The 55,903-nt window shown below is 70.1% G+C and carries 60 protein-coding genes and 3 pseudogenes (1 of these 63 cut by a window edge); 49 read left to right on the top strand and 14 right to left on the bottom strand.

Annotated features, from left to right (window positions below):
• The 9 genes from V9U70_RS02155 to V9U70_RS02115 form a co-directional block, all read left to right on the top strand.
• Window positions 1-577, top strand: the 3' portion of a protein-coding gene (locus tag V9U70_RS02155) for a hypothetical protein (RefSeq protein WP_336672691.1). The gene continues 146 nt to the left of window position 1, outside the view; 577 of the gene's 723 nt are visible here — the last part of the coding sequence; its start codon lies off the left edge, out of view; the stop codon is at window positions 575-577.
• Between the two features lie 156 nt (window positions 578-733).
• Complete coding sequence (locus V9U70_RS02150; protein ID WP_336672690.1) at window positions 734-1,225, top strand: hypothetical protein; 492 nt, start codon at window positions 734-736, stop codon at window positions 1,223-1,225.
• 2 nt (window positions 1,226-1,227) lie between these two features.
• Entirely contained in the window at window positions 1,228-1,458 is a 231-nt protein-coding gene (locus V9U70_RS02145; protein ID WP_336672689.1) for a hypothetical protein, read from the top strand.
• Window positions 1,458-1,781, top strand: coding sequence for a WhiB family transcriptional regulator (locus V9U70_RS02140; RefSeq protein ID WP_336672688.1), 324 nt, complete (start codon window positions 1,458-1,460; stop codon window positions 1,779-1,781). The genes V9U70_RS02145 and V9U70_RS02140 overlap by 1 nt, the downstream gene beginning before the upstream one ends.
• Window positions 1,778-1,978: a hypothetical protein gene (locus tag V9U70_RS02135; protein ID WP_336672687.1), complete on the top strand. Its 201-nt coding sequence runs from the start codon at window positions 1,778-1,780 to the stop codon at window positions 1,976-1,978. The genes V9U70_RS02140 and V9U70_RS02135 overlap by 4 nt, the downstream gene beginning before the upstream one ends.
• On the top strand, window positions 1,975-2,190 hold the full coding sequence (locus V9U70_RS02130) for a hypothetical protein (protein ID WP_336672686.1): 216 nt from the start codon (window positions 1,975-1,977) through the stop codon (window positions 2,188-2,190). Before V9U70_RS02135 ends, V9U70_RS02130 begins: the two co-directional genes overlap by 4 nt.
• A gap of 146 nt (window positions 2,191-2,336) precedes the next feature.
• The gene (locus V9U70_RS02125) at window positions 2,337-2,567 is read left to right on the top strand and encodes a DUF5999 family protein (RefSeq protein ID WP_419723918.1); all 231 of its coding nucleotides are present in this window, start codon (window positions 2,337-2,339) and stop codon (window positions 2,565-2,567) included.
• Window positions 2,564-3,766, top strand: coding sequence for a tyrosine-type recombinase/integrase (locus V9U70_RS02120; RefSeq protein ID WP_336672685.1), 1,203 nt, complete (start codon window positions 2,564-2,566; stop codon window positions 3,764-3,766). Before V9U70_RS02125 ends, V9U70_RS02120 begins: the two co-directional genes overlap by 4 nt.
• Window positions 3,759-6,218: a tyrosine-type recombinase/integrase gene (locus V9U70_RS02115; protein ID WP_336672684.1), complete on the top strand. Its 2,460-nt coding sequence runs from the start codon at window positions 3,759-3,761 to the stop codon at window positions 6,216-6,218. Before V9U70_RS02120 ends, V9U70_RS02115 begins: the two co-directional genes overlap by 8 nt.
• Before the next feature lie 59 nt (window positions 6,219-6,277).
• Here the strand turns inward: V9U70_RS02115 and V9U70_RS02110 are convergent, their stop codons facing one another.
• Complete coding sequence (locus tag V9U70_RS02110) at window positions 6,278-7,018, bottom strand: class I SAM-dependent methyltransferase (protein WP_336672683.1); 741 nt, start codon at window positions 7,016-7,018, stop codon at window positions 6,278-6,280.
• Window positions 7,019-7,132: 114 nt separating this feature from the next.
• Here V9U70_RS02110 and V9U70_RS02105 point away from each other — a divergent pair, with 114 nt between their 5' ends.
• The 26 genes and pseudogenes from V9U70_RS02105 (at window position 7,133) to V9U70_RS01980 (ending at window position 24,718) form a co-directional block, all read left to right on the top strand.
• On the top strand, window positions 7,133-7,288 hold the full coding sequence (locus tag V9U70_RS02105; protein ID WP_419723917.1) for a DUF5999 family protein: 156 nt from the start codon (window positions 7,133-7,135) through the stop codon (window positions 7,286-7,288).
• Window positions 7,289-7,392: 104 nt separating this feature from the next.
• Complete coding sequence (locus tag V9U70_RS02100; protein WP_336672682.1) at window positions 7,393-7,926, top strand: DUF6197 family protein; 534 nt, start codon at window positions 7,393-7,395, stop codon at window positions 7,924-7,926.
• A gap of 79 nt (window positions 7,927-8,005) precedes the next feature.
• Window positions 8,006-10,093, top strand: a complete 2,088-nt coding sequence (locus V9U70_RS02095; RefSeq protein WP_336672681.1) for a hypothetical protein — start codon at window positions 8,006-8,008, stop codon at window positions 10,091-10,093.
• Between the two features lie 66 nt (window positions 10,094-10,159).
• Window positions 10,160-10,321 (top strand): hypothetical protein, encoded by a 162-nt coding sequence (locus V9U70_RS02090; protein WP_336672680.1) that lies wholly within the window; start codon window positions 10,160-10,162, stop codon window positions 10,319-10,321.
• A 238-nt stretch (window positions 10,322-10,559) separates the two neighbouring features.
• A complete protein-coding gene (locus V9U70_RS02085) occupies window positions 10,560-10,796 on the top strand; it encodes a hypothetical protein (protein ID WP_336672679.1) in 237 nt (78 codons plus the stop codon).
• The gene (locus tag V9U70_RS02080) at window positions 10,796-11,347 is read left to right on the top strand and encodes a hypothetical protein (protein ID WP_336672678.1); all 552 of its coding nucleotides are present in this window, start codon (window positions 10,796-10,798) and stop codon (window positions 11,345-11,347) included. The genes V9U70_RS02085 and V9U70_RS02080 overlap by 1 nt, the downstream gene beginning before the upstream one ends.
• A gap of 434 nt (window positions 11,348-11,781) precedes the next feature.
• On the top strand, window positions 11,782-13,497 hold the full coding sequence (locus V9U70_RS02075; RefSeq protein WP_336672677.1) for a hypothetical protein: 1,716 nt from the start codon (window positions 11,782-11,784) through the stop codon (window positions 13,495-13,497).
• A 15-nt stretch (window positions 13,498-13,512) separates the two neighbouring features.
• Window positions 13,513-13,887, top strand: coding sequence for a hypothetical protein (locus tag V9U70_RS02070; protein ID WP_336672676.1), 375 nt, complete (start codon window positions 13,513-13,515; stop codon window positions 13,885-13,887).
• A gap of 9 nt (window positions 13,888-13,896) precedes the next feature.
• Complete coding sequence (locus V9U70_RS02065; RefSeq protein WP_336672675.1) at window positions 13,897-16,098, top strand: P-loop NTPase family protein; 2,202 nt, start codon at window positions 13,897-13,899, stop codon at window positions 16,096-16,098.
• 14 nt (window positions 16,099-16,112) lie between these two features.
• On the top strand, window positions 16,113-16,541 hold the full coding sequence (locus V9U70_RS02060) for a DUF6197 family protein (protein ID WP_336672674.1): 429 nt from the start codon (window positions 16,113-16,115) through the stop codon (window positions 16,539-16,541).
• Between the two features lie 60 nt (window positions 16,542-16,601).
• On the top strand, window positions 16,602-17,048 hold the full coding sequence (locus V9U70_RS02055; RefSeq protein WP_336672673.1) for a hypothetical protein: 447 nt from the start codon (window positions 16,602-16,604) through the stop codon (window positions 17,046-17,048).
• Window positions 17,049-17,165: 117 nt separating this feature from the next.
• Complete coding sequence (locus V9U70_RS02050; RefSeq protein ID WP_336672672.1) at window positions 17,166-17,501, top strand: hypothetical protein; 336 nt, start codon at window positions 17,166-17,168, stop codon at window positions 17,499-17,501.
• 357 nt (window positions 17,502-17,858) lie between these two features.
• Window positions 17,859-18,116: pseudogene (locus V9U70_RS02045) on the top strand (RRQRL motif-containing zinc-binding protein); the annotation flags it as partial.
• Window positions 18,117-18,142: 26 nt separating this feature from the next.
• Window positions 18,143-18,289: a hypothetical protein gene (locus tag V9U70_RS02040; RefSeq protein ID WP_336672709.1), complete on the top strand. Its 147-nt coding sequence runs from the start codon at window positions 18,143-18,145 to the stop codon at window positions 18,287-18,289.
• A 22-nt stretch (window positions 18,290-18,311) separates the two neighbouring features.
• On the top strand, window positions 18,312-18,860 hold the full coding sequence (locus V9U70_RS02035) for a hypothetical protein (RefSeq protein ID WP_336672671.1): 549 nt from the start codon (window positions 18,312-18,314) through the stop codon (window positions 18,858-18,860).
• A 4-nt stretch (window positions 18,861-18,864) separates the two neighbouring features.
• Entirely contained in the window at window positions 18,865-19,149 is a 285-nt protein-coding gene (locus V9U70_RS02030) for a hypothetical protein (protein WP_336672670.1), read from the top strand.
• 121 nt (window positions 19,150-19,270) lie between these two features.
• Window positions 19,271-19,849, top strand: coding sequence for a hypothetical protein (locus V9U70_RS02025; RefSeq protein WP_336672669.1), 579 nt, complete (start codon window positions 19,271-19,273; stop codon window positions 19,847-19,849).
• Window position 19,850: 1 nt separating this feature from the next.
• On the top strand, window positions 19,851-20,018 hold the full coding sequence (locus tag V9U70_RS02020) for a pRL2-8 (RefSeq protein ID WP_336672668.1): 168 nt from the start codon (window positions 19,851-19,853) through the stop codon (window positions 20,016-20,018).
• Window positions 20,019-20,113: 95 nt separating this feature from the next.
• On the top strand, window positions 20,114-21,061 hold the full coding sequence (locus V9U70_RS02015; RefSeq protein WP_336672667.1) for an ATP-binding protein: 948 nt from the start codon (window positions 20,114-20,116) through the stop codon (window positions 21,059-21,061).
• A 96-nt stretch (window positions 21,062-21,157) separates the two neighbouring features.
• Entirely contained in the window at window positions 21,158-21,463 is a 306-nt protein-coding gene (locus V9U70_RS02010) for a hypothetical protein (RefSeq protein WP_336672666.1), read from the top strand.
• Between the two features lie 89 nt (window positions 21,464-21,552).
• Window positions 21,553-22,230: a GGDEF domain-containing protein gene (locus tag V9U70_RS02005; RefSeq protein WP_336672665.1), complete on the top strand. Its 678-nt coding sequence runs from the start codon at window positions 21,553-21,555 to the stop codon at window positions 22,228-22,230.
• A complete protein-coding gene (locus V9U70_RS02000) occupies window positions 22,227-22,667 on the top strand; it encodes an ASCH domain-containing protein (protein WP_336672664.1) in 441 nt (146 codons plus the stop codon). Before V9U70_RS02005 ends, V9U70_RS02000 begins: the two co-directional genes overlap by 4 nt.
• Window positions 22,664-22,939, top strand: a complete 276-nt coding sequence (locus V9U70_RS01995; protein WP_336672663.1) for a hypothetical protein — start codon at window positions 22,664-22,666, stop codon at window positions 22,937-22,939. The genes V9U70_RS02000 and V9U70_RS01995 overlap by 4 nt, the downstream gene beginning before the upstream one ends.
• A gap of 53 nt (window positions 22,940-22,992) precedes the next feature.
• Window positions 22,993-23,541 (top strand): WhiB family transcriptional regulator, encoded by a 549-nt coding sequence (locus V9U70_RS01990; RefSeq protein ID WP_336672662.1) that lies wholly within the window; start codon window positions 22,993-22,995, stop codon window positions 23,539-23,541.
• 3 nt (window positions 23,542-23,544) lie between these two features.
• Window positions 23,545-24,222, top strand: a complete 678-nt coding sequence (locus V9U70_RS01985; RefSeq protein ID WP_336672661.1) for an Lsr2 family DNA-binding protein — start codon at window positions 23,545-23,547, stop codon at window positions 24,220-24,222.
• 4 nt (window positions 24,223-24,226) lie between these two features.
• Window positions 24,227-24,718, top strand: coding sequence for a hypothetical protein (locus V9U70_RS01980; RefSeq protein WP_336672660.1), 492 nt, complete (start codon window positions 24,227-24,229; stop codon window positions 24,716-24,718).
• A 96-nt stretch (window positions 24,719-24,814) separates the two neighbouring features.
• Here the strand turns inward: V9U70_RS01980 and V9U70_RS01975 are convergent, their stop codons facing one another.
• Window positions 24,815-25,021, bottom strand: a complete 207-nt coding sequence (locus V9U70_RS01975) for a hypothetical protein (RefSeq protein ID WP_336672659.1) — start codon at window positions 25,019-25,021, stop codon at window positions 24,815-24,817.
• Window positions 25,022-25,073: 52 nt separating this feature from the next.
• On the opposite strand from V9U70_RS01975, the gene V9U70_RS01970 reads away from it, so the two are divergent.
• From V9U70_RS01970 to V9U70_RS01960, 3 genes are read left to right on the top strand one after another with little or no spacing between them, the layout of a single operon-like run.
• Window positions 25,074-25,325, top strand: coding sequence for a hypothetical protein (locus V9U70_RS01970; RefSeq protein WP_336672658.1), 252 nt, complete (start codon window positions 25,074-25,076; stop codon window positions 25,323-25,325).
• A complete protein-coding gene (locus V9U70_RS01965; protein ID WP_336672657.1) occupies window positions 25,322-25,534 on the top strand; it encodes a hypothetical protein in 213 nt (70 codons plus the stop codon). The genes V9U70_RS01970 and V9U70_RS01965 overlap by 4 nt, the downstream gene beginning before the upstream one ends.
• On the top strand, window positions 25,486-26,010 hold the full coding sequence (locus V9U70_RS01960) for a hypothetical protein (protein WP_336672656.1): 525 nt from the start codon (window positions 25,486-25,488) through the stop codon (window positions 26,008-26,010). The genes V9U70_RS01965 and V9U70_RS01960 overlap by 49 nt, the downstream gene beginning before the upstream one ends.
• A 269-nt stretch (window positions 26,011-26,279) precedes the next feature.
• On the opposite strand, the gene V9U70_RS01955 is transcribed toward V9U70_RS01960, so the two are convergent.
• The 3 genes from V9U70_RS01955 to V9U70_RS01945 form a co-directional block, all read right to left on the bottom strand.
• A complete protein-coding gene (locus V9U70_RS01955) occupies window positions 26,280-27,479 on the bottom strand; it encodes a ParB/RepB/Spo0J family partition protein (RefSeq protein WP_336672655.1) in 1,200 nt (399 codons plus the stop codon).
• Complete coding sequence (locus V9U70_RS01950) at window positions 27,476-28,630, bottom strand: ParA family protein (protein ID WP_336672654.1); 1,155 nt, start codon at window positions 28,628-28,630, stop codon at window positions 27,476-27,478. Before V9U70_RS01950 ends, V9U70_RS01955 begins: the two co-directional genes overlap by 4 nt.
• Window positions 28,631-28,794: 164 nt before the next feature.
• Window positions 28,795-29,361 carry a hypothetical protein gene (locus V9U70_RS01945; protein ID WP_336672653.1) on the bottom strand — a complete coding sequence of 189 codons (567 nt, stop codon included), beginning with the start codon at window positions 29,359-29,361 and terminating at the stop codon, window positions 28,795-28,797.
• A gap of 378 nt (window positions 29,362-29,739) precedes the next feature.
• Here V9U70_RS01945 and V9U70_RS01940 point away from each other — a divergent pair.
• The 4 genes and pseudogenes from V9U70_RS01940 to V9U70_RS01925 form a co-directional block, all read left to right on the top strand.
• Window positions 29,740-30,083: pseudogene (locus tag V9U70_RS01940) on the top strand (Ku protein); the annotation flags it as partial.
• 81 nt (window positions 30,084-30,164) lie between these two features.
• Window positions 30,165-31,385, top strand: a complete 1,221-nt coding sequence (locus tag V9U70_RS01935; protein WP_336672652.1) for a VWA domain-containing protein — start codon at window positions 30,165-30,167, stop codon at window positions 31,383-31,385.
• A gap of 594 nt (window positions 31,386-31,979) precedes the next feature.
• Complete coding sequence (locus tag V9U70_RS01930) at window positions 31,980-32,111, top strand: hypothetical protein (protein ID WP_336672651.1); 132 nt, start codon at window positions 31,980-31,982, stop codon at window positions 32,109-32,111.
• 260 nt (window positions 32,112-32,371) lie between these two features.
• Window positions 32,372-33,355 carry a hypothetical protein gene (locus V9U70_RS01925; protein ID WP_336672650.1) on the top strand — a complete coding sequence of 328 codons (984 nt, stop codon included), beginning with the start codon at window positions 32,372-32,374 and terminating at the stop codon, window positions 33,353-33,355.
• Window positions 33,356-33,417: 62 nt separating this feature from the next.
• Here V9U70_RS01925 and V9U70_RS01920 read toward each other — a convergent pair whose 3' ends face one another.
• Entirely contained in the window at window positions 33,418-33,726 is a 309-nt protein-coding gene (locus tag V9U70_RS01920; RefSeq protein ID WP_336672649.1) for a hypothetical protein, read from the bottom strand.
• 295 nt (window positions 33,727-34,021) lie between these two features.
• Here V9U70_RS01920 and mobF point away from each other — a divergent pair, with 295 nt between their 5' ends.
• Entirely contained in the window at window positions 34,022-35,971 is a 1,950-nt protein-coding gene (gene mobF / locus V9U70_RS01915) for a MobF family relaxase (protein WP_336672648.1), read from the top strand.
• Window positions 35,972-37,033: 1,062 nt separating this feature from the next.
• Here the strand turns inward: mobF and V9U70_RS01910 are convergent.
• On the bottom strand, window positions 37,034-37,477 hold the full coding sequence (locus V9U70_RS01910) for a hypothetical protein (protein WP_336672647.1): 444 nt from the start codon (window positions 37,475-37,477) through the stop codon (window positions 37,034-37,036).
• A gap of 524 nt (window positions 37,478-38,001) precedes the next feature.
• On the opposite strand from V9U70_RS01910, the gene V9U70_RS01905 reads away from it, so the two are divergent.
• Entirely contained in the window at window positions 38,002-39,303 is a 1,302-nt protein-coding gene (locus V9U70_RS01905) for a replication-relaxation family protein (RefSeq protein WP_336672646.1), read from the top strand.
• A gap of 274 nt (window positions 39,304-39,577) precedes the next feature.
• Here the strand turns inward: V9U70_RS01905 and V9U70_RS01900 are convergent, their stop codons facing one another.
• The 5 genes from V9U70_RS01900 to V9U70_RS01880 all read right to left on the bottom strand — a co-directional run bounded on the left by V9U70_RS01900 (window position 39,578) and on the right by V9U70_RS01880 (window position 45,654).
• Complete coding sequence (locus tag V9U70_RS01900; RefSeq protein ID WP_336672645.1) at window positions 39,578-39,766, bottom strand: hypothetical protein; 189 nt, start codon at window positions 39,764-39,766, stop codon at window positions 39,578-39,580.
• A 239-nt stretch (window positions 39,767-40,005) separates the two neighbouring features.
• A complete protein-coding gene (locus tag V9U70_RS01895; RefSeq protein ID WP_336672644.1) occupies window positions 40,006-40,158 on the bottom strand; it encodes a hypothetical protein in 153 nt (50 codons plus the stop codon).
• Between the two features lie 298 nt (window positions 40,159-40,456).
• Window positions 40,457-43,531, bottom strand: a complete 3,075-nt coding sequence (locus tag V9U70_RS01890; protein ID WP_336672643.1) for an amino acid adenylation domain-containing protein — start codon at window positions 43,529-43,531, stop codon at window positions 40,457-40,459.
• Between the two features lie 77 nt (window positions 43,532-43,608).
• Entirely contained in the window at window positions 43,609-44,808 is a 1,200-nt protein-coding gene (locus V9U70_RS01885; RefSeq protein WP_336672642.1) for an aminotransferase class I/II-fold pyridoxal phosphate-dependent enzyme, read from the bottom strand.
• A gap of 201 nt (window positions 44,809-45,009) precedes the next feature.
• Window positions 45,010-45,654 carry a hypothetical protein gene (locus V9U70_RS01880; RefSeq protein WP_336672641.1) on the bottom strand — a complete coding sequence of 215 codons (645 nt, stop codon included), beginning with the start codon at window positions 45,652-45,654 and terminating at the stop codon, window positions 45,010-45,012.
• 654 nt (window positions 45,655-46,308) lie between these two features.
• On the opposite strand from V9U70_RS01880, the pseudogene V9U70_RS01870 reads away from it, so the two are divergent.
• From V9U70_RS01870 to V9U70_RS01850, 5 genes and pseudogenes are all read left to right on the top strand, one after another.
• A pseudogene (locus V9U70_RS01870) lies at window positions 46,309-46,578 on the top strand (aminotransferase class III-fold pyridoxal phosphate-dependent enzyme); the annotation flags it as partial.
• Window positions 46,579-47,488: 910 nt separating this feature from the next.
• A complete protein-coding gene (locus tag V9U70_RS01865) occupies window positions 47,489-48,421 on the top strand; it encodes a hypothetical protein (RefSeq protein ID WP_336672640.1) in 933 nt (310 codons plus the stop codon).
• A complete protein-coding gene (locus V9U70_RS01860; protein ID WP_336672639.1) occupies window positions 48,418-49,110 on the top strand; it encodes a hypothetical protein in 693 nt (230 codons plus the stop codon). The genes V9U70_RS01865 and V9U70_RS01860 overlap by 4 nt, the downstream gene beginning before the upstream one ends.
• Window positions 49,107-49,640 (top strand): hypothetical protein, encoded by a 534-nt coding sequence (locus tag V9U70_RS01855; protein WP_336672638.1) that lies wholly within the window; start codon window positions 49,107-49,109, stop codon window positions 49,638-49,640. The genes V9U70_RS01860 and V9U70_RS01855 overlap by 4 nt, the downstream gene beginning before the upstream one ends.
• Before the next feature lie 302 nt (window positions 49,641-49,942).
• Window positions 49,943-51,919, top strand: coding sequence for an AAA family ATPase (locus tag V9U70_RS01850; protein ID WP_336672637.1), 1,977 nt, complete (start codon window positions 49,943-49,945; stop codon window positions 51,917-51,919).
• A 67-nt stretch (window positions 51,920-51,986) separates the two neighbouring features.
• Here the strand turns inward: V9U70_RS01850 and V9U70_RS01845 are convergent, their stop codons facing one another.
• Both V9U70_RS01845 and V9U70_RS01840 read right to left on the bottom strand, forming a co-directional pair.
• On the bottom strand, window positions 51,987-54,857 hold the full coding sequence (locus tag V9U70_RS01845) for a DEAD/DEAH box helicase (protein ID WP_336672636.1): 2,871 nt from the start codon (window positions 54,855-54,857) through the stop codon (window positions 51,987-51,989).
• Between the two features lie 53 nt (window positions 54,858-54,910).
• Complete coding sequence (locus tag V9U70_RS01840) at window positions 54,911-55,450, bottom strand: hypothetical protein (RefSeq protein WP_336672635.1); 540 nt, start codon at window positions 55,448-55,450, stop codon at window positions 54,911-54,913.
• Between the last annotated feature and the right edge of the window lie 453 nt (window positions 55,451-55,903).

Genomic DNA, 55,903 nt, shown 5'->3' with positions numbered 1-55,903 from the left:
CTGCGAGGACTGCGAGACCTGGGTGCCGATCACCGGCATGCAGAGCAAGGTCCAGAAGCTGGTCCCGCACCACACCGGCAAGGCCCACGTCGCCGCCGCTCTCCACTGCCGGAGCAGCAACCGCCGGGTCGAGTTCGACATGACGATCCCCGAGTGGCGCCACGCCCTGACCGACGCCGGCACGGAAGCCTCCAGCCGCCAGGCCACCGCGGTGCTGCCCAAGGCGTTCAGCCCGCAGACCGACCGGACCCTGCGCGGGCGTAGCGTGCGTGGGGCGGTCGGACGCCGTGCTGAGTGGGCCGCCGCCCTTTACCGTGTGCGGCAGGCCGACCAGCGGCGTGCCGCAGTTCCGCAGGGCGCGCAGCCCGCCGAAGGCCCCGAGGTCCCCCTGGACCACATGGTCCCCCGCCAGGCTGCCGAGCAGCCGGAAGCGGGCCCGCTCACGTGCGAGCGCTGCGGTGCCGCCGAGTCCAGCCTGACCAGCGCGGTCGCTGCCGGATGGTGCCGGATCACTCGCCGGTCTCACTGCGGACGCTGCGCCGAGCGCTTCCCGGCCTGGACGCGTATCCCGTTCTGACCGCGAGTTCCCGACGACGAACGACCGAGGCCGCCGACCAACCCCNGGTCGGCGGCCTCGGCTGCTCGTACGAACAGCCTCAACAGCACGACAGCCCCGGCGACTTGAGACCCCCCGGGGCTGTCCAGGACCTGACTGGAGGACCTGATGCACAGCATGACACGACCGACCCCCGCCCCGACGAACAGCCTCTGCCCGAACTGCCAGGGCACCTTCGAGACGTGCCGGTGCACCGGCGTTTCGCAGCTGCTGACCGCTCTTGCTCCCCGTGCGGGCGTGGCGGACGAGATCGGCGACCTGGACGACCGGAGCGGCGACGACGGCCGCGGCTACGAGCGCGACGAGACCGAACGCGCCTTCCGCCAGATCGTGCAGCAGCTGGTGGCCGACGGCGACGACCGTGCCGCCGGGGCCGGCCGCCGGGCGCGGCGCACGCTCCAGGAGATGGCCCCCGGCTACGTCCGGCAGCCGGTGCTGATCCTGCACCGGCCGGTGATGGGCGGGCAGTGCCCGCTCTGTCTCCGGTTCAACTGCGGTGGGCACGACTGCCCGCCCGGCGTTACCGCGCTGGACGAGCAGGGCCACAAGGACCTGAGCGACAAGGTGGGGAAGAAGAACGAGCAGTCCGAGAACCCCTACCCGAAGTAGCGGTGGCCGCTCTCATACGCGCCGCCCGGACCGCGCAGCACCTCGCGGTCCGGGCCCTCACCGCGCACGGCCTGGCCCACCCGCTCACTCTCGCGCTCCTGGCGGCCGCCTCCACGGCGGCCGCCAGGGCGTGGGAGGCCGGTCACCAGGTGACGGACATCCACCCCAACACGGTGAGCAGCCCGGGAGCCAACTCCCCGGGCTGCTCCGCACACACTCTCCGGAGCCCTTGATGCAGAGCACCATCGTCAACGCCTTCTACGCCCCCTCCTCCGATCTGCCGGTCAACACCAACTGGCGGGCACACGCGCTCTGCCAGAACAACGCGGACGTGGACCCCGAGCTGTTCTTCCCCATCGGCACCACCGGCCCCGCCGTCGTCCAGGCAGAGGAGGCCAAAGCGCTCTGCCGTGCCTGCCCCGTCATGGAGCACTGCCTGCGGTGGGCGCTGGACAACGGCGAGGACCACGGCGTGTGGGGCGGCACCGACGAGGAGGACCGCCGCCGGCTCAAGCGCCGCGAGTCCCGCCGCCGCCAGGCCGCGACCGCGGCGTGACGAACACCAACAGGCACTCCCTGTACGACCGCTACATGAGCGCGTCCGACACCTGGCATACCCACCGCAAGGGCTGCGTGCCCTGCTCGTCGCCGTCCGGGCCCCGCTGCCCGGACGGCAACGGGCTGTGGGAGCGGCTGGTCCGGCTCCAGGACGCCTACCTCACCCACCTCCGCACGAAGGGCAGCACCTCATGACCGTCACCTCCGTCCGCATGTCCGCGCCCGCCACGGTGGCCAGCCTGCCCACCCGGGCCGGGGCCGCCGTTCTTATCGACAGGGACACCGACGGTTCCCTGAGCAGCGTCTGCACCGGCTGCGGCGAGTACGCCTGGACGCTCCGCGTCACCCGGGCCTTCGCTCAGGAGCACGCCGACACCTGCATCCGCCCACCCCGCGCCGCCGCCTGACCCGCGCCCCGGGACCAGAACCCAACTCCTTTCCCGTACCACGCTGATCCACCCCCACCGGCCGCCCGCACCACGGGCCGCCGGCCCTTTCGCACGCCTCCAGCCCGGGACACTCCGGGAACCGCCTCCCTCCTCGAGGAGAGCCCATGGAACGCAGCCGCCCCACCGCCCCGACCACCACGGCGACGCCCACCGGCACCACCGTGCTGCCGGACTCGCTGTGCCAGCACACCCCCAGGTGCCCGACCACCGAGAGCCCCGACCGGGAGGCCGCGCACGTCGTGGCCGCCCACCCGGAACAGGGCTGGTCTGTTAACTGCACCTTCCTGAAGTCGTTGGGCACTGCGATGTCCGACTGCCCAAGGAGTTCTGTGTGACCTCGCACGTGCGCAATCAGCTGATGGAGGGGCGGGCTTCCTTGCCCCGCGTCGGCTCGGTCGTTCAGTTGGAGACCCAGCACCCGGCGTACGCCGTTCTCGATCACGCCGGAAGCCCGGTCGAGTCGGTGACGCCCTACCTGCGGGACCTCGCTCTGAATGACAACAGCCCAGCAACTAGCCGCAGTTACGCCAATGACCTGCTGCGGTGGTTCCGGTTCCTGTGGCTCTTGAACGTGACCTGGGACAAGGCAACGGAAGGGGAGGTAGCAGTGATGGTTGGCTGGCTTCGTACGGCACCGAATCCGCAGCGCCGCCGCACCCGGCCTAACGCGCCGCAACCCGGCTCGGTCAACCCCCGCACCGGCAAGCGCTACCTCAAGGCCGGATACGCACCGGCGACGATCAACCATGCCCTGACCGTGGTGGCCAGCTTCTATGACTTCCACCGTCACCTGGGCAACGGCCCGTTGATGAATCCGGTGCCGGTGTCGGAGGCACGGCGTCGGGCGTTGGCCCACCGCAGCCCGGCGGAGGCCATGCCGGCCTTCCGCCGCTCCCGTCTGCGTCAGCGTGTCCCGGCCACCGAGCCCCGAGCCGTCCCGGACGCGATGTGGGACGAGTTCTTCGCGGCCATGAACCACGACCGGGATCGTGCCGCGGTGCTGCTCTACGTCTCCAGCGGGGCCCGCGCCTCCGAGCTGCTCGGCGTCACCCCGGCCGACGTCGACTGGCCGGCCCAGATCGTCCACGTCGTCTCGAAGGGCACGAAGCTGCGCGAGCCGATCCCGGTGAGCCCGCAGGCCCTGGTGGTGCTGGCCGCCTACCTCGACGCGATGGGCATGCCCGCCCCGCACGACCCCATCTTCCGCACCCGCCGCGGCCCGGACAAGCCGCTCACCTACTGGGCGATGCGGCGCGTCATCCAGCGGGCCAACGACCGGCTGGGCACGAACTGGAGCCTGCACGACCTGCGACACACGGCGGCCGAGAGGATGGCGAACGACCCCAACCTGACCCTGGTCGAGGTCAGGGCCATCCTGCGGCATGTGGATCTGGCCACCACCGGCCGCTACCTGCACGCCCGCGTCGAGGACCTCTTCGACGCCCTCCAAGCTCACTATCAGCGCCCCCGCCTCCAGCCCACCATCGCCCCCGGCTATGACCCGGACGACTTCAAGGCGGTGTTCGGTGGCTGACCTGAAGACTTTCACCGCCCGCAACCGCCGCACCGACTACAGCGGCGACGAGCCGTTCATCCCCGCTCCCGTCACGCGGTTCGCCGGCGCGGAGCTGAAGGCGGCACCGGCGCCGCTGCCCAGCACACCGCCGGGCCCCTTCGGGGACCTGTCGCGGGCCCCGGCCTCCGAGATCCTGCGCATCGTCGAGCAGGTCACCAAAGGCTGGCCGAACCCGGGGCGTCGGCGGACAGCCGTCCGGCGGGTCATCTCCGTCCTGGAGGAGATGCCCGGCGACACCTGGCAGGAAAGGTGGCAGGCCAGCGGATTCGACGACGAAGGCGCCGAGTCGGTAAGCGTCCTGGCGCGCGAGGGCGACCGCGTTGACAGTGCGGATCTGATCGCCGGCATCAAGCTGGCGTTCTGCCTGCGGGTCATTCGGCCGTCGATCTCCGGCTTCCGCGCGAACAGGTTCCGGGACTACCCGCAGCGATTCCGCGAACTCCAGCCCGATCCGCTGCTGGAGAAGTTCTTCGCCGCGGCCGACGCCTTCGACGTCCACCACATGCACCGCGTCCGGGCGAAGTTCGACCTGACAGCCGCCCTGACCACGGGAGGTATCGCGCTGGAGGACCTGACGCCGTCCGCACTGCTGCACTTCGGCATGGAGTCCAAGCGGCTCGGAGTGACCCACGGCAGCAAGGCGGGGGCGACCCGGTTCGCGGGCCTGGGCACCTGGCAGGTGCTGGACCAGATGGGCCACTTCCCGCCCGGCACCCCGCCGACCTTGCGGGCCTACGTCTATCGCGGCCAGCTCACCGTCACCCAGCTCGTCGACCGCTACCCCATCCAGCACCAGGGCGTCCGCCAGCTGCTGATCGACTACCTGACCCGGCGCCGGGCCGGAACCGACTACACCACCCTCACGGCCCTGGCCCGCCAGCTCGCGAAGACGTTCTGGGCCAAGATCGAGAAGATCAACCCGGGGCAGCAGGATCTGGCACTGAGCCGCGAGGTCTACGACCAGTGGCGCGAGGCCATCAAACGGTGGGACCGCGACGAGAGCCGCACCCGCGCGGACGACTCCGGCATCCTCCTGGCCGTCCGCGCTCTCTATCTTGACCTGCACAGTTGGGCCATCGACGAGCCCGAGCAGTGGGCTCAGTGGGTCGTGCCCTGCCCGATCCGGCCGAAGGAACTCAAGGGGTTCGCCAAGCGCAAGCGGGAGATCCACCAACGGATGTCTGACCGCATCCGGGTCCGCCAGCCACTGCTGCCCACCTTGGTCGCGCACGTCGAAGGCCGATACGAGCACCTGACGGGCCTGCTCAAGAAGGCCCGCGCGGTCGACCTCGGAGCAACCTTCGAGCACGACGGGCACTCCTATCGGCGCACGGACACCGACCGAGACCACACCTGGGCCAAAAGCCAGGACGAACCACTGGTCCGCGTCACCGACGAGGGCGGGCAGGTCCTCAACGTCACGCTCACCGAGGACACCGCGTTCTGGGAATGGGCCGGCCTGGAGATTCTGCGGCACAGCGGCATCCGCGTCGAAGAGCTCTGCGAGCTCACCCACCTGAGCATCCGCCAGTATCGACGGCCGAACAACGAAGTCATCGCCCTGCTCGTCATCGCCCCGTCCAAGAGCGAGCGCGAGCGCGTCATCCCGATGTCCGCGGACCTGTTCCACGCGGTCGCCCAGATCATCCGCCGCCTCACCTCCGACGGTCGGCATGTCCGCCTGCTCAACCGTTACGACCCGCACGAGAAGACCTGGTCAGAGCCCATGCCGTTCCTCATGCAACGACAGAACGGCACACAGCGATCAGTGATCTCCCCGACCACGTTCATCCACATGTTCGCCCGCAGCTGCGAGGAACTCGCCGAGACCCACAGGGCCTTCGCCGACATGACCTTCACGCCGCACGACTTCCGACGGCTCTTCGCCACCGAGATCGTAAACGGCGGCCTGCCCATCCACATCGGAGCCGCCCTGCTCGGCCACCTCAACCTCCAGACCCTCCAGGGCTACGTCGCGGTCTTCGCCGAGGACATCGTCACCAACTACCAGCGGTTCCTGAACCACCGCCGATCCCTCCGACCAGAGATCGAATACCCCGAGGTCACACCCGAGGAGTGGGCCGACTTCGAGGAGCACTTCGACAAACGCAAGGTCGAACTCGGCAACTGCGCCCGCCCCTACGGCACCCCCTGCAACCACGAACACGCCTGCATCCGCTGCCCAATGCTCCAGGTCAACCCCAAGATGCTGCCCCGCCTCGCAGAGATCGAGAAGGACCTCCTCCTCCGCCGCAAACGGGCCGAAGAGGAGCACTGGCTCGGCGAGGTCGAAGGCATCGACTCGACCCTGACCTTCCTCCGCGCCAAACAGGCCGAAGCTGCCCGCCTCACCAAGAGACCCACCACCGACCTCGGCATCCCACGCCCGCGCCTCGAGGAGACCCCGTGATCCATATGGCATCTCAACGACCGCAGACTCAGCAATACACCGAGCCGGCAAGGCAGGAGCTACCTACGGCAGGCGATGGTGATGATTTCCCGGCTGTCATCAGTAATCGGACCTCGATCCCAGTCGCCATACTGAGCGTCGATCTCGAAGCCTGCCTTGACCAGAAACGCGTTGAGTGCCGCAACGTCGAGGAACCGCAAGTTCTCACTGAGTACACGGAGCACTGTGCCGTCCGGCTGCGCCACCGTCCCGCGGATCGTGACGATGTCGCCGACGACGGAGTCGACGTCGTGCCAGTAGCGCAGGGCACGGCCAGCCTCATCGACAAGGTTGACTACATCGTCCGGGTTCGAAGACGTCCATCCCTCCCAGGCCCTTGCCTGAGGGTGCCGAGTCTCGAAGGCGAAGCGACCACCGCGCCGCAGCCCCCCGTGGATGGCATTGAGCGAAGTCCGCAGTTCATCATCGGTGAGCAGGTTCTGGAAGGCGTGGCCAGTCATCGTGGCCAGCTCGAAGCCCGCCCCATTCCCGGCGTCTGCTGCGGCGCCCTCGGTCCACTCCACGTCCGCCCGCAGCCGTGCCCGATCCAGCGCGGCGCAGTCGGGGTCCAAGCCGACAAGCCGACCGCGATGACCATGCTCGCGGGCGAGCTTCAGCATGGCGCCCGTTCCACAACCGACGTCGAGAACCGACTCCGCGGCCATGACCAACGGGAAGTAGAACCGGGCGTCGGACCGGCGGTCCGGGTTCCACGGGTTCAGCAAGTCGTACAGCGCAGCGACATCAGCATCGGAGAACACCGGCGAAAGTGTCCGCCAGCCCTCGTGCCTCAGCAACCGATTAACGCACGACCCACTCAAGGCCCTCTCGCGCAACTTGCCGCTCACGAGCGCCGAGGCATCGATGGAGCTCCCGTGATCATCTACAGACCCGCCACCACTCGATCTGGTGAAGTGCAGAGAAGGAGCCTCCTGTGCAACGCCGTCCTGCTCTTCGAGGACACCGGCGAGCTGCTCCCCGACGGCCAGATCATCGCCCCGCACCGGCCCCTCGCCGCGGTCGCGGCCTGACGGCTGCCCGATCCGCCCGCACCGGCCGCCCACCACCTGGGCGGCCGGGACGGGCGGTGACAGGGAGCCGGACAGTCCGGAGCCACCGACCGTAAGGACTCACCATGTTCGAGCTGAACCGTGGACTGAACCGCCACCAGGGCCTGGAGAGGACTGGGCGCGAGCTCGTCCGGGATATCGAGACCTTCGTCGCCGGGACGATCGCGGCCTCCGCCCCGTCCTCCACCCCGGCCTCGCTGATCGAGCGCGCCTGGGCACTGGCGGACTACACCGACTGGTTGCACTGGGGCCCCAGCGGCATGCCCTTGACCGGCGAGCAGATCGCCCTTCACGCCGAGGCCGCCATCACCATCCTGCGCACCGCGGGCTGGAACCCCACCTACCCGGCCGGCCGCGGCATCCGCGACGCCCTGACCCACGCCCAGAACACCGACACCGAGCACCGGTTCAGCGGTGACACCCGCATGGCGCTCGACTGGATCTTCGAGCTGCTCATCCGGGCCCTGACCGGCGCACCCCGCGCCCACTACAGCGACTGGGATCAGCACCCCGCGCGCACGGTCGAGGAGGTCTTCGGCCTGCTTGCCGCCGCCGCGACGTTCGCCCGCACCTACGGCGACCCGGCCCCGGCCGCCTGACCCCCCCGGCCCCCTCAAGCCCTGCCGGGCCGCCCTCCCCCGAGCGGGCCGGCAGACGCACATGGAAAGGAATCTGCCTGTGAGTACCCGACGCACACCCGCCCGCAAGGCTCCCGCCAAGAAGACGACGACCAGGGCCACCTCCATCGCCAAGGTGGTCGCGGCCGCGACGGCCGCGGCGGCCGGCCCGGACGCGACGGGCACGACGGTGACCACCGAGCCCACCCCCACCCCCGCGGCCGAGGCCCCAGGGGGCGACACCGAGGCGCTCGTGACGGCCGCCCGCGCGGAAGCCGATCAGCTGCTCGCCGCCGCCCGCACCGAGGCCGACGCCCTGCTCGCGCAGGCCCGCCGGCAGAGCGCGGAGGCCGACAGCGCCGCGCAGAAGGCGCAGGCGGAAGCGGACAGCATCCTGGACCTCGCCAAGGACCAGGCCGAGCGGATGCGGAAGCTCACCGAGGAGCAGATCGCGGCGGCCGAGGAGACCGTGCAGCGCGCCCGCACGATCGCCGACGGCGACCTGGTGGCGGCCGAGCAGACTCTGGCCCGGCGCCGCCAGGCGGCCCAGAAGCTCCAGGCGGAGGCCGAGGCCGAGGCCGCCCGGATCGTGGAGGCCGCCCGGACCCGCGCGCAGCAGGTGCGGGCCGAGGCAGAGCAGGACAAGGACCGGCTCCAGGCCGAGGCCGATGTCACCGCCGCGCACGCCGGCCACCTGGTCCAGGAGGCCAAGCAGCGGGCCGCCGACCTGGTGGCCGCCGCCGAGGAAGACGCTTCTGCTCGCCGTGAGGCGGCGGCCGAGATGCGCCGTCAGGCGGAGACGGACTCCGAGCAGCTGCGCACCCGGGCCCGCGAGGACGTCGCGACGGCGGAGGAGGACGCGGCCCGGCTCCTGGACCACGCCCGCGGTCAGGCCGCCGACGTGCTGAGCGAGGCCGAGCAGGACGCCGACGACACACGCGGCCAGGCGCAGCAGGCCTTGGAGGCCGCCCAGGCCCGCGCGGAGGAGGAGGTCCTGCGGGTCCGCTCCGTCGCGGAGGCCAAGGCGGCCGGCGCGATCTCCAGCGCGGAGAAGGCCGCCTCCGAGCGGATCGCGTCGGCTGAGACGGAGTCGGCCCGCCTGGTCGACGCCGCCCGGCTGGAAGCCGACCGGGCCCGTGCTCGCGCCCGTGCCGAGCAGGAGCAGGTACGCCGGGAGCTGGAGGCCACCCGCGAGGAGGTGACCGCGGCTCAGAAGCTCATCGCGAAGCAGGAGAAGCGGAAGAACTTCGTCAACACCTGGGGGCCGCGCGTGGCCCTGGGCGCGACGATCGTCCTCACCGCGAGCGGCGAGTTCGCCCTGGCCAAGATGTCCGGCTGGAGCAAGGAGGTCGCCTGGGCGCTGCCGTTGGCGATCGACGTCTACGTCGTGCAGGCCTTCCGCCGGCACCGTGATGTCGCGGGTGCGCTCATCCTCATGGTCGCCGCGAACGCGATCTACCACCTCGCCGACGCCGGACTGGTCGGCGTGGATGACAAGGGTGAGCCGCTGTGGTGGCTCATCGTCTCAGTCGCCGCCATCGCCCCCTGGGTGATGTGGCGCATCCACCAGATCACCAAGGAGCCCGGTGAGACGGACTCCAGTGAGACGGACTCCGGTGAGACCGGCGAGACAGGCCCGGGTGAGACCGCCACCAGCAGTACGGCCGGAGCGGATGAGACGAGCCGCACCACACCGCCCGGTGAGACCGGGAACACCCGGGCCGCCGGTCTCACCGGCTCCGGTGAGACGCTCCCCCGCCCGCGCACCGGCCCGGCGCTCGACCGCGAGACGGAGCGGAGTGAGACGCCCCGGGCAGTTGAGACGGCCTTCACTGAGACAGACACCCCGGTGAACGCGACTGAGACGTCGTCTCAGTCGGGTGAGACGCGCAGGTCAGGCCGTGAGACGGGCGCGTCGGGCGGCGGCGGGGACCTGGTGCCGCTGCGCTCCGGTGAGACCGGCCGCCCCGCGCTCGCCCGGGACGCTGAGATCGAGGGGCAGGTCACCTCGCTGCTCAGTCTCATGTACCGGCGCCAGGGCGCGGAGACCGTCTCAGTCGACGAGGCCAGGGACGTCCTCGGTGTCTCACGCGCCACCGCCGGCCGCCGCCTTGAGATCGCACGGACCCGCTTCAGGAACGTCTCGTGAGACCACGGCTCCATCAGGGCCGCCGCCCGCAGCACTGACCCGCACCCGTACCGAGAGGAACTCGACATGAGCACCCTGACCTACGCGATCGGCCTGATCCTCGTCGTGATCACCCTCGCGCTGATCGTGGCCACCCCGTTCGCCCTGGCCCACTCCCGGACGCTGCACGACCACGGCCCCGCCTGCTGGTGGTGCCACCCCCGGCTGCTGCCCCGTAAGCGGCGCTGACCAGCAGGTTCACGACGACGCGTCACATAGCAGTGAGGGCCAGCCCATCCGAATTGGGCTGGCCCTCACCGCTACCGAGTACAGCAGATCCGCCCCCGCCCCAGGGGCGTTTCCGCACGTCACCGGAATCCGGCTTCTTCACCTGCCACCAGCCCCTCCCCGAGGTGCTGGTGGCAGACGTAGGCGCCCGAACCGATACGGACCACGCCGACCCCCTCCCACCAGCCAAGGAGCATCCGTGGAAGCCCAGTGGAGCGCCGAAACGGCGCAGACCGCGCTGAACCTGTTGACCGCCGCGCAGGAGCGGATCGAGTCCGCTCTCAAGGTCGCCTCTCCCGGCGGCACCCTGGACCGCCTGCGGGCGGCCGAGACGGCCCCGGTCCGCCTGTCGATCACCCTCGACGTCTCCGACCTGGACCGCATCGGCAACGACCTGCACGCCTTCAACGCGCAGGTCAGCAAGGAGAACGACTGATGGACAACGAACGCGACTACATCGAGGAGAGGTTCCAGAACCTGACCTCCGGCGCCCAGTGGGAGCAGCCCGCTGCCGCCCCCTACGGGCCGCCCGCCAAGGCCCCGATGACGGCGCAGACCAAGGCCCTGCTGGCCATGGTCGGGCTGGCCATCGTCGGCGGCAGCGCGGTCGGGGTGAGCGCCTTTAGCGCCTCCTCCGGGGAGGCCGAGGTTCGGGCGCAGGAGCTCGCTCTGCAGGCCCAGCAGCTGGAGGTGGAGAGGGCCAAGGTGAACGCTCCGGACGCGAAAGCGGAGGAACGTCGTGTGGCTGGTTTCCAGGCATGCATCGAGAAGGCCGAGTACGACAAGGAGGTCTGCGCGCAGGCTTTCCCGGCCCCCGGTGCGCAGCAGTCCGGCCGGGCCCTGGGGGCCGCCAATGTCTCCTCCGTTTCCGACAGCGGCCAGGGCGGCCAGATCGACGTCACCGGCGGTCTCGTGATCGCCGTGGTGGTCGTCGGCGGGGTCGCTTTCCTGGTCCGCAAGGCCGGCAGGACACATAACACCGAGTAGTTTCCTTCCCTCCTTCCTTCCCGCGCAGAAAGGCCCCTTCCCGTCGCCATGAGCGGCCGGAACGGGGCCCTTCGGCTGGGAGGGAAGGAAGGAGGGAAGTCACCGAGAGTAAGGATTTTGTTGTGACGACACCTCCTCCGCCACCCCCGATGCCCTCCCAGCCGCCCACCGCCGGGGCCCCCGAGCCCGCTGCGGGCCCGGGGGCCCCGGCGCCTTCCTCGCCCGCTCCGGCACCTCCGTCCGGGGGCGGGATTCTGGCTCCGGTTACGCTCGCGCGCCCCACCCGCGACCCCTCCGGAGGGTCCAGCGCCTACTCCTCGCAGGGAGACGGCGCGGCCGCGGACGGCAAGCCGGGCAAGGCTGAAAAGAACACCTCTCAGCTCGGGATGTGGAAGGGGATCGCGGCCCTCATCGCGAACCGTCCGCAGCGAAAGATGACGGTGCAGCACACGATCAGCGAGATCCGCGGATCGTCCACGGACCGCAAGATCAACCACGGGCTGACGGAGAAGCGCGGGTCCACCTCCGACAGCAAGTCGAACCGCACCGCCACCACCGCGCACGCCAGCAAGAGCGACAAGTCCGCCAAGACCGCCGATACCCGGGACGCGAAGACGTCGGCGGCCAGCACCAAGGCCGACAAGAACTCCCGGGACGCCAAGACCGCAGACACCCGCAGCGCGGCGAAGAAGGACAGCCGCGACGCGAAGACGGCCGATACCCGCGCTTCGGCGGACAAGAACAGCCGCGACGCGAAGACCGCCGACACCCGCGCTTCGGCGGACAAGAACACCCGCGACACCAAGGCGGCATCGGACCGCAAGGACCACAGCACCCGCCAGCGGGCGGACAAGACGTCGGCCGACAAGCAGGACCGTGCGGCCCATGAGGACAAGAACAGCCGCAGGGCGGACAAGGCCGGGCGGCAGCCGCCGGAGAGCAAGCCCGCCTCCACCCCTCTCCCGACCAAGACACCTGGACCCGGGGCGGCCACAGCACCTGGTCCGGTCAAGACGGCGGACGACCTCAAGCCCGACCGGAAGTCGAAGTCGAAGCCGGACCCGGAGCCGAAGTCGAAGCCGGGCCCCGGGTCGGAACCAGGGGTGGGTGGCAGGCCGGGAGCTCCGCCGGGGCCCGAGCCGGCCGGGAAGAAGGACACGATCCGGAAGGGGCCGTACACCGCGCGGCCCGCCCGCGAGGGCGGTTTCCAGGCCGGGGCGCAGGAGGCCGCCGTCGAAGCGGACAAGGCGGCGTGGCGGGACGGCTACGAGGACGGCCAGAAAGCCATCCGGGACAAGGCCGCCCGCGACAAGGCGCAGTTGGACGCCGCCCGGGACCGCGCTCAGGGAGCGCCGCCCGTACCGGCCAAGCCACCTGCCCCGCCCGCTGATCCGCCTACTCCGCCGGCCACGCCGCCTGCTGCGCCTGCCGAGGTGTCGGCGAAGCCCGCCGCACCACCGGACAAGCCGGCCGCCCCGGCCAAGCCGGCCGCCCCGGCCAAGCCGGCCGCCCCGGCCAAGCCCGCCGACCCGCCGGTCAAGCCTTCCGGATCGCCTGCTGCGGCGAACAGGCAGCAGAACATCCGCGCCGTCCGTGACCGTCAGCAAGGAGCCCCGCCTGTGCCCGCCAAGCCCACCGCCCCCGCGGCCAAACCGGCTGCGGCATCTCAGCCCTCATCCCCTGCGCCCGCGATGGGAGCTACGCCCCTGGGGGCGGTGATGTCCCCGTACGGCGGTGCTGTCGAGCTGTCCAACGGCCGGGCGATGACGACCGGTGAGGTGAGCTCCCTGCGCCGCTTCACCCGATTCCTGGCGGGCAAGGAGCTGGAGACCCATCAGATCGCCGACACCTGCAAGCAGGCTGAGGCGGTTTCCGCGCGCCGCGTCGATGAGGTCCAGCAGCTGATCGAGAAGTGCAGGAACCCGAAGATCAAGGGCGGCACCAACCTCATCGGCTCCCTGGAGAGGCTCCTCGATGCTCTCACCGTGCAGGCGAAGGAAGCCGCGCAGCTGCACGGCAACGCCGTACGCGGCACCGAGGGCCTGCGGACGCTGAACCACAACGCCGAGATCCGGCACGGCGGCGTCTACAAGGCCGTGGTGGACAGCGACGAGACCAGCCCGGCCGAACGCGCCTTCTACCAGCGATAGATCAGGAGCCACCCCATGGCAGCAGAAATCACCTACCGGGAACTGCGCGCCCAGGTGCAGTTCCTGGCGCGTCTGATCGGGATGGACGGCGAGACGATCCGGCAGATCGGGCAGCGCGCCGACCAGAACGCCCAGGCGGTGGCCGTCGTCGCCGACCAGCTCGCCGGCCTCGAGGTGGACACCCTGACCACCGGTGAGACCAAGGACGTCTCCCGCATCATGCGCGGCCTGTCCGACACGGCCATCAAGGTCGCCTCCGCCTGCGACACCTCCGTCGGCGCCGCCCGCGCCGCCGACGCCCAGGCCCGCAGAACACACGAAGGCGTCGACGAGCAGGTCGGCGCGATGAACGTTCCCATGGCCCGAGCCGCCTTCTACACACAGGAGTAACCGACCGTCATGTCCGAGATCACCGTGACCCGCCGCCCCCACGCCGCCGACCAGGTCCCCGCGCTCGTCTCGGTGATCGCCCCGCCCCTCCTCGGAGCGCTCACCCCGCTCCTGGAGCCCGGCCTGGCCGCCCTCACCGCAGCCGCCACGGTCGCCGGCAGCGCGGCCTTCGCCACCCACTACGTCGGCCGCATCCCCGACCGGGTCCTGAACGCCACGGGGCTCCGCGATGTCCTGCACGCCCAGCGCTCCACCCTGCTGGGCTCCAGCCTCCTCACCTCCATGGCCGCCGTGCCCGGAGCCCTGCTCGGCCCCGCGTACACGGACGCGCTGATGGCCGGGGTCCTGGACCCCGCCTCGGTGTCAGGGCTGGTCTCCGCCGCCTGGTGGTCGGCGTGGGCCACGCTCACCTACAAACTCCGCCCCGCCCTCGCCGCCCGCAAGGTCCGCGTCCCCGCCCCGGCCCCCGGTGAACCGGCGGGCCCGGGGCCGGGCGGGCTGTACAAGGTCTGGGCCGACCACATCTCCCGCGAGGGCGGCGCTCACCCCGGCCAGCACCTGGTCGGCGTGTCCGATTCCGGCGAGATGTGGGAGGGCATCATCGAGGCGCCGCAGGGCAAGTCGGTGAACGTGTCCGCCGAATCCGTCGGCTCCGCCTACCGCGTCCCCGCTGCCTGCGTCTCCTTCACCCCCGGCCACCACCCCGGCGAGCAGTACGTCACCGTGCGCCGGACCCCGCCGGCGGAGCTGGACCCGAACACGATGGAGGGCCGGTGGGCCCGGCTGGTGCGGCCGAGGGTCATGCCCGGCACCCACCTGAAGGACGCCCAGACGGACCCGGCCACCGGCGGCTGGGTGGCGTGGGTCGTCGCCGACGACGACGTCCCCGCCGTCCCGGTCCCCGACCGCAAGCAGCTGGTCGGCGCGCTGCACTCGGCCATGACCTTGGTCGACTACCAGCCCCACGCCTCCAACCCCCGCCGGGGCAAGATCCGCATCATGGAGAAGAACCCGTTGGAGGACGGGGTCCCCTTCCCCGGCCCGCAGGTGCTGGAGCCCTCCACCGGCGGCTACATCGCTATCGGACGCGGTGTCTCCGGACGTGTCGCCCGACTCCAGCTCTTCGACCCCGTTCTCGGGGCGCAGCACGTCTTCATCGCCGGGGTCACCGGATCCGGCAAGGGCGGCGTCGTCCAGATCGTCGCGCTCGCCGCGCACCTCGCCGGGATGGCGATCATCAACGGTGACCCGAAGGGCTCCTCCAACCCGGATGTGGAGGCGATGGCGGCCTACTCCGCGACGGGCGACGACACGATCAAGTCCTTGCGCGTCGCCTACGCCCTGCTCCAGCACCGCATCAAGGAGTCCGCCCGGCTGGGCCGGAAGAACTTTAAGGCCACGCCCACCTGCCCGTGGGTCATGGTCGTCATCGACGAGACCCACATGATCACCGACCCTTCCACCGAGGAAGGCAAGGAAGCTGTCTTCGTCCTCGACAAGATCGCGGCCCTGGGCCGGAACCTCGGCATGACGCTGCTGATCGTGAACCAGGCCGTCAACGCCGACAAGTTGGGGGGCAGCACCGCCCTACGGATGAACGTGATCCAGGGCGGCGCGCTGGTCATGCTCCGCACCGACAGCGCCCAGTCCAACCTGGTCACCGTCGACGGTTTCGAAGGCATCGACCCCGGGGCGATCCCCGCCGCCTGGTCCGCCGAGGACGAGCACCTCATCTGGTCCGACGACATCCCGATCAACGACCCCAAGCGCACCTACGGACTCGGCTACGTCGGCTCCCCCGGCGAACCCGTCCAGATGATGCGCTCCTGGATCCTGGAGTCCGCAGCCCCGCACATCCGCCACGACCGCATCATCTGGCCCCAGGACTGGTCCGGCTGGGACGACCGGCACGAAATCGCCGAGATCCCGGTCAACGGCGACGACGACACCGCCATCGTCACCAGCCCGGGCGGGAGCAGCGGCCAGTACGCACCCCCGCTCGCTCCGGTGTTCAAGGCCGCGGCTGAGCCCACCGCGGACGCCGCCGTCCTCGCCGTCCTGGACGACGCGCTCGGCATGGAGGTCCCCAAGGACGACATCCGCACCCTGACCGGGCTCAACGAGAAGACCCTCTCCAACACGCTGACCGCCCTGGTCAAGAACGGCACGATCGAGCGCGCCAAGCCCGGCATCTACCGCAAGAACTCCTAGAAAGGGCACCGACCATGCTCGGGCACCTCACCCAACCCGCCGCACGCCCCAGCGCCCCGGCCCCGAACCGGGGCCCGGCACAGCCCGATGCCCGCGCGGTGCAGGGCCTCATCGGCCAGATTGAAGAGGTCTACGCCGCCGGTCCCGGCGGCTACCCGCACCCCACCACCCGCCACACCCTGCGCACCGCACGGGAGCTGATCATCCGCTACGGGTGGACCCGCGGGACCCTGTGCGACCATCGCGGGCTGTGCCTCCTGGGCTCCGTTCAGGCCGCCGCCCTCACCTACGACCCCGCCGTCTGGGCGAGGGAGGTCGCGGCCGCCGAAACCCGTCTCATGGCCGCTCTCCGCACCCGCGACCCTCACGACATCCCCCGGTTCAACAACCGCCAGAGGTGGGTCGGCCCCGTCCTCGACCTTCTCCTCCGCGCCGCCAACTGACCCAGCCCGACTTCCCCGTACTCACCCACCCCGCGGCATCCGGTGCGGTTTCATGAAGCCATGGACTCGACCGATGACCTCCAACCTCCCTGCGACTGCGGCGCCCTGGGCGACCACCCGGCCGCCATGGAATGCTTCAGCCTTCCCGTCGTCGAGATCGAAGTATCGGGTGGCCGCCTGGCCTGCCTCGAGGCCATCGGGCTCCTCCGCTCCAACTACCGGGTCGACATCAAGCACCGGTGGCAGGACCCGGAAACCGGAAAGCTGGTGTTCAAGCTCACGGCCGACCTCGTGTACGTGAAGCCGTACATCGCACCTCCGACTCCCACTCCCGAAGCCGCTGTGATGGCCTGCCTCACCGACTCGATCGGCGTGCAGATCAGCCAGCACGACCTCCTCGTCCTCACCGGCCTCGACGACCAGACCCTGACCGACACGCTGACGGCGCTCACCGCCGCAGGCGAGATCGAACGCGTCGCGCCCGGCGAGTACCGCAAGGACTCGTAGAACCTGGGCACCACCACAGCTCCACAGCCCCACCTCTCGCGCCCCGTCCGGAGACCACTCTCCCGGCGGGGCGCAGCTTTGCCCTGCTCGCCTCAACTCATCAGGAGAAACCACCCCGTGCGCCGCTACCGCTACCGCTGCACCGTCTGCCGCACCAGCAGCCCGGTCGTCCACCAGCTCCACGACCTGGCCGCCGAAGGCACCGCCCACCGACAGGCCCTCCACGCCGGACACATCCCCGACGACGAAACAACCGGCCAGATAGACCGGCTCGGCCGCTGGTACGCCACCCTGCCCCCGTTGAACGCCCTGCACGCGCATCTCGCCGACGGCCTCAGCGACCTCCACGACCCCAAGGCGATGGGCCACTACTGGTGGGCCAGCGCCGGCGCCGCCCTCATCATCGGCGGGGCGGCAGCCCTCATCCTCGCGCTCATCTCCGCCGCACTCTGAGCACCGACAGCGAGCGGCTCACACCGAAGGCCCGCGTCCCGCCCCGGCCACTCTCGTCGGCGGCGCCCCGGACTCCGCGCAGCCGATGACAAACGCTGACCTGCCGCCCTGCCTGGTCCTCGCCCGTCCTCGCGGGCGAGGACCGTACAGGCCGACCGGCCATCCACCACACCCCAACGCTCCCCCGTCAGCAGGCCTCCTGCCGGCGGGGTGCAGCACTGCCCGCCCTCAATTAGTTGGAGGCCCCACCGTGCTCATGTCCCGCCCGCGCCGCCGGATCGGCCGGCCCCGCCCGCAGCGCCCCGGCCCCCGCTAGCCGCTGCCCCAGCGCCGCCTTCCCGGTACCTGGAGCAGGTGATGGCGGGCCAGGACCAGGACCTGGTCGACGTCGACCCGAACGACCCCGGCGACGGCTTGTCGGTCTTCTGGTGGAAGCAGGCCGGGCGCGAAACCCTCGCGACCCGCCGCCAGCTGCGGGAGATGGGTCTGCGCCCTGGCGGCCAGGAGCCCGTCGCCCGGATCGAATGCCGCGGCGGAAAGCGCTTTGCGTGGCTGTACCGGATCGACCTGGCGAAGCCCAAGCTCCCGATGACCCTCGCGGAGGAAGGCGCGCTCGACAAGGCGATGGCTGCTCGCCAGACGTGTCCCGGCCCCTGTGGCCGGCGCTATTCCACTGCATCCCGCTGCGCACCCAGGGGCGCTGCGACCCCTGCGACAAGGGCTACGAGCCCAGCCCCGACACCTACTTCACCTCCACGGCCCCGGTGACCCACCGGCTCGCCGCCTGAACCCCTCCCGAAGGAGACCGGCATGCTCAGCCTGTTCGCCCGCCGTACCACCGCCCCGGACCCGGCCCTGTGGAGCCCGTCCGGGACGGTCGTCGGCCAGCGCTACCGCAACACCCTCGGACCGGCGGAGGGCGCGATCACCCTCGTCTACACCTCCGCCAGCGACCGCAGTTCCGCCTACGCCGCCGCGTGCCTGGGCTGCACCTACCGCGCGGCCCGCAACACCCACCGCGTCCGACTCACCGAGAAGGAGGCCGCGGACCTCGCCAACACCCACGCCGCCCAGTGCCGCGCGATCAACCAGGGCGTCCCGGCCGCTCCCCACGACACCGACGCCGCCCGGATCGTCCGCAGCCGTCTGCAGGACCTGCGCCCGCACGGCGTCTCTCCGTACCAGGTGCACCTGGCCGACTTCCTCACCGACCGCGTCGGCCTCCAGCGCGACGACGACTTCATCAGGGAGGTGATGTTCGAGATCGCGCGGACTGAGAGCGACTTCCTGAAGGCCGCGCCCGCGTACAGCGGCACCGGCACCATGTTCCTCATCCAGCCGCGCCCGCCCCGGAAGTGACGCGGTGCGCCCCCGTACGGCCGTGCTCCTGGCGGTCGTCGTCCCGGCCTCGGTCGGCACGGCGGCCGCTGCCCTCAAGGCCGACCACTGGCGGCTGCACGCCGACCGGCACCGCATCACGCTCTCCCCGCAGCCCCGCCGCTCCTGCCCCGACTGCCGGGGCGCGGGCGGCTGGTGGACCGGCGGGCCGTTCCCGGAGATGGAGGCGTGCGGCTGCTGGTCCGAGGGGCGCGAGCTCCGCATCCGGCTCCTGCCCGTCCCGGCCTGGCCGGACGAGGAACCGTTCTGACACCTCCGCCCCGGCCTGCGCGGCCGGGGCGGAGACGCACACGGGGACGGCCGCAGCATCGGCAAAGAGGCCGGCCGCCCCGCTCCCTTCACCCGCATACGAGATCAGGAGACCCACCAGCATGCCCCACCGCCTCACCACCGAGCGCCTGGCCCTCTTCGGCACCCTGCTGGCCACCTTCGGTGAGCTGCACCCTGCCTGTGACCACTGGGCCCAGGGATCGAAGACGGCTTCCCGCAAGCGGTTGTACGGCAGCACCCTGGTCCACGCCGACGGCTCGCCCGCCGCGCCGGACTCCACCCGGCCGACCATGACCACCAGCGCCCTCGGCAGGCGGGCGGTCGCCTGCCACGTCGCCTCGTACACCGCCGTGCAGCTGGCCGCGACAATCGGCGTCACCCTGGCGTTCGGCTACCGGGTCACCCCGGCCGCCCTGCTCGCCGGTGCGGCCATCAACGCCGGAACGCACGCCGCGATCGACCGCGGTGCTGTTCTTCTGTGGCTGGCGAAGAAGACCAAGAAGACCGGCTACATCGAGCACTGCCAGGCGGTCCGCCTCGACGACGACGGCAACGTCACCCGGGAGGTGAACGGGCCGGGCAGCGCGTGGATGGAGCTGGACGCCGCGCTCCACCGCGCGATCGGGATCGGCGCGGCCGCCATCACCACCTGGCTCACCACCCGCCCCGGAGCCCGCTGAGATGGCGAGCGCGAAGGCGACGAACCCGCCCCGCGGCGAGTGCACGCAGTGCTGGTTCCACGCGTACGCCAGCCGCCAGGCCCACGCCAGGCTCGGCCCGCGTGAGGACTGCCCGCAGTGCGTGGACCACATGCAGAACGGCCACCCCCACCACATGATCGTCCGCTGACGGCGCTGCACAACGCCGCCGTACTGCTCACCGACCACGCCGGGCAGCGCCTCATCCGGGCTGCCCGGCACCCCTTATGTCTTGAGGAGATCCGCATGACCGAGCTCATCTATCCCGAGATGCCCAAGCACAGCCTGGTGGTCCTCATCGGCCCCTCCGGCGCGGGCAAGTCCACGATCGCGCGCACCTGGCCCGCCTCCCAGATCCTGTCCCTGGACGCGCTGCGCGAGGTCGTCAGCGACGACGCCGGCGACCAGGGTGCGACCGGTGACGCGGTCGCCGCCCTGCACCTGCTGCTGGAGGCGAGGATGCGCCGTCGGCTCTTCACGGTCGTCGATGCGACCAACGTGACCGCGACGGCCAGGGAGCCGCTGGTCGCGGCCGCCAAGCGGCACGGCATGCTGTCCATCGCGGTCGTGGTCGCCACCCCCGGCAGCGTCTGTATCGACCGGCAGGGCCCGCGCCCCGCCAACCGCACGGTGCCCAAGGACGTGGTCGCCCAGCAGCACCAGGCCATGGTTGCTTCGCACCGGACCCTCAAGTCGGAGGGGTTCCCCGAGATCGTCTTCTCCGACAGCCTCTGCCGGCTCCTGCCGTACCTGGAGCGTCTCAGCGGCGCCCGGCAGGCCGACCTCGGACTGGACGGCGGTACCGGCCTCGGTGACCTGAACCTCGTGGCCCGGACGTTCGGCAAGGGGATCGTGCCGCTGTGGCGGTGGAAGCCCGGCTCGAACGTGGCCGGCGGCGACCGCGTCGCGGAGATCCGCCTCGGTCAGCAGTACCTCACCCTCGCCCTGCGCACCGACATCGACGGCGAGGGCGACGTCGGGTTCGACGTGATGGTGCCGTGCCCGCACGACGACGAATGCACCGGCCGGGCGTGGGCGCCTGCCTACAGCGTCACCTGCCTGTTCCGCGCGCTGAACGGCGACCTGGACGACGACGAGGACATCGTCTGCACCGTCCACGGCCCGAACGACGACGACCAGGACGACGAGGACGCCGGCCTCGAGATGCAGGACCTCGAAGCGATCCACGGCTGACGGACCTCCGTGCCACCCCGGCCCCGGCTCACTGCTGGGGCCGGGGCGGTTGCGGTGGTCCGTCAACCGCCGCGATCACGAGAGGAGATGGACGTCATGCCCCAGCCCCCGTACTACGAGGTCGACGTCCCCATACGCAGCACCCAGACGCCCGGCCGGACAGGCGTGCACGTATTCACCGGCTGGGCTGACAGCCGCGCCGCCGCCGTACAGGCCGCGCACGAGGTCTACGACGCGGCACGCGCCGCCGCGGAGGCCGGACGCGCAATCCCCCACGCAGGCCCGGACGGCTGGTGCGCCTGCGGATACCGGCCCGGCTGGGAACTCGACTGGCCCGCCGCGACGGCCGGCCCCTGGAGGAGCCCGTACAGCTGGCTCAACTCCAAGCCCTTCGAGCTGTAACTCTGCCCCGGGACAGCCGCACTGCTTGGCGGCTTCGACGGCTGCCCCGGGCCACCCAACCCGTACAAGACGAGAGGGAGACCCTCAGTATGAGCTCCGCCGTGCGCTTACCGGGCCGGATCGGCCCGCACGCCCTCCTGATCACCACCGCGGCCCTGCCGCTGACCGGCTGGGCGCTCCACGTTGTCGCCCTGCACAAGAGGCTGGCGGCCACGCAGAAGGACCCGCTGACCGGGCTGCTGCGCCGCGACGCCTACACCAACCGTGCCCGGCGCCTCCTGGCCCGCCACGGCGCCACCACGGCCGTGGTGATGGTCGACGCCGACCATTTCAAGGCCGTGAACGACACCCTGGGCCACGCGGCGGGCGATGGCGTACTGGCTGCCTTCGGGGCCCGGCTGACCGCTTGGGCGGGTCCGCACGCCGCTGTAGGCAGGCTCGGAGGCGACGAATTCGCAGTCGTCCTGGACCTTGCCGCCCGCCGCCGCCATCTCCGCTTGGAGCAGCTGGTCCGGATGCTGCACACGCCGGTCGTCCTGGACGACGGGCGCACCGTTGACGTCGCCGCCTCGGTCGGCGCCGCGACCCCGGACGTGCTCGGCACTCGCGACCTGACCGCGTTGCAGAGGGCCGCCGACGCCGCTCTCTACGACGGGAAGCACTCCGGCCGGGCGGTCCTCGCCACGGCCACGCATGCGACCACGCCGTCCATCAACGGCCGCAGGGCCGGCCGTCCGGGGACAGCGGTGTGGGGGCGAGCCGCATGAGCGTCGCACCCCTGCCCGAAGGCGACTGGATCCGGGGCATCAGCATCAAGCAACCCTGGACGACGGCGATCCTGACCGGCGCGAAGAACATCGAGAACCGTCCCCGCCCGTGGCGGACCGGCTGGGTGCTTCTGCACGCGAGCCAGCAGACCGACCGCCCCGCACTGCGCCTCCCGCTGGTCGCCCGCACCATCCGCGACCGCGAACTGGTCACCGGGGCGGTGGTCGGCATCGCCCGGATCACCGACTGCCACCAGGACCCCGAAGGCGCCGCGCCCTGTTCCCCGTGGGCGCACGTAGGTGCCTGGCACCTCGAGCTCGCCGACGTCCAGGAGCTGCCCCTGCCCGTCCCCGCACGCGGGCAGCTCGGGCCGTGGAAGCCGACAGCCGACCTGCTGGGTCAGGTGTTCCAGCAACTGCCCGGATTCCGACCGTGACCCGTACCCGGGCCAAGAGGCCGCCGGTGGATCCGGGTCTGATCCCCGCTCCCGGCGGCCTGCTCGACTGGCGCGACGCTCAGCATTTCGACCGCTGGCAGGACCGCCCCTGCGCCCTGTGCGAGCGGCCCACACCGATGCGCTCCCACGCAGGAGAACCGGTCCACAAGAGCTGCGCCGAAACGTGGATCGCGGCCCATCCCACCGAGGCCCGTCTCGGGCGGTTCGCCTCCGACGTCCAGGCCGGACGCCGCCGCGGCGACCACGCCTGACCCGCCCCGCTCACACCCCACACCTCGTCTCGCTCCCCTTGAGGAGGCTCCTCATGCCCGGCTCCCGTACCGGCACGGCGACTCTTGTCCCGGCCGGCACCCGGATCCCCTTCCCCGTCTCCGACCAGCACTTGGCCTGCCGCACCAACCCCAACCTGTTCGCCATCGAGGACGTCAGCACCACGGACGACCCGCGCGCCCGCGAGAAGGCCACCGCCCAGGCCAAGCAGGCCTGCGCCGGCTGCCCGGTCGTCACCGAGTGCCTCAAGTGGGCGCTCGCCAACCCCGACCTCACACCGACCGGAGTGTGGGCGGCGACCACCAAACGCGACCGCACAAGGCTGCGCAAGCAGCTCACGGTTCGCCTTGGTGACGACTGGGCCGGCGTGGTGGCCAACCAGGACCGCCGCCGACGCGAGCAGCGGCGCACGGCGCGCACCGCCCCGCCGACCGTCCGGGACCAGGCCCTCGCCCGCCTGGAGCTGGAGCTCATCCACACCCGCCCCGAGCCCTACAACCCGTGGCGGCAGCCGATCACCCCTCAGCAGGCTGCCGCCAACCGGCGCGTGCTGGAACTCGCTCTCACCGGCAAGGCGGCCTGAGCCGTGTTCACCGACTGGTCCGAAGCCCTCGAAGCCGAGTCCCTCCCCCGGAACCCGAACGCGGCACGGCAGCTCGCCGCCGCGGCCCGGGTCACCGCCCGCAGCTCCCACGACAAGGACGACCTCGGCCTGCTCCTGGACGTCCTCGGACTGCCCACCGACCCCGACACGATCACCGCCCTGCTTCCCCTCATCCCGGAAACCGGAGGCGAACCCGCCATGACGACCACCGCCGCCACCGAGCCCATCGACGTCCCCGTCACTCCGCTCCCCGCCTCCCACCCCGTACAGGAGCTCCTCGACTGGGCCGCCGTGCACCCGGCCGCCCGGGTCCGCAACCGTGCCGCCCGCATCAGCACGGACCTTGCCGAGCTGACCGAGCGCCGCAGCACCGAAGCCGCGCAGCGCGAAGCGGAGGAGAAGGTCGCCCAGGTCAAGGCCGAACTGGAGCGGGCGCAGGAAGAGCTGCGCACCGTGAAGGCCGGCACCCGCACCACGGCCGCCGGGCCGACCTCCGGCCGTACGGGATCGGGCAGCGGCCGCAGCAGGGAGGAACTCGCCGCGAGCAGGGTGTGGGCGCGAGCCCACGGCCACCAGGTGGCCGACCTGGGCATGGTGCCCAAGCGGGTCCAGGAGGCGTACGACGCCGCCCACCAGGACTCTGCCCAGAAGGCCGGCTGATCTCATGGACACCAACGACGCCATAGTCCTGGACGGCTTCCTGGAGGAGGCCACCGTGCCCGGTGACTTGCACGGCAGCACGGCCCGGTTCCGTATCACCGTCTCCCCCACCGACGAGCGCACCGACGAGATGGTCCTGCCGTGCGGGGTCACCGACCCGGAGCTGGCCCACGCCGTCCTCCACGACCTGGTCCCCGTCGACAAGCTGCGCGTCACCGGCCACCTCCGGCGCCCCCGCACACCGGACGATCCGGTGTGGCTGGCCGTCACCACCCTCGCCGTACTGGAGACCGCGCCCCTTCTCACCGACCCGGGCGCCGTCACCACGGCGGTGCTGGAGCGGTACGGCCCCTACGTCTGCTGGTTCGACGCCGATACCGACGCCGTGGACGTCTTCACCGAGACCGGCACCTGGGTCGGCACCGCGCCCGCACCGGATGAGATCGGCGACCTCCTCGAAGCGTTCGAGCAGCGCCAGTCCACCAGCGGCGAGTGACCACTCCGCACCCGACCAGCCCCAGCGCCGTGCCCCGACCGAGAGGCCGGGGCACGGCACCTACCCTTGCCCAGCACCCCGAGGAGCCCTTGCGTGTTAGCCGTCCTCGTCCCCGCCGCTCTCGCCGTCGTCGCCACCCTGCTCGGAGCGATCGTCTCCGGCCGTTTCCAGGAACGCCGCCGAGCGGCAGATCCGCGTCACCCACAGCGAGACGATCCGCCGCGACCGCCTCGAAGCCGTCACCGCCCTGGCCTGCGCCGCCAGCGACCACCGCACCGCGATGTGGAAGCGCGGCGACGCCACCCTCACGGGTGCCGGCCCCGAACGGATCGCAACCCTGCGCGGCGAGAGCCACATGACCCGCAGCGCCATCGCCCGCCCCCAGGTCGCCCTGCGCGTCCTCATCGAGGACCAGGCCGTCCGTACCGCCGCCGACCGCATGGTCACGCTGACCTACGCCATGCGCGAGGCGTACGCCACGACCGAGGACCTCACCGCGGCCCGAGAGGCCGCGAAGGACGCCCACGACACCTTCGTGAACACCGCCGCCCGCTACCTCCGCCCCGCCAGCACCCTCCCCACCACCGGACAGGAGAGCACCCGATGATCCGTCGCCTGCGCCGCTGTGGACATGCCTCCGGAGCCCTCTCCCCCGAGGACCAGGTCTTCGTCGACGAGTTCCGCGCGATGCTCACCGCCCTGCGCAACCCCGAGCCCTGGACGGCACCGGCACAGCCCGGGACATCGCCGTACGGATCGGCCCGTTCGTGGAACGCGCGCACACCCGGCCCGGCGACGACCACGGCCCCGACCTGATCGCCGTCACCCTGGTCCACCCCGACACCCCGCACGCGGGCGCCTCCCTCCACGGCCGCCAGCTCGGCTACACCGAACACGACTGGCTACGCTGCCCGACTACGTCGATCGTCGGCTACTGGCAGCCCGGCTACACGCAGCTCACCCACGCCGCCAACGGCCTGCATCTCCCCGACGACATCGGCATGGCCCCCGCCCACTACGCCCTCTACATCGAGGCCCGCAAGCGCGACGACAGTCTCGACGGCTACACCCTGCTCCGGCTCGGCCCGTACACCCAGACCCGGCACGCCCAGCAGGACGGCGACCGGCTCACCGCCGCACTGGACGGACGGGAGACCACCCTCGCGCCTGGGTTCCGCGTCACCATGAGGTTCGGGCCGTTCAACGTCAGCGACCACCTGCTGTTCACCGACCCGTACGAGACCGACGTCGTCGCGCTGCTGAACGCTGCCGTCGCGGACGTGAGCGGGTGACCGCTCAGGCGCCCCGATGCTCACTTCGAAGGCCCGTACCCCGCCGCGAAAGCTGTGGCGGGGTACGGGCCTTTTTGTGTTTCTACGCGGCTCTAAAACCTCTCTGAACGGCACCCAGGTGGCTACAGGCAGCCGTACTTGCGATCCGTTCTCCGGCTGGCACCATGAGCCTGTTGACCGCGGTCAACACACCTGGACTTGTTGACCGCGGTCAACACACCGTGGAGCCTGCCACGCCCGAACCCATGGTGTACGGGCCACACCACCCTCTAGACGTACTCGCGAAGAGCTTCGATCAAGGCATTCAGTTCGGTCGCAGAGAGAGCCGAAGCGATCGTCGCCGCCTGGGCTGCCGGAGTCTCCCCGAGCTCCTTCATCAGGACCTGCGCGTACTCCTCAGCCTCCCCGGTGTGCTGCGCCGAGCGGCCCTGGGCCGGTACGGACGACTGAGCGGGCGGTTCGGAGACTGAGGAGCCCGAGTCGGCCGACGCATTTCGCACGGGCACTGGCGGAGGAGCGGAGGTGTTGACCGCGGTCAACACCTCGGGCGTCCCATCGTCTGGCTTCGTGCGTTCTGCCAACGGCTCCGACGTGTTGACCGCAGTCAACACTGATGGCTGCCCATTCGCGGGGCCGCCCTCGCCGACGGTCTCCGTGTTGACCGCGGTCAACACGCCTCCGCTCTTGGCTGCCCGCAGCAGCTTCTTCTCTTCGTCCCGCTTCTGTGCCTCTGCCTCCCGGTGCGAGGCCAGGTACTCCATGAGGTCAGGGGTGCTCAGCCCCGGCTGTGCCTTGAGGTGACGAGCCAGCAGACGGCCTTCTCTTTCGGGCAGGACGCCAGCACTGAGCTTCTCCTGAATGCCTTCAGGCAGGGTGAGCAGGGCCAGCTGGTTGGTCACCCAGGCCTTGGACTTACCCAGCCGCTCAGCCGCCCGAGTCTGGGCGCCGGCATCGCCCTCCCCAGCGCAGACCTCTACCAGAGCTTGGACACCACGAGCCCGCTCAACGAGATCGAAGTCCTCCCGGTCGAGATTCTCCTTGAGGAGGAAATCGACGAAGTCTTCCCTCGACGAGGCGAGGTCGTTCCGCACAACGAAATCGAGCGCCTCGAGCCCAACGTGATCCGCACTGCGGTAGCGGCGCTCCCCGTTAACGAGCACGTAGTCGGCCACGCCGACGTGATCAGCGTGCTCGGGCCACAGAGACAGGTACGCATCGCGCGACACAGCGACACACGCTGCAAGCTGCACAGCCCGCAGCTCCTCACCGAACCGAGCCTTCTGATCGTCCGTACCGAAATTCCGGCGAGGGTTCAGGGGAGTGGGCGCCACCTCGCTCAGGCGGAGCCGCACCAGCTCGTAGGACGGCACATCACCCTGCGCAACAGCCTTGGCCCGCCCTCGGTCACTCCGACCACGCGGCACCTTGTTGAACGACGACCCATTCCCCAGGCGGTCTGCGGCCTTCATCCCTTCACCGCCCGAGCAACATCGCGCATCGCCTCAGACTGCTCACACTCCGGCGCCGAGGACAGCAACGGAGCCTTGAGGCGGTTCGCCTCACGCTGCTCCTTCCGTTCAGGGACCACCGCCAGAACCGGCGGATCACCGATGCCCTTCCAGCTTTCGAGGGATGACGTAGCGATGAAGCCCTTGCGGCTGTCGTACATGTTGACGACGAACCCCAACTTGGCGATGGCCACGTCCAGGTCCTCCGAGAGGTCCTCGATCTGGTCGTACAGCATGTCGTAGGCGTCAGCCGAGCTGTCCTCTGCCAACACCGGGATCACCACGCCCGACGCGCTGGGTTCCTCACCGTCCCGCGTACGGGCGTAGTAGAGGGCCGTGTCCATCGAGTAGCCCAGACTCGGCGGACAGTCGATGACGATGAAGTCGAACTCGCTCTCCAAGGGCTCCAGCGCCTTCTCCAGGGCGATCTCCTTGATACGGACGTGGCGCGTCGTCGCCAACTTCGCATCCAGCAGGAACGCGTCCTTGCACCCAGGCAGAAGGAACAGCCGGCCGCCGAAAGCACCCTCCTCTATCGGCACCAGCAGGTCACGCAGCGCGCCCTTTCCCTCGCCCAGCATGTGCTTGGCCAGACTGGGCTCATCGATGGCGAGCATCTCGTAGCCAAGCTGCTTGGTCAGGTGGCACTGAGGGTCGAAGTCGACGAGCAGAACGCGCTGGCCGATCTCCGCGAGAGCCTCCGCCACGCCGGCTGACGTCGCCGTCTTGCCGACACCGCCCTTCTGGTTCCCGAACACGAGACGCCGCGCACCGGTCGTGCGGGGGACACGGCGAGGAGACGGGTGACTGTCGAGCCACAGCCGGATTGACTGGGCGATTCCCTGGTTGAACGGGATCCCACGGGCCTTGCAGACATCCTTGAACTCCGCGTACGAGCCCGTCGGGAGGTACGTAGCGAACGAACCGCCGCCCGACGTATCGACTTGAGGGCGAGGCGCGTCGGCGCTACGCCAGGCGTGGACGCCTTCCGTGACGGCATCCTTGATGTCCACGCCCAACTCTGCGGCACGGACCTTCAGTTCCTGCCGCAGTGGCGCAGGAAGCTTCGCAACTACCTTTTCCCGATCATCGGGACTGTATGGGGCGGTCATGGGGCTACCTTACTCACCGATACTTGGAAGTAGCGCCGGGCAACACTCTTTAGGACACTTCATGGGCCAGGTGCCCGTTCCAAGGCGACCCTCAGCGCGGTGGCCGACCGGACCGGGATGGGCGCGTCGATTCGCCCCTGCCAAACCTGTCTGAGACAGAGACCTCACCCCCGCGTCGGCAGGTCCTCTTCTCCGTTCCTGCCCACGCTGCACTCGGCGATCTGGCGGCCGACGAACTGCCAAGTCGGCTCGCGCTGGCCCTCATTGACCGGCCTGCCCATGAGCCCTGCCAGGAGATCGAGTGCCTCCTGCGTGACGTAGCGATCAGGGTCGGGCGTTTGCAGGTGACGACGGAGCAAGTCCTCATCAATCCCCTGTTCCTGTAGGTAGCCCGCCAGGGTCCCCACCAGGAGGACGTTGTAGGCGAGGGCGTCCGTGAGCGCATAGAGCACGAGGCGGTGCCAATCCTTGGGATGGTCGCCGTACTGCTGAGCTACCCGGACTGCATCATCGAGATGACGGTGGCCCCACCGTGTGAGGTCCTGGACGACGGCGACCAGCTCAGCCGGCACGGCATCGGGGGCTTCTGCGGTGTCTGAGAGACGTGCCGCCCTCCGGGCATGCGGTGAGGGAGGGAGGGTGTTGCGGATCTCCTGCAGAGCGGCCCGGCGATTGAGCCCGGACAGATCCTGCTTACGACGGGCCGCGTTCTTACGTGCCTGCGATGCCATAGTGCGTCCTTCTGCAGCTGCCCATGACTGTGCGGACCGTGGATGGCCACGAACGGGTCTGCTGCGATGACGCGGTGCGCCTAGGGCCTACCAGTCCTCCGGTCATGGGCCGGACGAACACTTCAGCCGGGCACCGTCGCGGCAGCGAAAGGCGGCGCCAGCGACCTCAACGAACGAACGCCACCCCCGGTTACGCGCACAGTGATCGGGCGCAGGGAGTCCGCTCGCTCCAGATGCGGAGAGAACCGCGGAGCGCAAGGATCTAGGTACGGGCAGCGGCCCGGCCGCGCAAGGCCCCCTCGGGGCCCGGTTCTCCCTTTTCGGCGTTGCACCGGTCCGCTTCCCGGCCACCCACCCGCCAGGGGTGCGGAGGTCAGCATGCCGAGGCCCCTTGGGACCGGTGCCATCTCCTTCGGCCGGGTCACCATTCCGGTGCAGGTCGCCTCCGCGGCCAAGGACCACTCGATCCACTTCCGCCAGGTCTACCTCGAGGACCTCGGCTGGGTAGGGACGAAGAAGGTTAGCGAGCTGAACGGCGAGACGCTGTCGCAGGACGAGACCGGCAAAGGCTACGAGCGCTCCGGAGGAGAGACCGTCCCGATCACGGACGAGGAACTCGACCAGATGCCGCTGCGCTGCCCACGGCGAAGGCCATCGAGATCGTGGCATTCGTCAGCGACTCCTACCACCTCGCGATCGATGGCCAGGTCGCCGCCTACCCCTGTTGTGTGTTTGGCCTGCGCGGTCCCGGTGTGTAGGGGAAGAATCAGGGCGCGTGTATTGACGATCAACTTGGGGTGTCTGTGTCCACATCACTGCTCAAAGGTCAGAACACCGCTCTGAGCGCGGGGTCGGTTTCGTTCACGGTGAAGGCGACGGGGCTGGCTGTGGACGTGTCGGCGCTGCTCCTGGGCGCCGGGGGCAAGGTCCGCAGCGACGATGATCTGGTGTTCTACAACCATCCACAGCACGACGGGGTGAGCATCTCAGGGAGCACAGTCACGGCAGATCTCAACCGACTGCCGACCGATGTCGCCACGGTCGCTGTGGTTGTCAGCGTCGACCCTCAGCAGCCGGGAGCCGTTTTCACCACGGCACCACACCTGACCATTACCCAGCCGGGGACGCAGGCAGTGACGTTCATCGCCCCGGACTTCACCGTCAAGGAGACGGTGGTGGTCCTCGCCGAGCTCTACCGGCGAGGCGACGGGTGGAAGGCACGCGCCGTGGGCCAGGGCTACGCGTCCGGCCTGGCTGGCCTGGCGACCGACTACGGCGTCGATATCGACGACCCCGGAACCCAGCCGCCCGGCCCGCTGCTGCCCGCACAGACGCGGTCCGCTGCCACGGACGCGGCGGTGAACTTGACCAAGGTGGAGCGTCAGGCACCCGCCCTTCTGGAGCCGGCCCGGCAGGCCAGCCAGGCTCTCGTGCGGACCGGACTCGAGGGACGCCGTGCCGCGGTCTATTTGGTTCTGGACCACGACTGGCACATGGAGGAGCTGTACGAGTCATTCGCCGTTCAGGCATTCGCCGAGCGGGTTCTGGCTCTCTCGGCCAACCTGGACGACGACGGAACGGTGCCGGTGATCTTCTCGAGCGGCAGGGAACCGTTCCTCGAAGAGATCCGGCTCGACAACTACCGTGGCCGCATCGGTCAGCTCCACACCCAGGTTGACTGGGGATGGGGCAACGTCGCCGACGCTATGCGCCGCGCTGTCAGCCACTACCAGGAATCCGCAGCCGCCGATCCCGCCTTCGTGGTCATCCAGGTCGGCGACGAACCATGGGACAAGGCGGAAGTCCGCTCTCTGTTGCAGAACTCAGCCGCGCTGGGTGTTTTCTGGCTTTTTGTCGGCTTCGGTCGGGGCAAGCTCGCCTTCTACAAGAACCTCAACGCTTCCGTCTCCGCCACTTTCAACAACGTTGCCTTCTACGACGCCAGCAAGAATCCCGGCTCTGTACCCGGTGAGCAGTTTTACAACGGCCTCGTCGACGCCTTCTCAACTTGGATGAAGCGGTAAACCAGCCACGCCCAGGGTCCGGCCTATCAACCAGTTGAGCTCGCAGATTCGGGTCGCCGCCTGGGCTCCCGCACCCGCGCGCACCCCGTCGCCGTGCTCGACGCCTCAAGGTCTCGCCTACGTCCGTCGCGTAGGGACCGGAAGGTCGGCCGCGGCCAGGAGCAGGGGACCGATGTCTCCGCGCTGGAACAGACCCGCGCCACGATCGAGGCAGCCGACAATCTCCAGGACGGTGTCCGGGAGCGCGCCGCCGCTCGCGGGCCCGCGCCGCAGCCCGCCCCGGCGGCGTCCCCGCCACCGCACACCCAGCAGCCGGGCGTGCAGCAAGGGCCGGGCCGGACACCCACTGGAGGAGTCGCGTGACGACACCGGAGGAGAACCCGGAGCTCCCGGGACTCGAGGACGCCTTCACTCGCGCCCGCGCAGCACACGGAGAGATGGCTGCCGCGCTCGTCGAGGACCAGGTGCCCGAGTCCGACGAGGACCTGGGGTGGCAGCGGGTCTGGAAGCGACCCCGGACGCACGAGTCGAAGGCGGCCGAGAAAGCTTCAGCTGCCCACGCAGTTGCGTCGGCTCCAGGACGCCTCGAAGGGGGTGAACAAGGCGGCGGCACGTCGGGCCGTTGAAGCGCAGCCGGACATCGCCGCCCCACTCATCCAGGAGATCGGGTCGCTGCTCCAGCAGATCGACCGGGCCGTGGCGATCAGGCTCCCGAAGGCAGGGTGAACCGAGGCGTTGGCCCATCACGGTGAAGTGCTCAGGCTGGGAGCGTGGGTTCTGGCACCGGTCGCCTACAGTCGGAGACCGGCTTGGTGAGCCATGTCCCTGAGGCGTCAGCCCCCTCATGTGAGGGCGCCTCGTAGGGGGCGAAGGAGTTCGGCTTCGCACGACCTGCACGCAGCGAGGCGGCTCAGGCTGAGAGCCGGCAGACAGGCCGATCACCTCTGCGACGCAACCGGAGCAGCCGACAGGCCGAACGACGGTGCATGTACACCGCCGAGAGCTACCAACAGGCTCTTTCCGCACAGCAGAGCGAATGCACGGTCCTCCCGGCAGCCTGCGGAGTGCAGCAGCGCTTCGAGGCCCGCGTGTTCGAGGCCGTCGTCGACTCGGGGCGGGACTTCAACGAGCACGCTTTCGGTGTCCGCCGGGTTCATCCCGGACGTGAAACCGTCACGCTGCACATGGAGAGCGCAGAGCGCGCCGTCAGCCTCCTGCGCTACGCCCTCCCCTCGTACAGCGAGCAGTACGGGCGAAACGGACTGGAGGGGGCATGGGTTCGGCGCCGCACGCGCCACGGCATCGAGATCGCCGGTGCCGGTGGGGAAGCGTCGGTGTGGCTAACAGGGGTGCCGCCAACTGAGTGGACCCGGGCGGAGGCGACCGTCGCGGAGGAGCAGGCCGACCAGGGGCAGCGCAGCCTCTGGCAGGACACCCCCGGAGGCTGCACGGAGACGGAGCCCCCACTGGGCTCCACCGAGGCGGAGCAGCGCCGCTGCTGGGGTGCCTACCTGAACGGCGGGGCGTGGTGTGCGAGTGCATTGCTGCGCCGTGTCGCCGTCTTCCACACCGTGACCACAGCAGACCTGGTGACCTGCGTCAGGGCCGCCCCCGGGATCATCGGGTACGAGGGCATGGGCCCGGTGCGGTGGGCGTTCGAGCTTGACCGGCGCCCCGGACTGCCTGACAGCCAGCACGCTCTCATCAAGGCCCTCACCGACCCGGACTTCGGGCTCCCGCTTCGGCCGGTCCCGTTCAACATCGCCTTCTTCGACAACTCCGCACGGTTCGCCCGTATCGGCGACCAGGGCACGACGGCCCTCATCGAGTTGCGCTCCAGCGAAATCGCCTACGCATCACTGGAGGGCCGGCCACCGTGGGGGGATCCCGTCCGATTCGCTGAGATGGGACGCGCGATCCGCCTCCGAGTGGAAAAGAACCTGGCGGCCCCGCCTCAGCAGGTGAGCTGAACGGACCGAACCAGTATCGGTTGGTGGTGTGCCGACCCGCACGGCACACCACCAACCAACCCTCACGGGCCGGTGAGGATCTGATGAGTGCCGATGCGGCGCCAGATCACGTGCGGTGTGCCGGGACGAACCTCGGTCCCGTACTCGAATGTGGCACGTCCTGCGGGGCCGGTGCCCATGGACCAGGTGAGTTCGTAGACGCCCGGGGCGCGGCGTACGCCCTTGATCCGTAAGCCGGGGCGGAAGCGGCGGCCGGTGCGCAGGTCCGGCACGAAGGCGTCTAGGACGACACGGTGGAAGCGATGGCGCTGGGCGGGGGTGAGGTGTTGAAGGTCGGTGGTGAAGCGGGGGAGGGTCTCGAAGGTGGGCACGGTGGTCTCCTCCGGGCAGCACGACGAAGCCCCCGGCGGTTGCCAGGGGCTGAGGTAGGCGGTGCTTGTCGGTGGTGCTCGTTCCTTGGCACTCGGTGGTGCTCAGCGGTGCTTGTTGGTGTCGTACGGGTCGTGAAGTGAGGACCGCCGGAGAGCGATGACATTCGCGTCCGGCCCGGGGCCGCTTCCCGCCTGACGGGCACCGGCGAAGAAAGTTCGGCCGCTGCTCCCGCCCGGCGGGACGTACGACTGTCCGGCCTTTCCTTGCAGGTCAGAGCCGTGTGACGTGGTCTCCATGACAGTGGATATCAAGGTGATCCGGGCCGGTCAGATGTACCGCTACTACCTGCGCCAGACCGTCGTCGGCGACGGCCGCCGCCCGGCCCGCACACCGCTGCGCGCCGCCCAGGAGCAAGCCGGTGTCCCGGCCGGGCGTTGGATGGGCCGGGGACTTGCCGCGCTCGGACTCGCGCCGGGGGAGGAGGTCACCGAGGCGCAGCTGCGGAACCTGCTCGGCGAGCGGGGCCGGCACCCGGACGCGGACCGGATCGAGGCCGACCGGCTCGCCGCGGGCGACTCCCCGAAGAAGGCGTATCGGGCCGGCGCCCTCGGACGCCGGGTGACGGTGACCGGGGTCGACTTCGTCTTCCGGCCGCAGCCGACGATCTACCTCCTGTGGGCGCTCGGGGATGAGGAGACCCGCCGGGTGATCGAGGCCGCGCACGAGTACGCGATCGGGCGGGTGCTGGAGTGGATCGAGGACGAGGTCGCGGTGATCCGGTACGGCACGGACGGCATCTACCGGGTGCGGCCGCCCGGCGGTCTGGTCGCCGCCCGCTTCCGCCACTACGAAGCCCGCTCCGGGATGCCGCTGCTCCATGACCACCTGCTGCTGTCGGTGAAGGGACAGCGCCTGGACGGCGAGTGGGGCTCGGTCCACACCCTGGCCCTGCACGAGAACACCGTGGCCGCCTCCGCGCTCTACAACGAGCTCGTGGCCGCGGAGGTCTGTGAGGAGCTCGGCTTGGCGACCGAGCCGCGCACCGTCACCCCAGGACGCCGGCCGGTGATGGAGATCGCCGGGGTGCCGCACGAGCTGATCCGCTGGACTGCCCGGCGCAGCGACCAGATCACCGCCTGCCTGACCGAGCTGGAGCACGAGTACGTCACCGCCGTCGACGACAACGGCGAGCCGCGGTTCCTGCCCGTGATCTCCGAACGGGCCCGCGCCAAGCTGAACGCCATAGCCGCCCGCAAGACCCGCCCGCCCAAGCAGAAGACCCTGTCGCTCGCGCAGCTGCGCGCGTGGTGGAAGACGAGCGCGATCCTCACCTCCGGGGTCGCCGCCGACGTCATCACCTCCCTCCTCGAGCACGCCCGCGCCGCGGCTGCGGCGATCCGGGCCCGGGTCACCGCCGTGGTCGACATAGCATTGGCGGCCGTCGACGTCGCCGCGACGGTGTTCGTGATGAACGACGGCGGCCGGTTCCACCGCCGGCACCTGCTCGCCGAAGCCCGACGCCACCTCGGCCTCGTCCTGCGCGGCCGCCGCCGCGAGCCGGGCCTGGACGAGAAGATCGCGGCCGCCGCCATCTCCACCTACTGCCTGGACATCAGCGAGCCGAAGACCGTGCGCGGCCTTGAGGCCGGCTACCGCCTCTACACCGCCCGGTGGGCCCTGTCCGACCTCACCGCCCGACGCCGCACGCCCGCCGTGCCCGACCCGGACCATCAACCCCCGGCCGATCCCGGCGAGCCGGCCGCGCCCCGGCCCCCGGGCCAGGGCGCGGGGGAGTGGGAGATCCCCCGGATCCCGTTGCAGTACGAGCGGGCCGTCCTCGCCGGTGCGGTGGTGCGGGAGAAGCTGCACACCACCGTCGTGCGGGGCCGGGCGTACGACATCGCCCGGCACCAACAGGCGGCGATGCCCGAGCAGCTGCTCGCGCCCGAGCCGACCGACCCCGAGCGCGACGACCAGGAGCCGGAGGCCGGGGTCGAGGAGGCGATCGACATGACGGCGCTGCGGGCCCTGAAGGCATCGCGTACGGACGTGGAGGCCCTGGACTTCACCGCCGCACAGCTGCGCCGCGCGACGGAGGTCTTCACGAAGGCCGGCGACGAAGCCGCCGCCAGGACGAAGCAGTACACCGGCCGGGAGACCGCCCCTCCGGTGCACCCGATGCGCCAGGAGGAACAGCACCGCCCCCAGCAGCTAGGCCCGCACGGACCGGAAGCCGGCCGCTGAGCACACGCCTCGAACCGGGGCGAGTTTTTGAAACCGGCCCCGGTTCGGGCAACAGGTGGAACTGGTGACGCTCCGGCCGGACTCACGTGGGCGCGAGTTTTTCCAGCGTCGTGTGCCCGTTGGAACCACTGGAAGCGAGTTGGAATCCACCGCCGGTACAGGGGCGGCGAGACCGGCCGCAGTTCGCCGGAGCGATGGCCGGACCGGCGAGGAGTGTTCGCCGGTCCGGCAGCGTCCGATCATGCCGCACGCTCCGCCCCCAGGGGGCGCGGGAGGGCACCGGACCCGCAGCGTCGTTCGTAGCCTGCGCGACGGTTCACGCTCCTACGATGATCTCCGTGACCACTCGCCGCGCCCTTGGCGCAGGCCCCGAAGCTTCCGGGCCCAGCAGTATCCGCGCAGCCGAAGCCGACCTCATCGACGCACTGCCCGGCATACGCCTGCCCGACCTCCACGACCTACGAGCGCGCGGGGTGGTCGGATCTCACCTCCCTGCCACGGCAAGTACCCGCCGGACCCTTGTAACCGGGACCACGGACGGAGAAGACCCGCCGGCCAGGGCGGTCTCTTCCGGGCCCGGAGGAACGGGCTCGCCCGGACCGGGATGAGGAACGGAGTGTTCTGGCCCCACCCACTGTCCGGGAAGTTCCACTCCCCATCGCGTGGTGAGTTCCACTCCCCACCGCGTGGTGAGTTCCACTCCCCATCCCAGGTCAGCTCACTTGCTCGTCCCTGCTCACCAGATCGGTAATGGTTCGGCGGTATCGCGTGGGTTCCACCCGGTGGGTTCCACTCCCGCACGCGCCACAATGTTCTCGCTTCACTCCGGGTGGCCCGTACCGGCGGCCGACCCCTTGACCAGGCACGGCCCGGCGCGTTTCTCCTTGCCAGAGCACGTTCCGGTCGCCGGTCAGGCCGCGGTCAAGGGGGCGTGTGATAGAGGACCCGCACGCCGTACGCCCGGTGCGGTGGCGTCGCCCCCCCAGGCGCGCGGCGCGGGGCGGTGCGGTGGTGCGCCCGCGATGCGCGCCGCACCGCACCACCGCCGTCCCGGAGGTGCGGCTACGCGGTGCTGTGGTGCGCCGGGTGCGCCTCCATCGCCTGCTTCATTCCCGCGGCCTCCAGCTGGCGCAGGACGTCGGCGACGTCGCCGTGGTCCTCGGTGAGGATGTTCTCGGTGAACCGGACGATGGTCGCGGCGACGCCCGGCGCATTGGCCAGGCACTCGCCGTGGCAGAGCAGCTCCAGCAGCAGTCGCCCGAGCGCGGCGGCCAGGAAGGAGTGCGCGCACGGCTCCCCGCCGCAGTCGTCCGCGGCGGTGATGGGGATGAAGACGCGCGCGGCGACGTCCAGGAGCAGCCGGAGCAGCTCCGGGCCCGTGTCGTCGGCGACCGCGCAGGCGGTGTCGATGTCGTCGGCCTGCAACGCCCGGATGTAGGCGAAGGCGGCGGCGATGTCTTCCGGCTCCATCGGGGCGAGCGGCGCGGTGGCGGTGTTCTCGGGCATGACAGCTCCTCAGCGACGGGCCGCCCCGCTGATCGCGGCGGCCTCAAGAGGAGCCTCCAATTGCGGCCCTGTGGACAGAGGCCGCGGACTGACGGCGTACGGCCCGGCGGGCACCGCGGTGTGACTGGACGAGCTTGGTGGCGGCTGGCCACGTAGTTGGCGGGCCTGGCTTCGACGATCACGTGAGCAGCGGTTCTGTCCGCGATACTCAATCCTGCGCGTTCCAGCCCCTACGCACCGTCATACGGTTCCCCCTACGTTTCCCCCTACGCTGCCCGCCCCGTCATCGGCCCGCGTTTGCGCAGATCAGACCCCTTGACCAGCTCGATTCCGTGACCTCGACAACCCTTATATCAACACTCTTAAGTCAGTAGGGAGTGGTAGGAGTGGTGATCGGGTTCGGGGCGGCGGGGCGCGTGCCGGCCTTCCGGCCGGAAGGCGGTCGGGTGCACGGGGAAAGGTGGGGAGTCACGGTGGGTGGGACGAAGGTGTGTCCGTTCGGGTCGACGGAGAAGACCCGGACGATGATCCTGACCGCGCTGGGAGTGGTGAAGGTCGCGACCGCGGCGCAGCTGCGGCGGCTGATGGCGCCGGGCCACGCGACCAACCAGACGATCCTGAACGGGGCGAAGGACCTCGCCGCCCACGGCCTGGTCGTCTCTCTGGGATCGGCGAAGAGCGTCAACGCGAACGGCAACCGGGTCACGGAGAAGCTGTGGAACCTCACCCCGGCCGGCCTCGAGGCCGCAGGCGTGGTCCTGGAGCGTGAGGTCCGGGACATGGGCAGCACCGCGAAGGCATCCGTGGCGTCAGGGGCCCCGCACGCCCGGAAGGTCACCGACACCATCACCGCGTTCATCCAGCCCGACCCCGTCCCGACGAAGCCGGTCGTCCGGAAGAACCAGCCGGCTCCCCTCCCGGCCGCCGCACCGCCCCTCCCACCGCCGGGCATTAGCACGATCGACGCGTGGGAGACCGAAGTCGTCCTGCCCGTCGGCGGATCTTTCGTCAACCCTGTGAAGGGCAGCCTGCGCGCCGACGCCATCCTCACCGCCCCGGAGGCCGGCCTGCCGATGCTGTGCGTGGAAGTCGACAACGGCACCGAGGACCGACCCCGCCTCGCCGCGAAACTCGGCAAGTACGTCCGCTTCTACCAGCGCACCGTCCACGCCCCCGGCCGGAGCGAGGTCCCCCTGTGGACCACCCTCTACGAGAAAAGCGACCGCGAGGGGTACCCACCCCTGGCGATCGTCTTCACCGCCCACGTCGGCGCGAAGGCGATGATGAACCGCATGACGGCCGTCCGCGACCTGACCCGCCACTGCTGGCGGGGCGAGTGGAACGGCGACGACATGTACGGCGGCACGTCCAAGGACGGCTACCGCGACCACAGCCGCGCCCTGCCGGTCATCGTCACCACCCTCGCCCGCCTCCAACAGCACGGCCCGCTGGGCCCCATCTGGTGGCGATACGGCCACTCCGACGGGGAAACCCTCCACACGGCCCTGGACAACCCCGACGACGTCCGCGCCTACCGTGTCCGGGACGAGGAACGCCGGCGGACAGAAGAGGCCGAGAGGGAGCGGGAGCGCCTCGCGTACAAGGAGAAGCGGCGCCGCCGGGAGGCAGCGACCTGGCCGTGTCCGACCTGTGGCCGCAAGACCTACCCCGACGACGGGGCCGAAGCTCCCCAAGGGGACTGCCGCGTCTGCCTCAGCATCAAGGAACGGGAACGCCGCGAGGCTGAAGAACGAGCTGAGCAGGAAGCCGCGGCGAAGCAGGCCGCCGGCTTCTTCGGGTTCCTCCACGGACGGAAGAACGAGTAGCGCAGCTCCCCGCCCGGCGGGACGGCCCGTAAAGTCGCGGCGTCGCCGTACGGGAGGGAGAGGCCGAACCCGGTCGTACGCCGGTGCCAGGCCATAGACCGGTCTCATGAGACGCAGCAGAGAAGAGACCACGCCGGATCTGCCGGGAGACCTGTGGCACGCCCTGGCCCAGCTCCAGCACACCCACCCCGACCCGGTGGGCCGCGTCGGGCCCCTCGCCCGCCCGGCCGGGCTGCTGTCCTTCACCGCGGCCGCCGACAGCATCCTCGCGGCCTCAGTCGGTGAGCCAGGGCTTGCCCTGCCAGCTCCACCGGTCGTGGCCGTCGCGTGCGTAGGCGGGCTCCCCGGGGGCAGTGCCCCCGCCGGACAGGGTGCCGTATTCACCGCTCTGCGCCTGCACAGGGTGGAGCTCGATGGCCTGTCCGTCCAGCGGGCCGCCAGTCATCCGTGCTTTCTCACTCATGATGTCCCCTCGACCTCCAACGCACGGCAGCCGTACGACTGCCCACTCGATCATCGCGGACCAAGCAGACGGCCTTCGGAAGCGGGTACCGGAAGGGGAGAGGCGCGCTTTCCTTATCCTGGAGGACAGCGACAGCGCGGCATGTCCCGGCGGCACTGCGTGCGCCAGTCGGCGCGGCCGCCCACGTATGCGCTGTGGGGGACCTGGAGCGAGCCCGTCCGAACCGTCACCGCCGCCGCTCAGGGAAAGATGCGGGTGGTGACGGGTGCTGGAGCGGCTTTGATCAGCGGCGTACCGTCCGCCCGCTCTTCCGCGGTGAGGGTGGTGACGTCCGGGAGCTGCCCGTCGGTCGGCCCGTCGACCAGCTCGACGGGGGGTCCCGCGAACCCCACGATGCATCTGTTCCAGCCACAGCAACAGGGTTGTGACCAACATTCGCCGCTTACGGCTGTCTCCTGATCCAGGACGACCCGCCCAGGACGCGATCTCCTCGGCCCGCCAGCGCAGTTCGTCCTGCGCGTCGGGGGAGCGGCAGGGTCGTCGGGCCGGAGGTAGTGCACGGTGCCGGAGTGCCGCAGCGACACCTTCGGCGGCAGCTGCTCCCAGCCCAGGGCGGGGAGCAGCCGTTCCCGCTCGCCTGGGGCATATGAGGAGACCACGGCTAAATCACCACCACTCACACCCCCACTGTCAGTCGTCGGCCGGGGCGGGCAGGTGTCCCGTCGCAGTGAGGCGGCCGAGGTAGAAATCGATCAGCGCGTGGTCGGCTGGCGGGCAAGCCAGGCCGCTGCCGGCTGTCAGTCGGCGCAGCTGGTCGTGTGCCGGGCGGGGGAAGGCCGCAGTGTAGTCCGTCTGGAAGAAGGGCGGCGGCCCATGGCCGGGTACCGCCGTAAACAGGGGCAGATAGCCGGAGATGGGGTGGCGCGGGTTGTGTGCGGTGAGTCTGGTGATGCGGCTCACCCAGTGGCGGTAGGGCAGCGTGGTGATGCGGTGGCCGCAGCCACGCATCCTAGCGACCACGGCGGCGAGGTCGCAGGGCGCGCTGTTGGTGATGTGGCAGGTGCTGCCCCGTGCGGGGTGTCGGGTGAGGATGTGCGCGATGACGGAGGAGACGTAGTCGACAGGCACCAGGTTCAGTGACACTTCGATGTCCGGGGCGCAGCCGGTGTCGGCAACAGCCCTGAGTAGTGCGCAGAGCAGCGTCCCGGTGAGGCAGGCACCGGTGGTGGTGGGGCCGCTGATCTCGTGGGGGCGGTAGACCGTCACCGGCAGGCCACGGGCGGACGCCTTGGCCAGAAGGTGTTCTGCGACCCATTTCGTCTGCGGATAGCCGCAGACGAGGCGCTCCGGGTGGTCCAGCGGGGCGTCCTCCGGGACGGGCCGGCCGCGGGGCGCGGTGGCGGCGGCGATGACCGCGATGGTGGAGATGTGGTGGACGGGCTTGAGGCGTCGCTCGGTGGCCAGGTGCAGCAGTGTTCTGGTGCCGTGGACATTGGTGGGGGCCAGGTCCTGGTAGGGCTGGAGCAAATTCACGTGCGCGCCCGCGTGGACGATCGTGTCCGCCTGGCCAGCGAGCCATCGCCAGGCGTCGTCGGCCAGGCCCAGGTGGGGCAGTCGCAGGTCGCCGGGCAGCGGCAAGACGGCGCCGCCTCCGGGCCGGTCCGGCAGTTCCCAGCGCTGCCGGGCGGCCAGGAGGCGGGAGTGGGCGCTTACCCCGCCGGTCTCCCGCACGAGACAAATGACGCGGCGGACGCCGGCCCGCAGCAACGCGTGGAGGAGATGCGCCCCGAGGAAGCCCGTGGCACCGGTCAGAAGAACGGTGCCGGGCGTGGCGGGGGCGGAAGTGGGGGCACCTCCGGGGTCGATGTCGAGGGCTGCCTGTGCGGCGAGGTCGATCGGCTTCGAGGCCGGTCCGTCCTCGGCGCCGGCGGAGATCCGGTGGACCTCCGCGGCGAAGGCGGCGAGTGTCGGGTCGTGAGTGAGGGTCCGGATCAGTGCCGTGCCGGCCGTGTCGTCGAGGGCGAGGCGGGCGCGAGTGGCGGCGGCGACTTGCCCGGCGGTCAGAGAGGTACCGCCGAGCGTGGAGAAGAGGTCGTTCCTGCTGCCGCAACGCACCGGCAGCAGGGAGTCCCAGATACTGGCGAGTGTTTTCTCCACGCGCCCGCGCGGTGGGGGGCCGCCGGTCTGCGGCTCCGCGCGGGCGGACAAGCGGCCGCGGTCGACCTTACCGCTGGGGGTGAGCGCCAGGCGGGGGACGAGGGCCAGGCGGGAGGGCACCATGTAGCGGGGCAGCCGCCTGCGCAGGTGTGCGGTGAGCAGGTCAGGGAGGTGGCGGGTGTCGCCGGCCCCGGCGGTGACCACGTAGGCGGTGAGCCGCTGTGTGGGGCCGTCCCCTTCCACGTCGACGGCGCACTGATGGACACGGGGATGGGCGCTCAGCTCGTTCTCGACCTCGTCCAGTTCCACCCGGTGGCCTCGCAGTTTGACCTGGCGGTCACGCCGTCCGTGAAATTCGAGGACCCCGTCGGCGCGCCATGAGGCGAGATCGCCAGTGCGGTACAGCCGGCCGCCGGGCTGCCGACCGAACCGGTCGGGGACGAAGCTGCGGGTGGTCAGTGCGGGATCGCCAGCGTAGCCGAGGGCCACGCCGTCCCCGCCGACCCACAGCTCCCCGGTCTCTTTGGGGCCAGCGAGGTCACCATTCGGGGTGAGGACGTAGGCGCTCGATCCGGGAACGGGCCTGCCGATAGGGACGCCCTGGCCGCCGCGGAGCGGGGCCTCGATCCGGTGCACCGTCGACAGGGAGGAGTTCTCGGTGGGCCCGTAGCCGTTGAGAAGGAGGGAGGGCCGTCCGTGCTCCAGTACCGCGCGCACTGCGGCCGTGTGGAGGACGTCGCCGCCAGCGATCAGGCAGCGCAGTGAGGCGAACATCTCAGGGCGGGTGCGCGTGTGCTGGTGGAAGAGGCCCGCGCTTAGCCACATGGTGGTAATGCGTTCGTCCACGATCAGCTGGTGGAGGGCCGCAGTGTCAAGAAGAGCGTCCTGCGGGGCGGGGATCAGGCAGCCGCCGTTGAGCAGCGTGGCGAAGACTTCGAAGCACGAGACGTCGAAGCCGGGGCTGGTGGTCGCCAGAAGCCGATCGGTCTCCGACAGGCGCAGGTCGCCGTGGCCACGTGCCAGCCGGACCTGGCCGCGGTGGGGGCAGAGCACGGCCTTGGGCGTGCCGGTCGATCCCGAGGTGGCGATGATGTAGGCGGCCTGGCCGGCCCGCCTACATCTCCACCAGCTCTCCTCGGCCCGGTCCTCGGCGGCCGACAGCAGCGCGGCGGGCACGTACGGCAGCGGTGCCCAGGCCCGGTCGCCACCAGGCCCGTTGCCCACGAGAGCCGTGGCGCGCGCCTGCGCAAGGGTCTTGCGGAGGCGGTGTCCGGGCAGGGACGGGTCGAGGGGAAGATAGACAGCTCCGGCGTGGAGCACCGACAGCACCGCCGTGACCATCTGCATTCCCCGCGGGAGCAGCACGGCGACCACGTCGCCTGCGGCCACTCCGTGTGCCCGCAGAAGCGTCGCTCCTGACCGGGCGTACGCGCCCAGTTGTTCGTAGGTCCATCCGGCCGCCCCGTCCCGGACCGCGAGGGCGGTCGGGGTGCGGCGCACCTGTTCGCCGAAGAGTTCCGGGAGGGTCGCCTGCCGTGGGTAGCCGACGGGCACCATGTTGCAACGGCGGACGTGGTCGGGAAGGGCGGACTCCGAGGGCGGTTGCACAGCTACCTCCTGGGCCGGGGCGGTGGGACGCGGCCCAGGCATCGGGCCGGGGAGGCAGAACGGCGGGAGCACTGCTGTCAGGGAGCGGTAGCTTCCAGGGCTGCTGCGATGCGGGCCACCGCTGTGTCGATGTCCAGCCGCGTGTGGCGGGCGGTGACGTTGACTCGCAGGCGTGCGGCCCCGCGGGCGCACACCGGCCACACGAAGGGGACGACCATCACGCCGTGCCGACGGCAGTGGTCGGCCGTCTCCAGCGCCCGCCGCTCGTCTCCGATCAGCACGGGCAAGACCCCGCTGCGACAGTCCGCGGGCAGCGGTATCCCCGCTGCACGGGCCCGGTGGAGAAAGTAGGAGATGTTGCCCGAGAGGTCTCCTCGCCGCTGCTCCCCCTCGGTCTCCAGCAGGTCGAGGGCCGCGTGGGCCGCGGCCACCGCCGGCGCAGGGAGGGCGGCGCTGAACACATAGCCCCGGGCGGCTCCGCGCAGGCTGGCGATGACTGCCCCTGGGCCGGCGAGGAACCCCCCCACGGAGGCGAGTGTCTTGCTCAGCGTAGCCATGGTCAGCAGCGCGCACGTCGGGCGCAGGGCGAAGTGATCGTAGATTCCCCGCCCGTGAGGGCCGAGGGCGGCGAAGCTGTGCGCCTCGTCCAGCAGGAGAACTGCTCCGTACCGGCGGCAGGCGTCGTCGACGTCCGCCAACCGCAACAGGTCCCCGTCCGCGCTGAAGACCGCGTCACAGATCACGAGTTTGGTTACCTCGCTCGGGGCCAGAGCGAGTTGGCGCCGCAGATCGGCGATGTCATTGTGGCCGAAGACCCGCAACTGGGCACCGCGCGCCCGTGCCAGGTGGCAACCGTCGACGATGCTGGCGTGGTTGAGGCTGTCGGAGAAGACCCAGTCTCCCGCTCCCGCGAGCGCTTGAGGGGCTGACAGATTGGCCTGATAGCCGGAGGGGAAAAGTATCGCGTCCTCCTGCCCCAGCCAGGCGGCAAGCCGCTCCTCGAGCCGGCGGTGAGCCACGAACATGCCAGCGGCCGCACCCGTGCAGTGCCCGCCGGTGCCGAAGGCGTCGATGGCCTCCTTGGCCCGAGCGTTGAGGAGCGGATGCCCCTGCAGGCCCAAGTAGTCGTAGGTGGTCATCAACAGTTGTGGTGTGCTGCCGTCGTCGTAGACGGCCATCAACCCCTCCAGACGGGCGATGGCCCGGTGGTAGAGCACCGCGTCGCTCCCGCCGGGCAGACCCCGCGCGGCGACCTGACGCGCCAGCGTCTCCTCCATCGCGTTGTTCCCTCTCCCTGAGTGGCCGTGGTTTGGTCGCCTCGCATAAAAGGGGGTGCACCCCAGGCGGACTGGCCAGGAGTGAAAAGCCCGCACGGGAGGAGAGCAACACTGGAAGCTCTGCGGGGCCATCGGGGCGCGCCTGCCCCCGCGTGCGCGGCGTAGGGCAGGCGGCACCTGTCACGGCCCCGGGGGCCGCCGTCAGCCCCGGCTGATCCATTCCCAGGCGTCTCCCTGCACTTCGACGACCTGGAGGGCGCTGCGGGTGATGTTCCCCTCGTTTTCCCCGTGGGCGAGGCCGTATTCGATGACCTCCGAGGCGCCTTCGAGGATCTGTTCCGGCACCCGCTCCTCGGTCTCCAGGAAACGCACCACCTCGCGCGGCACGTCCAGTTCCCGCAGCCCGTCGGCGAACGCGCCGCACGTACCGCCCCACACCGCGTAATCGGTGCGGATCGCCAGGGCGGCCTCGCCCGCTCCGGCGTGCAGTCCGATCCAGGCGAGGAACTGCGCTAGGTGCCGAATGGGCCGGCTGACCGGCTCGCGACAGATTTCCTCCTCTTCCAACCCCAGGGATTGTCCGGCCTTCAGCAGACGGGGGTAGGACTCGGTAAGTGTGTGGATGGTAAAGGCGAAGTATCCGGCCGGAACCGGGCTGCGAAAACGATTCAGCAGCAGCGTGTAGGCCGCGATCTCCGACCCGAGCGCCTGGTGCTTGGCGATGACGAGGCGTTTCAGCTGATCGCGTGTGACGCTTCCGTCGGTCACGTGTGCGTAGAGCTGATTGTGACGAAGATGTTTTTCCGGTGCGGTGTCGATTCGTGCCACGATGTGGTCGACCTTCATAGAACCAACCTTTCCGGTACGCCGGTTGGGTACAACGTAACCCTGCTGTCCCCGTGCGTGTAAGACGTCGAATGCGCCACGTATCCGCCGACGTGCGTGTGTCGTTTGTGGCGGCTGGGCCCGGAGGGGCCAGCGGGAAATATAGAAAGACGGCATCACCGTCTTTAGGGGCAAGAGCGAGCACGAGGAGTGTGCTCGGGTGACGGGCGGGCCGCAGAGAGAGAAGGGAGGAAGCTGGCCGAGAGTGCCGGTACCTTGCGGGAGTGGCGACGGCTCGTGACATTGGGTGGTTGTTGATGCGGGGGGTGGAGTGTGGGCTGGGGTGTTGGGGGTTGGGTGAGAAGGGGTGGTGGGGTGGATTTGAGGGGTCCGGTCTGAGGTTGTGTCAGTTTTCGTGAGTGGTTTGGGGGTGCTGTGGGGAGCGTCTGGGTGTAATGGCCCGGGCGTTTTTGCTGCTGTACGGTGTTTTGCCTGGTCAGGGGTTTACGGAAGGGAGGTTGGGGTGGGTTAGCGGGTGGGGCGTCGTTGTTGTTCGGTGTGGTGGTCGAGGGTGATGGCTTCGAGCGTGTTTTTGGTGATTCTCTCGGTGCCGTCGTGGATGGCGGTGATCGCGGCTTGGCGGATGAGTCTTGTGAGGGCCCCGATGCGGCCTGCGGTGCGATGGTGGAGCAGGCGCTGCTGGCCGTCTGCGCCGAGGAGACGACCGCCCAGGTCCGCGGCCGCGGCCTGGTCTGGGGCATGGAGTTCCAGGACCCGACGCGCGCCTCCGCGGTCTGCGCCCGCGCCTTCGAACTGGGACTGCTCCTGGAGACCTCCGGGGCACAGAGCGAAGTAGTCAAACTGCTGCCACCACTCGTCATCTCTCCCGACGAACTCACAGAAGGGCTGGAAACTCTCCAGCGAGCGGTGGACGAAACCGGATGACTGCGCAGCGATGACGACTCTCGGGAAAGCCCTGCTCGATCCTGCGGTCGACCTCTCGCAGGACCGCAGTGCGTGCCGCGTCAGGCAACGTTCGCCCTGTTGTGATTTGACGCGCCGTCCGGGACGTTGCCTGATGCGGCACGTGACCGGATTTGTTGTACTCAGTGGCGGGCGGTCGGCTGTGCCGTCGCTGCGTGGGCCGTGCGAAGGCCGGGCTGAGGACAGGGGTACAGCCGTCAGGCGGCCGTGGTGTCGCCGTACAGGTCCGCGGCCACCTGATAGGCCACGGTCCCGTCCGCGTACTCCGGGCGGGCATGGACAGTGCCTCAAAGAAGCTGAGGGAAACGACCCGGACGACACCGCGGACAACCCGGAGTAGGAGAGCAGTGAGGCCCCGAGACGTGATCTCGGGGCCTCACAAGCTAGGGAACGACAGCGGTGTCATACTCCGCGCTGCGCCAGGCGGTCCGTGCCCACCGGGCCGGCCGGGCCGCGTGACCAGCCCGGCTCGGACTCAAGGTCGCTGAAACGCGCCGTGAAACGCGAGGGTGAAGTGGCGGCTGCGTTTCGGCTCCGACCTGCGGAAACGTCAGCGATACGGGGCTGGCGCGAGCATGTTTCACTTCGTGGTGGACGTCCAGCGGTCCGACGGTTCGGGGCACCTGGTCAGCGCCGGGCTCCCAGGATGCGGCGCGATGGAGATGACCACCGGCGAGTGAAGGGAGGCGCGGACTGGTGTTTCACCTCCGAGCTGGGCGAGCCCTCGCAGGGCGGACCGGGGCGGCGTCCACTCCATACCCGTCCGTGCAATCCTTCCGGGCTACCTTTTTCACCGTGATGGCGGATCGGTTGGGCCATTCGTGTTGTGCGGCCCCCGGATTTGTCAGAGGCGCGATCTACGTTCCGGGCCATGACGGATTGGATCGAGCCCAGTGTTCGTGAAACAGGACCGGCGTACTCCTCCGAGCAGGTGGAACTCGGCCGGAAGCTCGTAGCGCGTGATGACCTCCTGACGGACGAGAAGCAGCGCACCCGCCTGGAGATCGGGGACCTCCTGCTCACAGTCGCGCCGGTGGACACCGGCAAGACCACCAACGACACCAACGAGTTGATCAGGACGTTCGCCGCGGACATCGGCATGACCGCCGGTATGGCCCGTGAGTACCGATCGGTGTCCGCAGGGTGCAGCACCGCACACAGGCAGGCGCTGGCCGAGTCCGACGTCACGGTGTCCTACTCCGTCGTCCGCGAGGCCGCGCTGGGGTTCTCCCTCCCGAAGGAGACCCGGGAGGCTGAGAAGGCCCTGCCGAAGGCGGACCGTGAGCGTCGGTGCCAGGAACGGTGGGAGACCCTGCTGGGGATGCTCCAGGAGCCCGGCCGCCACCGCGTGACGGCGCAGGAGTTCCGCGCAGCGATCGGCGCGCGGCCGATTCCGAACTCGGCATCCGCGATGACCGCCGAGAAGATCGTGGAACAGCTCGACCGCCCCGACGTCAGGTCCGCGGTCATGGCCAGCGTGATGGAGCCGGCGTTCCTCGTGGAGGCGCTCGCGGCCGATCCGATGGCGGAGCTGAAGATCCGCGACAGCCTCGCCCAGGTTGCCCAGGTGACCGGCAGCAGGCAGAACACTCCGCCCTCCGAGGAGACCGACGACCGGCTGGTCATGCAGTTGGGCCGACGGGTGAACCTGCTCCACGGCCTGGTCGAGATGCACCCCGAGCAGATCATCAACATCGCCGACGAGGACATGCTCAACGCCCTGGAGAAGGCGTGCGAGGGCCTGGCGCACTGGGCGCAGCGGCTGCACTCGGCCCGTACCTGCGGACAGGCAGGTGTGCGGTGACCGCCTCGCGCTTCACATCCCTGTCCGCCGCGAGCAAGCAGTGGGTCACGGACAACTACGCCCCTCTGTTCGCTCAGCACACAGACAGGAACCGGCGGACCGGCGAGTTCCTGGACGTCATCATCGAAGGAATCCAGGCGGGCGAGCTGCCGGCGATCGAATACTTCAAGGTCGTCCTCAGCCCCGCCCTCAGCGCGCTGGACCACGACCTGATGACCCGCTTCGCGCACAGCGGCACCGAAACGCCGCCCACAGGCCCGGGGAACGGTATGAAGGGGACCGGCGGCACCACACCGCCGATCCCCGGCCTCGGAAACGACGGGGCAACCCCCGGCCCCGGCGGGTGCGGCACGGGCATCGACACGGGGATCACCATCCCCGGCCAGCGCTCCTTCCTGCCCGCCGACCTGGTCCACGCCCGCATCGTGGAGGTGTCCAAGCAGCTCCTCGCCATCAAGGCCAACCAGAAGCACCTGCGCCAGCAGGAGAAGGACAGCCGGGAGTTCCGCAAGCTCCTCGACGGCCAGTACGCGGAGCTGCAGACCCAGCTCCGCGCCCTGCAGCGCGCGCAGGAACGGATCAAGGAGAACCCGGAGATCGGGCTGGACGCGTTGGCAGCCCTGGGCATCGGCGCCGCGGAACTCGGCATGAGCGACGCCGACCTGATGGCCATGGCGGGAGCGGTATGAACGGCCTTATCTACACCTCGACCCAGTGGCACGACTACTGGAAGGCCATGGTGCCGGCGACCCAGCGCGAACAGCGGCGCGGAAGCCACATCGCCGATGTGATCGCGGCCGACGGATGCGCGGTGGAGATCCAGCACGCGAGCATGTCCCCGACGAAGATCATGGGGCGCGAGCTGGACCACGGCCACATGGTGTGGATCTGGGATGGCCGCTCCGCCTACGTCTCCGGCACCCTCTCACTGACCGCCTTCGCCGACGGCATCGTGAGCTTCCGTTGGAAGAACCAGCGCCGCAACCTCCGTACATGCCGACGCCCGTGCTTCCTGGACCTCTGGACGCTGGGGGAGTCCGGGCAACGGGTGCTGCTGAAGGTCGACGTCTTCAACGAGGACGGAACGGGCTCCGGCCAGCTGGTCACCCACAACATCATGCGCCTGTGGATCGTCTCTGGCCTCCCCCGTAGTCCCCTCGCAGAGCTCCCCGAGGGCTCCGGCATCCCGTCGGTGAAGTTTGCCGCGGCGGTCGCGTAGCACGACCGCTGCCCACCTGTTCAGCGACGTCGAGCCTGGCGAGATCTCGGACACCAGCAACAGGGACACGGGCCCGCCGCATGCGGCGCCCCTTCCTGAGCCGCCCCGCACGTGCTCCCGCACGAGCGGGGTGGCTTCGTGGGCAGCGCAGGTCCGGCGGGCAGAAACCGGCTGTGACTGTCGGAGGCGGGGTTCATACTGACTGATCAGCCACATCGCGCGGTCGCACCTGTCCCGTCTGGCACAGGCCCCCACGCTGCGCGGATCGCACAAGGGCAACGTGGCCCTTGGAGGGGAGTGCCATGCTGGTGACGTCCGTTGAGATCGAGACGTTCCGCAACATCACGAACAAGCAGACCATGGTGGTCGACCCCGAGGTCACGTGCCTGATCGGCAAGAACGAGTCTGGCAAGACGACAGTCCTCAAGGCCCTGCACCGGTTGAACCCGGCCAACAACGCCGACGACTTCCACGTCACCACCGACTACCCACGGCGGCACCTTGCCCCGGACCGGCGCACGAAGGACCTCGACACGGTCGCCCCCGTGACGGCCGTCTTCAAGCTGGAGGACGCCGACTTCGACGCGATCGAGGAACTGGTCGGCGTACGGCCGCCGGCACAGGCGTACGCCACGGCGTCCCGCCTCTACGACTGCAGCCTCCAAGCCGATGTGCGCTGCACCCTTGAGGACGTCCTGGCGGACGTCTTCGAAGAGGCCGGAGTCGACGACGAGGAGGACCAGAAGGCCATCACCGGGGACCACACGACGATCGAGGCCGTGAGCGCCGCGGCGAAGGCCCGGGCCAAGGAAGTCGGCAGCGGCAAGAAGACGGCCCGGGTCAAGGCGATCGAGAAGGTCCCGGCCGAGCTGGACCGCTACAAGAAGTACATCGAAGAGGGGCTCGATGAAGAGGAACAAGAGCAGCTGATCGAGCTGCTCCCGAAGTTCTTCTACTTCTCCACCTACGAGATGCTCCCGGGCGACTGCGACCTCCACGCACTCGCCGAACGCGCTAAGGCCAAGCAGTGGGAGCCCGGCGACGAGACCATGATGTCCCTGCTCCGCCTCGCCGGTGAGGGCCCGGCCGACTTCCTGGACGAGGACTACGCCAGCCGCAAGGCCGAGCTCCAGGCCGCCAGCCTGGGTCTGAGCGCTCAGGTCTTCGAGTACTGGAAGCAGAACCCGGACCTCAGCGTCTCCTTCGACACCGACCTGATCGCCATGCCCCCGGACCCCAACGGCCAGCCGCAGCGCCACCACCGGTTGCTCAAGATCGAGCTGCGCGATGACCGGCACGGCGGCGTGGAGACCAACTTCTCCACCCGCTCCACCGGCTTCCAGTGGTTCTTCTCCTTCCTCGCCGCGTTCAGCGCCTACCGCGACACCGACGAACGCGTCGTCGTCCTGCTGGACGAGCCGGGCACCAGCCTGCATGGCGAGGCCCAGGGCGACTTCCTCCGCTACGTCTACAGCGAGCTCGGGCCCAAGCAGCAGGTCCTTTACACCACCCACTCCCAGCACATGATCGACCCCACGCGGTACGAGACCATGCGCGCCATCCACGACCAGGCGACCCGTACTGACCCGAGCCTGGGCGTGGTCATCACCTCGGTCAGCCTGTCCGCAGACCCCAAGACGATCCTGCCAGTGGAGGCGGCGCTCGGATACTCCGTGGCGCAGCACCTGTTCCTCGGATCCGGCCCGCTCCTGGCCGTGGAGGGCAGCAGCGATTTCGTCTTCCTCATGCGCATGTCCGACTACCTGGTCAGCCAGGGCCGCACCGGCCTGGATCCCCGCCTGGCCATCATCCCGGTCGGAGGCATCGGCAACATGCCGGCCTTCATCGCCGTCATGGGACGCCGGTTGTCCGTCCGCGCGCTCATCGACGGGGCCGAGACCACCAAGGTGACCGCCAAGGTTCTCAGCGCCGCCGAAGCCGCCGACGTCGACACGTCCCACATCACCGTCATCGGCCAGCTCGACGGCCTTCCGGAGACGGCCGACATCGAGGACCTGTTCTCCACCAAGGACTACCTCTGGCTCTACAACAAGGCGACCGAGGTCACCGTCAACGAGGGGGACCTGATCACTCCCGACAAGCCCCTCCCGATTCTCCAGCGCATCGCGATCGCCCGGGAGAAGCAGCACAAGCCCCGCGACTTCGACCACGTCGGCCCCGCGCACCAGCTCACCCGGGACAAGGACGACTTCTTCGAGCAGATCGATGAGGAGACCCTCGATCGCTTCGAGGCGGTCTTCAAGAAGCTCACGGCCTGAACCTGCCGACATCATGAGACCCCCGGGCTTTGGCTGGCCCGGGGGTCTCATGGCGATGGGGGAGCGGTTAGAGGTTGTCCCAGTAGCTCTCGCGCTCGGACGGGGGCCCGAACCGTTCGATGGACCGGCACGAGCAGTTCGCCCCCTCGAAGAGCTCCTCCTCGCACTCCTCGTGATGCTCCCGCTCGGCCGGGAGCTGCGGGACCGCCGAGGCGGTGGGCTGCTCCGCTGCGGCCTCGATGGCCCGTGGCGGTCCGGCCCAGTCCATGCCCAGCGCGGCGAGGGCAGCGAGCTGGTCGGTCTCCAGCCGGTCTCTTCTCGATTTGGTGTTCGAGATCCACACACCGAGCTTCACGGCTACCGGTTCGGTCTCGCCGTCGACGGTGATCTCGACGACCGCGCCCCTTGGCACCGACCGGTCGGCGCCTTCCCGCTCGACCCACTGTGTGAGGGCCGCGAGACCTCGCTGGAACGCCGCCTGCGCCCTGCCCGGCCCCTTCGCCTTGGCCTTCGTCGTACGGGGTGCTGCCGGGGCGGGAGAGGTGGGCTCAGTGACGGGAATGCCCAGTGCGGCCAGGCGCTCCCGCTGCTCGGGCATCAGCTGCGCTTGGACGCCCGCGTTCTGCTGCGCCCACCTCCACGTACCGATGTCGTCGCCGTCGTATGTGATGCCGGGGGCGATGTAGGGGAGGGTCCCGTCGGCGTCCACGAGATCGGCGAGGATCCGGTAGTGCCGTTGCCAGTTCAGCGGCCAGGGGCAGTTCCAGTCCTCGTCGATCGCCGTCAGCTGCGCCGCCCGCTCTGCCGCGCGCTTCGGGTCCTTGCCGAGGCCGCCTTTGCGGCGGAGGTTGGCCATGTGCTGCCCGATCGGCACCATCGCCTCGCCCTCGCCCCACACGGCGTCCTGACGCGGCGCGAGGTGCCCGGTCGCCCGCCGGTAGGACCGGAGCGCGGCGAGCTTGTTCTCCCACGCCTCCTCGCCCGGCTCCCACACCATCCCGGCCTCTGGGGCGTCCAGCAGGATCTTGCGCCGTTCCTCCAGCTCACCGGCCCGCAGCGCCTTCCGCTGCTGATGGACCCACCGCCCGAGGGGGAAGTCCTTCGTGACCCCCACCTCGACCTCAACGTCGTAGGGGACGGCGTGGACGCCGGTGATCTGGTTCTCCTTCCGCCAGCGGATCAGGGCCTGGTAGCCCTCCAGCCACACCAGGGACTCCGGCCGGTAGACCCGGGTCCGCAGGAACGCCGCGATGGTCGCGGCGTCGCGCGGGCTGGAGAAGTGGAGCAGGGCCGCTTCGGCGGCGGCCTGTGTGTCGTCGTCCTCCTGGTCCTCGACGTCACCCTCGCTGCCGGCTCCGACGATCTGCCCGTTCTCGTCGCGCCGGACGTGGACTTTGCGCTTCCCGCTCGTGAGCGCCCGGGAGGCGAGCTGCTCGACCAGGCGCTCATCGTGGCTGCGCAGGCCTTGGAGTACGGCTACGAGCGGTTTGAAGCTGGCGCTGGCGACCATGTCGGTGGGGTCCTCGTTGGGCTCCAGGAACACCGGCACGATGATCCTGGCGACCTTGGTGGAGCCGTCCTTGTTGAGCCTGAGTGCCCGGCCGATGTTCTGCACGATCTCCACCTGCGAGCCGCGGGTGTCCGCGAAGCAGATGGCCTCCACGCCCCGCTCGCCGGTGATGTCGACGCCTTCTCCCAGCACGCGCACGGACGCGAGGAAGGCGCGGTGAACCCGGCGCCCGGCCGCGTCGATGCCGTTGGCGAACTGGCGCAAAGCCTCCCGGCGTTCGGACACAAGGTGGTCGCCGCACAGCCACGCCGACCACACTCGGTCCGGGGGTACGTGGCGGCCGGCCTCCAGCTCGTAGAACTCCGCGTCGATCGACGACTTCGGCAGTTTGTCGGCGGCGGCCAGGTCGGCGTCGGAGGCGTCGTTCATGTACAGGTCGGCTGCGGTCTCGGGGAGCTTGTCCGCGAACGCGCGGGCTTCCTCGACCTTCTGGTGGAACGTCATGACCGTACGCAGGTTGTACGCCGCCGCGTGCTCCAGAAGTGCGGTCTGCAACAGGGCCAGGCGCCGGCCGCGCCGCGCTTCCTCCGACTCCCCGGTGACGGGGGCGGGGTCGCGGATCTCCAGGACGTCGATCTCGAACCCGGCGAGGATTTCCCGTTCGATCGCCTCCGAGAGCCCTAGCTCCGCGCCGGGGAGCCAGGCGCCGAACAGGCCGTCCGGGTCGTCCGACATGCTCGCGATCTCCGCCTCCTGGCCGCCGGTGCCCTTCTGGGGGCGGGCTGCGGCGAGGATGCGCGGCGTGGCGGTGAGGTAGAGCCGGAAGTCCGCGGGGATGCGGGCGTTGTCGTGGATTGCGGCCCACGGACGCCCGAGCTCGCCCGTGGTTGAGTGCGCTTCGTCCACGATGGCGAGGTCGAACCGGGTCATTTGCTGCCCGTACAGCCGCTCCCCGCCCGCCAGAGCGGCCTCCAGCGGGCCGCGAACCTTCCGCTGGCCCTCGGGTGCGTCGACGTCCTCGCGGTCCACGAGAGAGGCGTACGTGGCGAACACGACGACCGGCCCGGTCCCGGCCCACAGGGCGAGCTGGATCGGGTTCGTGGTGGTCCGCACACCCAGCGAGTTCAGCACCGCATCGTTCTCCAGCGAGCACACCGCGACCATCGGGGCCCGGTGACCGACCGCCCGCCATGCCTGGGCGGTCTGCGCGAGCAGGTCCAGGGTGGGGACGGTGACGAGGATCCGGCCGTCCGGGAAGCACTCCAGGGCGCTCGCAGCGGCCATGATCGTTTTACCGGAGCCGGTCGCTGACACGATCGTGCCCCGGGCCCCCTGCGGGGGCACAGATGATCTTGCAGGGAATCCGACCCACTTACGGAAGGCCGCTTTCTGGTCTACCTGGTGTTCCTTGAGCGGAATCGCTGACATTTCCTTGCCTCTTCGATGACTAATTACGGCAGATTTCCAGAAGGCCGTGCGGATCACCTGGCCGGAGAGAACGGCGGGACGGACACCGTGCCGTCCTCACTCACCACGACCCGCTCGGCGAGCTGTGCCAGGATCTCGTCGGGTGAGAGGCCGGCCCGATCGGCCGCCGCCCGGATCAGCCGGCCGGGGCCCGCAGAAAGCCACAGTTCCGTCCGCAGCTCATCCCGCTGGTCCCGTTGCCGCGCCAGATGCGCAGCGTGCTCGGACAGGACCGCCTGACGCCGTTCATCGCGCTCCTGTGCCCATTCGGAGCCCGGAGCATCTCGCTCCGGCTCGTAGGCGCTCCACCCACCACACGTCATCAAGTCCCTGACGCGCCGCCACTCCACATGCTTTGCAGCCCAGACGCCGGCCAGCCGCTCCGGCTCGCTCTCGCACTCGGAGAAGGCCCCACCCAGTAGAACTTGTTCTGCGGTCTCCCGCTCTCTGACCGCCGCCTCCGCGACCCGCTCCGCAACTTCCGCGGCAGTCAGACCGTCTCCCTGGCGGCGGACCGAATCTCGCGCCACGTCCTCAGCACTCCACATGCCCATCAGCCTTTCCGAACAGAATCCAAGCCCTCATCAAGGCGGCTTACAGGGCGTCCCTCACTTCCGCCAATGCTACATGTGCATCTCTCAGATGCACCCGCTACACTAAAACCCAACACGAACGAGCGACCCTCGCCCTCGTAGCCAGCCTGGCCCGCATCGCGGGCCCTCAAGGTTCTGGAGGCGCAGCCGGAAGGACCGTCAGGCGGGGGAGCGCAGCGGACCCGCCAGGAGCGCCCCGCGCTCCTTCCAACTCCCTTACTGGAGGCCCCACTAGCCGCACCACCACATACCGCAGCCAGGGCCGCGCACCGCGCGGGTCAGCCGGGCGCGCAGCGGCCGGCCCCACCGGTCCCAGGAGCGCAGCGGAGGGGACCGCCCACGCATCGCGTGGGCGAAGGGAGCGCAGCGACCGCCCCGCTTGCACATCGCGCAGCGATGTGGTACCCGCTCCGC

The sequence above is a fragment of the Streptomyces pratensis genome, from assembly GCF_037137275.1.
GTDB classification, from domain to species: domain Bacteria; phylum Actinomycetota; class Actinomycetes; order Streptomycetales; family Streptomycetaceae; genus Streptomyces; species Streptomyces pratensis_B.
This window is presented reverse-complemented; position numbering and strand designations above follow the sequence as displayed.

Bases quoted from the DNA above. Each gene is read 5' to 3' on its own strand.
- V9U70_RS02150 (WP_336672690.1), top strand. From the start codon at position 734: ATGACACGACCGACCCCCGCCCCGACGAACAGCCTCTGCCCGAACTGC.
- V9U70_RS02140 (WP_336672688.1), top strand. From the start codon at position 1,458: ATGCAGAGCACCATCGTCAACGCCTTCTACGCCCCCTCCTCCGATCTG.
- V9U70_RS02130 (WP_336672686.1), top strand. From the start codon at position 1,975: ATGACCGTCACCTCCGTCCGCATGTCCGCGCCCGCCACGGTGGCCAGC.
- V9U70_RS02125 (WP_419723918.1), top strand. From the start codon at position 2,337: ATGGAACGCAGCCGCCCCACCGCCCCGACCACCACGGCGACGCCCACC.
- V9U70_RS02100 (WP_336672682.1), top strand. From the start codon at position 7,393: ATGTTCGAGCTGAACCGTGGACTGAACCGCCACCAGGGCCTGGAGAGG.
- V9U70_RS02090 (WP_336672680.1), top strand. From the start codon at position 10,160: ATGAGCACCCTGACCTACGCGATCGGCCTGATCCTCGTCGTGATCACC.
- V9U70_RS02080 (WP_336672678.1), top strand. From the start codon at position 10,796: ATGGACAACGAACGCGACTACATCGAGGAGAGGTTCCAGAACCTGACC.
- V9U70_RS02075 (WP_336672677.1), top strand. From the start codon at position 11,782: ATGACGGTGCAGCACACGATCAGCGAGATCCGCGGATCGTCCACGGAC.
- V9U70_RS02070 (WP_336672676.1), top strand. From the start codon at position 13,513: ATGGCAGCAGAAATCACCTACCGGGAACTGCGCGCCCAGGTGCAGTTC.
- V9U70_RS02065 (WP_336672675.1), top strand. From the start codon at position 13,897: ATGTCCGAGATCACCGTGACCCGCCGCCCCCACGCCGCCGACCAGGTC.
- V9U70_RS02060 (WP_336672674.1), top strand. From the start codon at position 16,113: ATGCTCGGGCACCTCACCCAACCCGCCGCACGCCCCAGCGCCCCGGCC.
- V9U70_RS02055 (WP_336672673.1), top strand. From the start codon at position 16,602: ATGGACTCGACCGATGACCTCCAACCTCCCTGCGACTGCGGCGCCCTG.
- V9U70_RS02035 (WP_336672671.1), top strand. From the start codon at position 18,312: ATGCTCAGCCTGTTCGCCCGCCGTACCACCGCCCCGGACCCGGCCCTG.
- V9U70_RS02025 (WP_336672669.1), top strand. From the start codon at position 19,271: ATGCCCCACCGCCTCACCACCGAGCGCCTGGCCCTCTTCGGCACCCTG.
- V9U70_RS02020 (WP_336672668.1), top strand. From the start codon at position 19,851: ATGGCGAGCGCGAAGGCGACGAACCCGCCCCGCGGCGAGTGCACGCAG.
- V9U70_RS02015 (WP_336672667.1), top strand. From the start codon at position 20,114: ATGACCGAGCTCATCTATCCCGAGATGCCCAAGCACAGCCTGGTGGTC.
- V9U70_RS02010 (WP_336672666.1), top strand. From the start codon at position 21,158: ATGCCCCAGCCCCCGTACTACGAGGTCGACGTCCCCATACGCAGCACC.
- V9U70_RS02005 (WP_336672665.1), top strand. From the start codon at position 21,553: ATGAGCTCCGCCGTGCGCTTACCGGGCCGGATCGGCCCGCACGCCCTC.
- V9U70_RS02000 (WP_336672664.1), top strand. From the start codon at position 22,227: ATGAGCGTCGCACCCCTGCCCGAAGGCGACTGGATCCGGGGCATCAGC.
- V9U70_RS01990 (WP_336672662.1), top strand. From the start codon at position 22,993: ATGCCCGGCTCCCGTACCGGCACGGCGACTCTTGTCCCGGCCGGCACC.
- V9U70_RS01980 (WP_336672660.1), top strand. From the start codon at position 24,227: ATGGACACCAACGACGCCATAGTCCTGGACGGCTTCCTGGAGGAGGCC.
- V9U70_RS01970 (WP_336672658.1), top strand. From the start codon at position 25,074: ATGACCCGCAGCGCCATCGCCCGCCCCCAGGTCGCCCTGCGCGTCCTC.
- V9U70_RS01965 (WP_336672657.1), top strand. From the start codon at position 25,322: ATGATCCGTCGCCTGCGCCGCTGTGGACATGCCTCCGGAGCCCTCTCC.
- V9U70_RS01955 (WP_336672655.1), bottom strand. From the start codon at position 27,479: ATGAAGGCCGCAGACCGCCTGGGGAATGGGTCGTCGTTCAACAAGGTG.
- V9U70_RS01950 (WP_336672654.1), bottom strand. From the start codon at position 28,630: ATGACCGCCCCATACAGTCCCGATGATCGGGAAAAGGTAGTTGCGAAG.
- V9U70_RS01945 (WP_336672653.1), bottom strand. From the start codon at position 29,361: ATGGCATCGCAGGCACGTAAGAACGCGGCCCGTCGTAAGCAGGATCTG.
- V9U70_RS01925 (WP_336672650.1), top strand. From the start codon at position 32,372: ATGTACACCGCCGAGAGCTACCAACAGGCTCTTTCCGCACAGCAGAGC.
- mobF (WP_336672648.1), top strand. From the start codon at position 34,022: ATGACAGTGGATATCAAGGTGATCCGGGCCGGTCAGATGTACCGCTAC.
- V9U70_RS01910 (WP_336672647.1), bottom strand. From the start codon at position 37,477: ATGCCCGAGAACACCGCCACCGCGCCGCTCGCCCCGATGGAGCCGGAA.
- V9U70_RS01905 (WP_336672646.1), top strand. From the start codon at position 38,002: ATGATCCTGACCGCGCTGGGAGTGGTGAAGGTCGCGACCGCGGCGCAG.
- V9U70_RS01900 (WP_336672645.1), bottom strand. From the start codon at position 39,766: ATGAGTGAGAAAGCACGGATGACTGGCGGCCCGCTGGACGGACAGGCC.
- V9U70_RS01885 (WP_336672642.1), bottom strand. From the start codon at position 44,808: ATGGAGGAGACGCTGGCGCGTCAGGTCGCCGCGCGGGGTCTGCCCGGC.
- V9U70_RS01880 (WP_336672641.1), bottom strand. From the start codon at position 45,654: ATGAAGGTCGACCACATCGTGGCACGAATCGACACCGCACCGGAAAAA.
- V9U70_RS01865 (WP_336672640.1), top strand. From the start codon at position 47,489: ATGACGGATTGGATCGAGCCCAGTGTTCGTGAAACAGGACCGGCGTAC.
- V9U70_RS01855 (WP_336672638.1), top strand. From the start codon at position 49,107: ATGAACGGCCTTATCTACACCTCGACCCAGTGGCACGACTACTGGAAG.
- V9U70_RS01850 (WP_336672637.1), top strand. From the start codon at position 49,943: ATGCTGGTGACGTCCGTTGAGATCGAGACGTTCCGCAACATCACGAAC.
- V9U70_RS01845 (WP_336672636.1), bottom strand. From the start codon at position 54,857: ATGTCAGCGATTCCGCTCAAGGAACACCAGGTAGACCAGAAAGCGGCC.
- V9U70_RS01840 (WP_336672635.1), bottom strand. From the start codon at position 55,450: ATGGGCATGTGGAGTGCTGAGGACGTGGCGCGAGATTCGGTCCGCCGC.